The organism is Methylobacterium sp. 88A (assembly GCF_000376345.1).
Classification (GTDB): Bacteria; Pseudomonadota; Alphaproteobacteria; order Rhizobiales; family Beijerinckiaceae; genus Methylobacterium; species Methylobacterium bullatum.
Genome location: NZ_AQVT01000001.1, coordinates 2,972,915 through 3,028,484, shown reverse-complemented (window position 1 = coordinate 3,028,484; position 55,570 = coordinate 2,972,915). Strand labels below are relative to the sequence as shown.

Genomic DNA, 55,570 nt, shown 5'->3' with positions numbered 1-55,570 from the left:
CTGCAGCGCAGGCTGCGGTCCCTTGGTCGTTTGATTCGGCAGGGGAAGAAACGGCTCCCTGCCCGGATACCTGGGCGTCAACGGAAGGTGATCCAGATTGCAGCAAAGGCCCCTGCGCCGCTCTCGGCGATCGATCCAAATTGGGTTCTGCTGCGCTTCACCCGCTTCAAGGTGTGTGTGGAGGTAACTGGCCGTCGATCCATTTGAAATCCGTTACGCCAACGCGGCCTGGAGCTTCGAAAAGCAGCTCCGCCAATCCTCACGATACGCATTCCGGACGTCTGCGCTGACGATGCGGCGATGGGTGAGCGTGATCTCCGTAGCCCGGTCGCCGACGGAGAGCAGATCGACATGGATCAGGGTTTCGCCGATGCGCAGGAGCGGGTTCGGTCCCTCATACGTCCAAGTCTGATGCAGAGAATGCCCCCGCCTGATTTCCTCGTAGTGCCCGGTCACGGAATGGGACGCTCCATCCGGATCGCGCCGCCGCAATAGAAATGCGCCGCCGACCCGCAGGTCGGTCTCCGCGACTTCCATGACGGAGGCGCCGGGCGCGAGCCAGCGCATAATGAGCAGAGGATCGGTCCAGGCACGGAAAACGTCCGGATGCGGGGCGCGCACGACGTGTTTGAGGACGACAACGGGTACGATCTGAATCATGGGCCGTCCGTATCCTCGCAAATCGACCGGGACGACCCGACCGGAGCGGTGCCGCTTTGACGATCCCCCCGTTCATCGCGCCGGAGACGCCGAGCAGCAAGGGGAGTTAAGCCGGCCGAACCCGCGCGAAACGAGGAAAAAGCTTTCCTGTCACCCCTTCGGATATTCGCACCTTGCCTCCGTTCCGTTCAGAGGCGAATTTGACGGCCCATGGAGGCCGTCCATCGACCGACGGAGCCCTCCATAAAAGGTATAGACAAGCCCGATGCAGACCTTCGATTCCGACGGGACCACCATCGCCTATATCGACGTGCCGGCGAAGGGCGGCAGCGGCGATCCGATCGTACTGATCCACGGATTTGCCTCGAACCATTCCGTGAACTGGGTCAACACGCTTTGGGTGAAGACCCTGTCCGAGGCGGGGCGCCGGGTCGTCGCCCTCGACAATCGCGGGCATGGCGAGAGCGAGAAGCTCTACGATCCGGAGGCTTACGGCTCCGACATCATGGCGCAGGACGCGCGGCGGCTGCTCGACCATCTCGGCATCGCCCGCGCCGACATCATGGGCTATTCCATGGGCGCGCGGATCGCGGCCTACCTCGCCCTCGATGAGCCGGCGCGGGTACGTTCGGTGCTTCTCGGCGGTCTCGGATTGCATCTGGTGGAGGGCAAAGGACTGCCGAACGGGATCGCCGAGGCCCTGGAAGCGCCCCCCGGCGAAAAGGCGCCCAACCTCACCGCCGCCGCTTTCCGCACCTTCGCCGAGCAGACGAAGAGCGATCTCAGAGCGCTGGCCGCCTGCATGCGCGGCTCGCGCCAAACATTGTCGCGGGAAGAGGTCTCGCAGATCGAGGCGCCGACCCTTGTCACGGTAGGCACGCTCGACACCGTTGCCGGCTCGGCCCCGGCGCTGGTTGCCCTCATGCCCAATGCCAGGAGCCTGGAACTTCCCAACCGCGACCACAGCACGGCGGTGGGCGACAAGCAGCACCGGCAGGGCGTCCTGGCCTTCCTCGACGGGCGCCCCTGAGGAGGATCAGCTCTTCAGGCGGTAGCCGGTGCGAAAGATCCAGGTCACGCTGCCGAGGCAGAGGGCGAGGAAGACCAGGGTCATCGCGAGGCTGATCTCGACACTCACGTCGGAGGCACCGAAGAAGCTCCAGCGGAATCCGCTGATGAGGTAGACGACCGGGTTCACGAGGCTGACCGCCCGCCAGAACGGTGGCAGCATCTCGATGGAATAGAAGCTGCCGCCGAGGAAGGTGAGGGGCGTCACCACCAGGAGCGGCACGAGTTGGAGCTTCTCGAATCCGTCGGCCCAAAGGCCGATGAGGAAGCCGAACAGACTGAACGTCACCGCCGTGAGGAGCAGGAACGCCACCATCCAGAGCGGATGCTCGATCCGCAAGGGGACGAACAGGGCAGCGGTGGCGAGGATGATCAGCCCGATCAGGATGGATTTCGACGCGGCCGCGCCGACATAGCCGAGCACGATCTCGAACGGAGAAACCGGCGCCGACAGGATCTCGTAGATCGTGCCGGCAAAGCGCGGAAAGTAGATGCCGAACGAGGCGTTGGCGATGCTCTGCGTCAGGAGCGAGAGCATGATCAGCCCCGGCACGATGAAGGCGCCATAGGCGATGCCATCCACCGAGGCCATACGCGACCCGATCGCCGCGCCGAAGACCACGAAGTAGAGCGATGTGGCGATGACCGGCGCGACGATGCTCTGCAGCCCCGTGCGCCAGAACCGGGCCATCTCGAAGCGGTAGATCGCACCAACCGCCGGCCAGTTCATCGACAACGGATTCATGCCTGCTCCCTTACGAGATCGACGAAGATGTCCTCCAGCGAACTCTGGCTGGTGGAGAGATCGCGGAAGGGGATGCCGGCGGCGGCGAGGTCGGTGAGGAGCGTGGTAATCCCGGTGCGCTCGCTCTTGGTGTCGTAGGTGTAGACGAGTTCCTGGCCATCCGCCGACAGGGCCAGGCCGTGCGGCGCGAGCTCGTCCGGCAGGGCGGGGAGGGGGTTCTGCAATTGCAGGATCAGTTGCTTCTTGCCGAGCTTGCGCATCAGCTCGGCCTTCTCCTCCACCAGGATGATCTCGCCCTTCCGGATCACACCGACACGGTCGGCCATTTCCTCAGCCTCGTCGATGTAATGCGTGGTGAGGATGATCGTGACGCCCTGATCGCGGAGCTTGCGTACCAGCCGCCACATGTCCTGGCGCAGTTCCACGTCGACACCGGCCGTCGGCTCGTCGAGGAACAGGATGCGAGGTTCGTGACTGAGCGCCTTGGCGATGAGCACGCGCCGCTTCATACCCCCGGACAGGGTCATGATCCGGCTGTCCTTCTTGTCCCACAGGGACAGGTCGCGCAGCACCCGCTCGATATGGGCAGGGTCGGGTCTCATGCCGAACAGGCCCCGACTGAAGCTCGTCGTGTCCCACACCGTCTCGAATGCGTCGGTGGTGAGTTCCTGCGGTACGAGACCGATGGCCCTGCGCGCCTCGCGGTAATCCGCTCCAATGTCGTGTCCATCCACCGTGACGGTACCGGAGCTCGCGCGGACGAGGCCGCAGACGACGCTGATCAGCGTCGTCTTGCCGGCGCCGTTAGGACCGAGCAGGGCGAAGATCTCGCCCTTTGCGATGTCGAGATGGATGTTCTTGAGGGCATGGAGGCCGGAAGCGTAGATCTTCGACAGGCCGGAAATGGAGATGATCGGCGGCATCTGATCTCCATGGATTATTCTTGTGGGGATGGGCGTGTGCGCCGCCTTACCACGACAGGGGGTGCGACCCGCGAGTGTGATGCGGCACGTCAGGCAACAAAAAAGCCGCCCGGTGGGCGGCTCTTCCGAAACGATCGCTCTGAAAAACATCAGGCCCGGAGACGGCCCTTGACCTCATCGAGACTGGAACGGACCAGCGACAGGGCGGCGTCGCCCTGCATGCGCTCGCGGAGCACCACCTCGGACACCTTCACGGCCGCGTCGGCGGCGGCGGCGCGGACCTGGGCGGTGGCCTGGACCTCGGCCTGGGCAATCTTGGTCTCGGCCGACTTGGTGCGGCGAGCGATGAACTCGTTCAGACGGGCGTGGCCCTCGTCGGCGATGCGCTGGGCCTCTTCGCGGGCTCCGGCGACGATCGCTTCGGCTTCGGACTCGGCCTGGCTGCGGCGCTTTTTGTAGTCGGCCAGCACCGTGGCGGCCTCCTCGCGCAGGCGGCGGGCCTCGTCGAGTTCGGAGCGAACGCGGCGGCCGCGGGTGTCGAGGGCCTTGGTGATCTGAGCGAAGCCGCCGACCTTCCACACGACGCCCATGAACAAGACGAAGGCGACGGCGACCCAGAACTCGGCATCCAACAACATTCTCGTCGTCCTATTTCGTTGGCGTCCGGCCGGTCAGGGGCCGGACCGGTCACGTCTGCTGCTGGCGCACTCAGTGCGGGATGGCGACGCGGTTCAGTGCGGTATCGAGGCTGGCCTGGTCGGGAGCCGTCCCGGTGAGGCGCTCGACGATGGCGGAGGCCGTTTCGCCGGCGATGGAGCGAACGCTGCCCATGGCTTCGGCGGTGCGGGTGCGGATCGTGGCTTCGGAGGCGGCGATCCTGTCGTTGAGCTCGGCCTCGAGCGTCTTGCGACGGATTTCAGCCTCGGAGGTCAGGGCAGCGCGGGTCTCGGCGGCGATGGTGCGGGCCTTCGCCTGGGCATCGGCCAGCGACTTCTCGTAGGCGGCGCCGGCTGCCTCGGCCTCGGACTTCATGCGCTGGGCCTCGTCGAGATCGGACGAGAGGCGCGTGGCGCGGTCGTGCAGTATCGCCTGGATGCGGGGCAGGGCCACCTTGTCCATCAGGTAGTAGAGCAGGCCGAAGGCCAGCGCGAGCCAGATCAACTGCGAGAGAAAGGTATGGCTCTCGAAGGGCGGAAAGCCGCCGCCATGTTCGGACGCGGGCGATGCCATGATGCCTTCATGGGTTGCGGTCGGATGGGCCGGCTGAGCCATGACGTCCTTCGCTCAAAGTAAGTTCGTGAATGAGGACCGGGCGCGCGTCCAGAAGAATGGGGCGCCCGGTCCGGGTCTGCTGTCGGATCGACGAACGTCGTCGGTCTCAGACGGCGAACAGGAGGAGCAGCGCGACGAGCAGCGAGAAGATGCCGAGCGCTTCCGTCAGCGCGAAGCCGAGGAGCAGGTTGCCGCGCTGGCCGTCGGCGGCAGACGGGTTGCGAAGGGCACCGGCGTAGAACTGGCCGAAGAGATTGCCGAGGCCGATGGCGGCGCCCGCCATTCCGAGGCAGGCGAGGCCGGCACCGATGTACTTAGCGGCTAAGGGATCCATCAAATTGCTCCTGGTATCGGTTCGTTCGTTGCGTGGAGAGGAATCCGGCCGCAACCGCGGACCGGGGACGGAAGGGGATACCGCCGGGGCCTAGTGGCCGGGGTGGAGGGCGTCGCTGAGGTAGATCGAGGCGAGCGTCGCGAAGACGTAGGCCTGCAGACCGGCGACAAGGAACTCGAGGGCCGTCACCGCGACGCTGAGAGCCAGCGGCAGCGGCGAGATCGCACCCCAGGCGCCCGCGGCGAGGAGCGCCGGAACGAAGCCCGCGAAGATCTTGAGGGCGATGTGGCCGGCGAGCACGTTGGCGAAGAGACGCACCGCGAGGCTGATCGGCCGCGAGACGAAGGAGACGATCTCGATGGCGACGATCATCGGCATCAGCCAGCCCGGCACGCCGGAGGGCACGAACACCTTCAGGAACTTCGTGCCGTGGGCCATGAAGCCATAGACGATGACGGTGGTGATCACGAGGAGCGCCAGCGCAAAAGTCACGATGATGTGGCTTGTCACGGCGAACGCATAGGGGATCATGCCGAACATGTTCAGGACGAGGACGAACATGAACAGGGAGAAGATCAGCGGCATGAACCGCTCGGACCCGTGCCCGGCCGACTGACGGAGGGTCGATCCGATGAACTCGTAGAACACCTCGGCCACGGACTGCATCCGGCCCGGCACCACCGAGCGCTGCGCCGTCGCCACGATCGTGATCAGCGCGATGATCCCGACAGCGGCGAACATGTACAGCGCCGACTGGGTGAACGCGATTTCCTGATTGCCGATATGACCGAAGGATACGAGCGGCTTGAGCTCGAACTGGTGGATCGGATCCATCTTTACGGCCATTGCCGCTACCGTCCTTCTGTCCACGAGCGGGCGAGATGCCCGCTTTGCCTCAGGACCGCTCGAAAGCGGCAAAATTCGCCTGTCAGGACCGTTCCCGATCCCGGTTCTTGTCGACCGCGCTTTTCGCGACCGGCCTCGAGAGCGAGCCCGAGACACGCATGACGTTATAGACGCCGGTTGCGAAGCCCAGCATGATCAGAACGATCAGACCCCAGGGCTTCGTCCCCAGAAACTGATCGCACAACCAGCCGAGAATGCCTCCGGCGAGGACACCGGCGATGAACTCCGTGGAGAGTCGCATCGCCAGACCCAAGGATGACGCCCCGTTGGAGGCACCGGCACCCGGCAAGGGGCGGGAAGGAGCGGCGGGCCGCTTCTCCTCGATCCGCCTCTCGAGATGCTTCAGTCTCGCCGAGAGATCCTCGTCCGGCTTCTGCCGTCCATCTCCATTCCCATCCCCTGCGTCGTTACCGCTCACGGCGAAAACTCACATTGGCGAGAGTGGAGGGAACCGGCCTGAAAACCCCGTCAAGCGCGGCGCACCATAGTTTCGCCTATCTTGAGTGTCAAGGCGCGCCGAATAGACTCTAAGTTGCTGTAATATATAGATAAACATGCCCTTGCGGCGATCCTGCGGGATGCGCCCGGTGCATGAAGGGCAAGCGGCGGCCAAGCTTGGGTCTCAGGCGCCCAGAATCGGCTTGATGACCTTCTCCATCCCGTCGATCGTCATCTCACCCTTGAAGCGCTCGCCATTGATGAAGAAGGTCGGCGTCGAGTCGACCTTGAAGGTGTCGAGCCCCTTCTGCTTCACCGCGTTCACGGCGGCGTAGAGCTTCTGATCCTTGAGACAGGTCTCGAATTTCTCCTTCGAGAATCCGGCCTGCCGCAACATCTGCTCCAGGGCATCCACCGGCGATTGCGGCTTCTGCACGTAGGCCCAGCCCTGCTGCTGGTCGAACAGCAGATCGGTGATGGGATAGTATTTCGCGTCGCCATCGCAGCGGGCCAGCATGAAGGCTGCGGTCGCCAGCGGATCGAGCGGGAATTCACGCAAGGTGAAGCGCACCTTGCCGGTGTCGATGTAGCGCTCCTTCAAAGCCGGCCAGGTGTTCTTGTGGAACGCGGCGCAGTGGGAGCAGGTCATCGAAGCATATTCGATGATCGTCACCTTGGCGTCCTTCGGACCCAGCCAGACGTCGCCGAGGGGGCCCGGCTCCATGAGGGAAGCGAGGTTCGCATCCTGGGCGAAGGCGTCGAGGGTCAGCCGGGGCAGGAGCGCGGCTGCGCCGATCGCCATGCCGGTGAGTTTCAAGGTGTCGCGACGGGTGATCATGATGTCGACGGGCTCCGCTCGCAGATCCGATCCATGCGGCTTGCGGTAGAGACCCGCGGACAATCTGACAAGACGCGACAGGCGGCTCCGCTTCCATGCGCCGCGACAAGCGCGGGGCCGAATGCGGGATTCAGCCCGATCGCGGCAGTGCGGAGGCGACGATCGCCACACCGAGCCTGTCGAGCGCATCGCGCAGCGCATCGTCGTCGATGGAGGAGACCGCCAACGCGACTTCGCCACGCCTCACCGGATCGAGGGGCGGCACGACCCGCTTGCGAACGGCCTGATGAACGCGCCCCTGCTTGAGGACGAGCTTGCCGATGCAGGCCCAGCCATAATGGGCGTTGATGCGCTGGATCACCACGGGAGCCAGATGCTGCAATTCCAGGGCGAAGACGCCCTCCACCCGCACCACGAGCGTGCCTGGATCCGGCCGACCCTGCTCCTCGCGGCGGGCGCGGCGGGGCCATTCGAGCTTCGAGGGCTGGCAGAAACGGGCGAGGCGTTCGCCGACAATATCGGGCCAGGCCGCGAGGATATCGGTGGAGGCGAACCCCTGCGCGGCGAAAGCCGGTCCGATGCAGGTCTCGATCAGCTCGGCGAGGGGTTTGATGCGGGCCATGAGCTCCGAGAGCTTCCGATGCGGGCGGACGCCGCATGATAGCGTGAACGGCGCCGGCTTTCGAATGCTTTGATCGTTCGCGGCCACCCTGTATGGACGGGCGCCCAACACGCCGGATCTCATGTCGCGGGATTTCATGTCACCGGACTTCACGGCAGCGACGGGGGCATCCGCCCGAGGCCCGCGAGCCACCGACCTCCTCGCCTGGTACGACAGGCATCGCCGTGTGCTGCCGTGGCGTGCCTTGCCGGGCGAGACGCCCGACCCCTATCGGGTCTGGCTGTCCGAGGTGATGCTGCAGCAGACCACGATCGCGGCGGTCAAACCCTATTTCGAGCGCTTTCTCGAACGCTTCCCCTCCGTGGAGGCCCTCGCGGCGGCGCCGGAGGAGAGCGTCATGGCGGCTTGGGCCGGCCTCGGCTATTACTCCCGCGCCCGCAACCTCCATGCCTGCGCCAAGGCGGTCGCGGAAGCCGGCGTCTTTCCCGACACGCTCGACGGCTTGCGCAAGCTGCCCGGCATCGGCGCCTATACGGCCGGCGCCATCGCGGCGATCGCCTTCGACAGGCAGGAAGCGGCAGTGGACGGCAATGTCGAGCGGGTGGTGACCCGGCTGTTCGCCATCGAGACGCCGATCCCCGCCGCGCGCCCCGAGATCCGACTGCTGACGCAGAGCCTCGTGCCGGTGGAACGGCCGGGCGACTTCGCTCAAGCGCTGATGGATCTCGGCTCCACGATCTGCACGCCGAAGCGCCCCGCCTGTGCCCTATGCCCGTGGATGACGCCCTGCGAGGCTCGGACGCTGGGGATGCAGGAGACGTTCCCGCGCAAGATCAAAAAGGCGAAGGGCATCGAGCGCCGTGGCGCAGCCTTCGTCGCGATCCGCAGCGGCGACGAGGCGGTGCTGCTGCGGACCCGCCCCCCGGAAGGGCTCCTCGGCGCCATGGCGGAGCCTCCGACCAGTGCATGGGAGGGCGGCTACGACGTTGCCCAGGCCCTGCTCGACGCTCCGTTGGACGCGCGCTGGAAGCGACTGCCCGGCGCAGTCCGCCACATCTTCACGCATTTCCCCCTGGAACTGACCGTCTTCGTCGCCCGCGTCGGCCTCGGCACGACGGCGCCCGACGGCATGCGCTTCACACCCCGGCGCGACCTCGATGAAGAGCCGTTGCCGGGCGTCATGAAGAAGGTGCTCGCCCATGCCTTCGATCCGAAACCCGAGGCGGTGAAGGTTCCGCGCGGGCGACCGCGCAAGGAGCCCCAGCCGGCGCCCCTCCTGGCCATGGCGGAACCAGCCCCCGAACCGGCGCCGAGCTTTCGTCCGGCCCCGAAGCCGACGCCACGGATTCAGCCGGTACGCCTGTCCGAGGAGGAGGGGGAGCCGGAGGCACACGATGCCCTGCCGCCTCCAGCACCGCGCAAACGGTCCCGTGGACCCGCGCGGCGCACGTAAACCGCAACGTCCGGTAGCACCTGGATGGAATAGTCTCGTTTTTCGCATCGTGCCGAGCGACTCGATGAAGCTTTCATACCGCACAGGACGAAAAATCGATTGGACAGCCTGCCGAGCTATCGCGACGGAGATTGCGGTTTGGCACGAAATCCGGCCTCGATCGTGACGTTGATTCGGAGGATCATCGAGATCAATGACGACGTTTACTTGTTACGGCCCCGGCGACGCACGGACACTCGATATCTACGATTTCATCAAGGGCAACCCGTTCTTTTCGAACCAGTCGGCGACGTCCTTCAGCGTCTTCTACAACGGCGGCACCGTGTCGGTCTTTACGGGCTTCGGCTTCACCTATGACCCATCGACCGGAGCGGCCGTCACAGGCACCACGACCTCCGGAACCCGCTACGTCGACAACAAGCCCTTCGCGACGATGTCCGACGTCAGCATCACGATGGAGCAGGCGGGCATCTACATTTCGTGGAACAACCCGGAAGCGGTGAACCGGGACGTCTTCAAGGGCAACGACACCATCCATGGCTCCGTCTACGGCGATTACCTCGACGGCTGGGGCGGGTCGGACAAACTCTACGGCGGCAAGGGCAACGATACGTTCGTCATCGATCAGGTCGGCGACAAGGCCTTCGAGGCGGCAGGCGAGGGGACCGGCGATCTCGTCCGCGCCTCGGTGACCTATTCGCTCAACGGCCAGGAGGTGGAACATCTTACGCTGACCGGCACGGGCAACATCAACGGCACCGGAAACGCGCTGGCCAACACCATCACCGGCAACTCCGGCAACAACGTCCTCAACGGCGTCACCGGCAAGGACAAGCTGATCGGCGGAGCCGGGAACGACACCTACATCACCGACGGCGGGGATACGATCAAGGAAACGTCGGCCTCCGGTGGCATCGACCTCGTCAAGAGTTCGGCGACGCTGACCCTGGGGTCGTATGTCGAGAACCTCACGCTGACCGGATCGGCCACGATCGACGGCACCGGGAACACCCTGGCGAACGTTGTCACGGGCAATGCCGCCACCAACGTCATCGACGGCAAGGCCGGGGCCGACATCCTGAAGGGCGGAGCCGGCACCGATACGTTTGTGTTCAGCACGGCTTTGGGCGCGTCGAACGTCGATCACATCGGGGATTTCGTCGTCGCCGACGATTCGATCCGGCTATCGCAGTCCATCTTCGCAACGCTGACGGCGAACGCGACGACGCACATCCTCACGGCCAGCGAATTCAGGGATGTCACGGCCGCCGGCACGAAGCTCGATGCGAACGACCACATCCTCTACAATCACGATACCGGAGCGCTGTCCTACGATGCCGACGGAAAGGGCGCCGGCGCTGCCGTGCAATTCGCGGTCCTCGATAACCATCCGACGCTGACCTATCGCGACTTCCTCGTCGCTTAGGCGATGGACCGGCGGCGTCAGGCCGCCGACCCCATCGCGGCCCGCATCCGGCCCCGGAACACGTCGATCAGGACGCGCTTGCCGTCGCGCTCGGCGTGCCAGAAATCCCAGCCGTTGCAGGAGGGGAAGCCCTGGACGAGGGCGCCGATCTTGTGGATCGAACCCATGGCCGGCCCGACCATCAGCGTCCCGTCGGGACGCACGACGGCTTCGTGGCGACCGCGCGCATCGGTGAGGATCTCACCCGCGCGGATATGGCCGGCCTCGATCACGCTGAGGAAGGCGACGCGCGGCTCGGCGCGCTTGGTCGGGGCGACGAGGAGGGCAGCCTTGGACAGGGGCTCCACGGCGTCGATCCGGGCGCGGGCCGCCTCGGCATAGACCGTCTCGCGCTCGATGCCGATGAAGCGCCGGCCGAGCCGCTTGGCGACGGCCCCGGTGGTGCCCGTGCCGAAGAACGGGTCGAGCACCACGTCGCCGGCATTCGTCGCCGAGAGCAGGGTCCGGGCGAGCAGGGCTTCGGGCTTCTGGGTCGGGTGGACCTTCTGGCCGTCGGCGCCTTTCAGGCGCTCGTCGCCGGTGCAGAGCGGGATGAACCAGTCCGAACGCATCTGGACGTCGTCGTTACCGCCCTTCAGCGCCTCGTAATGGAAGGTGTAGCCCTTCGATTCCGCCGAGCGGGACGCCCAGATCAGGGTTTCATGGGCATTGGTGAAGCGCTTGCCGCGGAAGTTCGGCATCGGGTTGGCTTTCCGCCAGACGATGTCGTTGAGGATCCAGAACCCGAGGTCCTGAAGCACCGAGCCGACGCGAAAAATGTTGTGGTAGGAGCCGATGACCCAGAGGGTGGCGTTCGGCTTCATCACCCGGCGGGCGGCGGTGAGCCAGGCACGGGTGAACTCGTCATAGGCAGCGAAGCTCGAGAACTGGTCCCAGGCGTCGTCGACGGCGTCGACCCGGCTCTGGTCGGGCCGCAACAGCGAGCCGTCCCCGAGTTGGAGATTGTAGGGCGGGTCGGCAAAGACGCAGTCGACGCTTGCCGCCGGGAGGGCGTTCATGGCGGCGATGCAATCCCCGACGAGGATTTCGTCGAGGGGGAGACGCTGGGCGGCGGGTACGAGACCCATCCGCGGCGCCGACACGAGTCGCCCGGTACGCGAGACACTTTTCCGGGCGACGGTGTCGGCAACCGCGGTACGCAGGGAAGCCATGGCAAACACCGGTTACGCGACTGACCGGCAGACCATGGGGCCGTTAACGTAAAGGGCGGGTTGCCGGGGTGCAGACAATGCGTCTCGATTTGGGGCTGCAGATTTTGCCTACCCGCTCCGATACTGACGAATTTCCATCTCTTGCTTGATCGATTTAACTATTCGTTCACCCTGAAATAACGGCCGAACGTAGATCAAGCAGCCAATTGCGAGTTCGACTTGGAGGTTCGTCCGAGCCCGTCGCGGATGCCTTCAGCCCGCACGTGCCCCATCGGCAGCGCGTCCGGAATCGTCGGGGTCACGGGCGACGCGCGTCTCCCATGCACGACGCGCCGGGTTACGGCGCTGTCTCGCCATCGATGTGGCGGGGGCCGTGACGGCGTTGGAGAACGCGACCAAACCTGTCGACGACCGCCTTCCTCCGCTCTCAATATAGAATTTCAGCGCACATCTGATTTGCAAGATATTTAGATTTTATTCACACATTCTGAGACCGTCGGAGGCTAATGAAGGCAGGTCCCGCCACATTCTACTGATCTCATTTCAGCCTTCATTGGCTCTATGTTCCGCGGCCTCTGCAACAGCAAAGGGAATGCGGATGAATATGAAGCCTGTTCGTTGGACCGCTGCCGCTCTTGGAACCGCCATGTCTCTCGCCGCGCTCAGTGCACCGGCCGCAGCCCAATCCGGCGCGGCCTCCTGGTACGGCAGCGGCCGCAAAACGGCGAATGGCGAGCGCTTCAATCCGAATGGGATGACCGCCGCCCATCGCAGCCTGCCGTTCGGCACCCGTGTCCGGGTCGAGAACAAGCGCAACGGCCGCTCGGTGGTGGTGCGCATCAACGATCGCGGACCTTTCGTGCGCGGCCGGATCATCGATCTCGCCAAGGGCTCTGCCCGAGCGCTCGGCATGGGCGGCACGACCTACGTCTCGCTCAAGGTCGTGAACTGATGCGGAACCCGTGAGATCATGGGCATGCCAGAGGATGGCGGTGCCGGGTCGCGACGACGTGCGGCATGCCTCATCCTCCTGACGCCGCATGGTGATTCCGCGCGAGGCGGGTTTCACTGCCGCGCTTGATCGACTAAGGGGCCGGTCGCCGTTGCATGGATGGCGATCGGCCCCATCTTGACGGCTGGATGCGTGTTTGAGGATGGTCCCCCCATGGCAAAGCCCCTGATCGTCGAGATTCCCCACGAGATCGGTCCCGTCGAGGCGAAACGGCGGATCTCGAACGGGCTGGACAAGGCGAAGGCGGCCTGCGCCAAGGCCGGAATCAATGTCGAGCACATGACCTGGACGGACGACCGCCTGAACTTCGCCATGTCGGCCATGGGCCAGAAGGTGGACGGCGAGGTCGACGTCCTTCCCGAGACGGTCCGTATCGAAGTGCGCCTGCCGATGCTGCTGGCTCTGTTCGCCGAGCGGATGAAGAAGATCATCGGCAAGGAAGGCAACCAGCTCCTGATCAAGAAGGGCTGAGGAGCGCCCTCGGGGGAACGGCAACGGGCACTCGCCCGTTTCCAGCCCTCTCCCGAAACCTCGCGAGCAGGTGGCGTCGCCCATGTCGAATCCAGGCCCGATAGATCCCGCGCCCATCCCGGAAGCTCCGGTTCCCGATACGCCCTACGAGGCCCCTCAGACGCCGCCGCCGGCTCCTGGGCCGGATATCCCCGCGTCGACGCCGGCCGAAGCGCCCAACGAGAGCCCGACGGAGATCCCCGTGATCGACCCGAGCCCCGCTCCCGGCTCGCCCGATCCGTCGCCAACCGGCCCGGCCAACCCGACGATGTAGCCTCACGGGCAAAACCGCATTTGTTCGGGAGCGGCTGCGCTGCCATAAGCCCGCATCATGGCCGCTCCCCCGCTTCTCACCCTCCAGAACGTCGCCCTCACTTTCGGCGGCACTCCGCTGATCGAACAGGCGGATCTCGCGATCTCTCCCGGCGAACGGACTTGCCTCGTCGGCCGCAACGGTTCGGGCAAGTCGACGCTCATGAAGATCGCCTGCGGGCTCATCGAGCCCGACAAGGGCGTGCGCTTCGTCCAGCCCGGCACGACCATCCGCTACCTCGCACAGGAACCGGATTTCTCAGGGTTCACCACCACCCTGGACTTCGTCGAACACGGCCTCACCCATGGCGACGACGCCTATCGCGCCCGCTACCTGCTGGAGAGCCTGGGCCTGACCGGCGCCGAGAACCCGGCGAGCCTGTCGGGCGGGGAGGGGCGGCGCGTGGCCCTGGCTCAGGCGCTGGCACCCGAGCCCGACATCCTTCTGCTCGACGAGCCCACCAACCATCTCGACCTGCCGGCCATCGAATGGTTGGAGGCGGAATTGAAATCCGTGCGCGGCGCGCTCGTGCTCATCAGCCACGACAGGCGCTTCCTGTCCGCCCTCTCGAAGACCACCGTCTGGCTCGATCGCGGTATCACGAGGCGGATCGAGCAGGGCTTTTCCACCTTCGAGGCCTGGCGCGACGCGTTCTTCGAGGAAGAGGAGCGCGACCGGCACAAGCTCGATCGCAAGATCGCCGACGAGGAGCATTGGCTGCGCTACGGCGTCACGGCGCGCCGCAAGCGCAACGTCCGGCGGCTCGGCAACCTCCACGCCCTGCGCAAGGACCGCCGGGAGGACCGCCGCCCCGTCGGCACCGCGACGATGACCTCTACCGAGGCGGAGAGTTCCGGCGCCCTGGTGATCGAGGCCAAGAATGCCGCCAAGGCCTATGGTGAGCGCCGCATCGTCGACGATCTCTCGATCCGGGTGATGCGTGGCGACCGGCTCGGCATCGTCGGCGCCAACGGCGCCGGCAAGACCACCCTCATCAACCTGCTCACGGGACAATCGGCACCGGATTCCGGCACCGTCGCCTTGGGCACGAACCTCAAGATGATGCTCCTCGACCAGGCTCGGGCTGTACTGGACCCGTCGATGACGGTCACCGAGGTGCTCACCGGCGGTAGCGGTGACAGCGTGGTCGTCGGCGGCGTGAGCCGCCATGTGATCGGCTACCTCAAGGACTTCCTGTTCGCCCCGGAACAGGCCCGGACCCCGGTGAGGGTGCTCTCCGGCGGCGAGCGCAACCGCCTTCTCATCGCCCGGGCCCTGGCCCAGCCCGCCAACCTCCTGGTCCTCGACGAGCCCACCAACGACCTCGACCTCGAGACCCTCGACCTCCTGCAGGAGATGCTGTCCGATTATTCCGGCACGCTGATCCTGGTGAGCCACGACCGTGACTTCCTCGACCGTGTCGTCGGCAGCGTCCTCGTCAGCGAAGGGGAGGGGCGCTGGGTCGAATATGCCGGCGGCTATACCGACATGGTGACGCAGCGCGGCCAGGGCGTCGAGGCGCGCAAGAGCGCCACGGCGCCTCGCCCCGACGGCAAGGTCAAGCCGGGCCGCCTCGCCAGCACGTCCGCGGCCCCGGCGCCCAAGACGAAGATGGGGTTCAAGGACCAGCACGAGCTGAAGACCCTGCCGGAGCGAATCGCGAAGCTGCAGACAGAGATCGCCAAGCACCGCGCCGTCCTCGCCGATCCGCAGCTCTACAGCCGCAATCCGGCCCTGTTCCAGAAGGCCTCGGCGACCCTCGCGGCGGCGGAGGCCGACCTCTCGGCGGCCGAGGACCGCTGGCTGGAGTTGGAGATGCAGCGGGAAGGGTGAGGCGGGTCGCCCTACGCACCGGATGCCCGGCAGAGCGTGTCGGCTCGGGCTCCCCGCTCGGTGACGCGCCCCCCTCGACCGGGGGAAGACGGAGCGTTCACGAGACCCTCGCCCCCGATGGGACACCGGAGAACGCCGAGGCTTCCCGATCGCGGTCCCATGGCCAAGACCGTTCTCCCCGACAGGAAATTTCTTGACAAAATTCCTATTTTCTGCCCATATCCCCACACCTGCCGCCCGGCAAAGGGGGCCTGTCCGGTGACCGACCGGGTGGGCCGAAAGGGGCGGTGGGGCGGTGCCTGCGTCGGTGGTCTCGGTCGCCATCGCCCCGGGCGGCGGCTCGATAGTCTGGGGGCTCGGATGGGGGCGCGGTAGGTCGGGAGTTAAATGCCCCGGCACTGACCCCGTTCTGGGCTGCCATGATGAGGTTTGCGGCCCCTCCAATACGAGAGGGCGTGCGGGGCAAAGTCCGTTCGAACAGCCGGGCTGGGATGCAACACGACCACCTCAGGCGCGACGCAACGCGAGGACCGCTGGAGACACCGTGACGCAAAAGCAGGCCCCGGCGGGAACGCCGGAGCCTGACGGGACGCCGGGGGACCGGCAAACAATTCTAGCGCTCAATGGGTTCCGCGGCGTCCCGCGTCCCCCCTCTTGGGGCTTATCTTGGGTTTTCTCTTGGGCCATGCCCCCGGCGCTGTCGCGCGCGGGGGTGAAGGCATATGGACAAGGAAGGGGCGGCGATCGATGGGAATGAGCCTGCGGCGTCTTCAAGATGCCGCGAAGCGGGTGTCTGGTGGCGGCCGATCCCCGAGGTTCGCATTGCCCGCCCTCCCGCCCCCCCCCTTGCTCCGGAAATTCGGCTGGGCCGTCGGTCTGCCCGGACTGGCGCTCATCGTCGGCGTCGCGACGCCGTTCCTCGCCAGCCGCGCGGAGCGGCGGCTCGACGAGACCGCCGGCCCGGTCGTGCGTGCGACGGCCGAGACGGGGTTGGAGCCCTGGCTGCGCCTGAACGTGCGGGGCCGTGACCTCATCGCCACCGGAGAGGCGCCGAACGAGGCCGGGCGCGTCGCTGCTCTCGACAGGCTCAAGCGCCTGCCCGGCCTGCGCCACGTGGTCGGGCGTATCGGTATCGTCGAGGATGCCTCTCCCTTCGTCTGGACGGCGACGCGCACGAGCCCGGAGCGGATCGAACTGACCGGCAACCGTCCTGTCGAGATCGGCCCGCGGGCGCTTGCCGCGAAGCTCGCCCCGGAACTTCCCTACGAGACCAGGATCGTCGATCAGGCCAAAGCCGCGCGCGGGGCACCGCCGGACTTTTCCACCGCTTCCGCCTTCGCGCTCGAACAACTGAAGCCGCTGGCTCCAGGCGCCAGCGCCACCATCGCCGACACCACCGTGTCGCTCAGCGGCGAGGCATCGACGGTGGCCGATTACGAGGCCGTCCGGCAGGCCTTGGCCCATCCTCCGACCGGCTTCACCATGGGCAAGGTCGACATCCGGCCGGCGGCCACCCCCGATTTCCGGTTTGCGGTGACCCGCGAGCGCGGCGGCAACCTCGTCCTTTCGGGCAATGTCGTCTCGGAGACGGCACGCGAGGAGATCCGCGCCATGGCCGACGACGCAGCCGATGGCACCACGGTGGACGACCGGATGCAGACCGCCCGTGGTCTCGCGGATGGGATCGATCCGACCACGCTCGGCCGCTTCGCCTTCCGGCTTTCCTCGCTGTTGCAGGATGGCAGCGTCACCTATGCCGACTCGCGCCTGTCGGTCTCGGGGACCGCCCTCGACGGGCAGGCCATCGGCGAGATCGACGCCCTTTTGCGCGACGAGCGACCGTCCGGCACCAGGGCCGGGCCGGTCGATCTCGCCGCCATGCCGCTCTCGCCCTATCGCTTCATGGTCCGGCGCGAGAGCGATGCGGTGACGCTGACCGGGCACCTTCCCGACGGCGCTACGCGCGACCGTATCCTGGCGACGCTGCGACCGCGCTTCTTCCGCGAACGCATCGTCGACAAGAGCCGCATCGCCGAGGGCGCACCGCCCAACCTCATCGGCGCCGTCGAGGCCGGCATCACCAGCCTCGCCATGCTCGCCACCGGCGACCTCCGCCTCTCGGACAGGAGGCTCGCCCTGACCGGCGACAGCCTCTACCGCGAGAGTGCCGGTCGGTTCGAGGCCGATCTCGCCCGGCGGATGCCGGCCGGCTGGCAGGCGCAGGCCGAGGTGAAGCCGCCGCCCGGCACGACCCTGGACGACCCGGCGGCCTGCCGGAATTCGTTCGACCGCGCGACAAACGGGAGCCGCCTCGTCTTCGCACCCGGCGGCGTCACCCTGAGAGCGGAGTTCTATCCGACCCTCGACGCAGTGGCCTCGGCGGCGAAAGCCTGCCCCGGTCTGCGCATCGAGGTGACGGGTCATAGCGACCCGGCCGGTGCCGCGAGCGCACCGAAACCCGCCCTGGACGCGGGCGTGGAGAACACCTCTTCGGTCGATTCGGGAAAGTCTCGGGACGCCGACAAGGCCTCGAAGCCGGTGGTCGCGAAGGCCGACAAGCCTAATACGAAGCCCGCCGATCCCAAGCCCGCCTCTGTGAAGGACGGCAAGGACAAGGCGGCGAAGGACAAGGCGGCAAAGGAAAAGGAGGCCGGGACGGAGGCCCCGAAAGAGGCGAAACCGGCGGAGCCTGAACCCGACATCGCTCGACAGCGGGCGCTTGTGGTCGTCGAGTATCTGCTCCAGGCCGGCATCCCGGCGGACAGGATCGTCGCCGCGCCCGCCGGCCGCGCCAATGCCACCGGGCAGGGCGTCGGCCTCGCCCTGCGCTCCTGAGAGATCGTCCCGATGCTCCTGCTGTTGACGATTCTCTGGCCCGCGCTCGCCGCCAGCCTCGCGCTGGGCACCGCCATCGGATGGCACTTCGGACCGCCACGCGACCGGCTTTCGACCGCCATCGGGCTCGGACTCGGATCCGGGGCGGTTGCGCTCGCCGGGCTCGCTTTCAGCGGGGTCGTACCGGGCCGCCCAGGCTTCTGGGTGGAGAGCGCGGCGCTGAACCTGGCGGCCTACCTCGTCGGCGCCGGGACCGGAGCCCTGGCGAGACTGGCCCGTCCGTCGCCGCCGAGGGCGTCGGGCCTCGACGGTGTCGGCGGCTCCCCCGACCGCCTCGCTCCATCACCTCGACCCACTGCCAGTGCCGAGCGGAGGCTTTGAGGGAAAGCTTCGGGATGAGATGGGTCGGGGGAGGATACCCCCTCCGCTCACCGCGCCCCGCGCTGAAGGTCCCCTTCGATCAGCAAGGCGCTCTTGCCTTCCAGCCGGCTGCGATAGACCTGCAGGTTCTCCATCACGCGCTGGACGTAGTTGCGGGTCTCGGTGAAGGGGATGCGCTCGACCCAGTCGATGGGATCGACCCCGGTCCGGCGCGGATCGCCATAGGCGTCGATCCACTTCTTCACGTTGCCGCCGCCGGCATTGTAGGAGGCGAAGGCGAGGATGTAGGAGCCGCGCCAATCCTCCATCAGCTCCCCGAGATGGGCCTGGCCGAGGCGGGCGTTGTAGGCGGGATCGCTGGTGAGGCGGTCCTGGTCGTAGGAGGCGCTGACCCGCCGCGCCGTGCGCTGGGCGGTGGCCGGCATCATCTGCATCAGCCCGCGGGCGCCGACGCTGGATTGGGCGCGGGGATCGAACTGGCTTTCCTGGCGGGCGATGGCGAAGACCATGGCCTTCTCCACAAGTGGAACGGCGGCGGAGGCCTCGTAATCGGGAATGCCGATGGTCGGGTAGGCATGGGCGTCGAGGGGCAATCCGCGCTGGACCGCGAGCTTGCCGATGGCCACGAGGGCGCGGGAATTTCTCACATCGACGGCGAGGTTGCCGAGCGCGCTGATTTCGGCCGGGTTGGTCAAGCGGTTCGCCGTGTCGATGTAGAGCGGCAGCGCCAGATCCTTGAGCGAGGCCGCCTCCAGCATCCGCAGGGCCCGCGTGGTCAGGCGGTTCTCGAACGCCGTCGCGGCGGCGGGCTCGAGTTCCGAGACGACGCGCAGCGGCAGGCTCGCCTGTCCGAGCTTCGCCCGGGCGAGTTGCCCGTAATAGGCGATGGGCTGGAGCGCCGCGCGCTCGTAGAACGTCTTGGCGAGGCCGGCATCACCCGCCGCCTCGGCGGCACGGCCCTGCCAATAGGCGACACGGGCGAGCGAGATCGGCGTCTCGGCGATGGTCGCGGCCTTGGCGAAATGGCTGGAGGCCTTGGCCGGATCGTCGAGGAAGCGCAGGGCGATCCAGCCGGCATGGAACTCGGCTTCGATCCGCTTCTCCACCGTGCGGCCGCTATGGCCGGCGGCGACCTCGTAGGCGAGGCTCGGATTGCCGATGTCGATGAGCTTGCGGGCGACGATCCGGCGCTCGACCCACCATTCGTCGCCATCCACCAGGACGTCGCCGTTGGTCGGGGCGGTGGCGAGGATCGCGGCGGCCTCCACCGGCTTGTCGGCCCGGCGGAGATACTGCGCCCGCGACAGGATGTAGGACGGATCGCTGCGGAGCGACGGCGGCACGGCGTTGAGCGCGGAAGCGGCCGAGGAACTCTTGTCCTCCACGGCCCGGCGAGCCCGCACCAGGCTGGCGTAGCCGCCGCCGGCATAGGCAGCGGCCCGGCCGGCCGACTCGTAATCCTCCTTCAGGAGGGCGCGCTCCATGCGGTAGCGGTGATCGACGCGGGTGAGGACACCCGGAAAGGCGTCCATCACCTTGGTCTCGAGGGCGCGCCCGAAGGTCTCGGAGCGCCACAGGTCGCGGACCAGAGAGGCGGCGTCCTCGTCGAGGGCCTCCGCCCGGAAGGCGAGGGCGAGGGCGAACTTGCCCGGAGCGCTCGACGGACGGGTGCCCGCGAAGAAGGCGCGCACGGTCGCCGGGTTCTTGCGCTCGGTGAGAAGCGCCTCCTCGGCGCGGCGGCGCAGGAGCGGACCCGCCGGCCATTCCGGGTTCGTCCGGGTGAAGGAGACCGTGCGCTCGAAGCCGATGCCGGAGCCGGCGCGGATCGCCACCCATTCGAGAAGCGCGAGGGCGGCGGGATCGGTGAAGCCGTCGCGCAGGCGGTCGCCCTCGGACACCTTGCCGCGTCGATAGGCGTCGATGGCCTGGCGCAGAGCGGGGAGATCGACATCCGGCGCCACCTGGGCCGCGCGGGCGGGATCGGGCACCTCCGGAACGGGCGCGGCCGGAGTCATCGCCGCATCGGGAAGCGGGAAGGCGATCGGCGCTTCAGGATCGGCGGAGGCATAGGCCTTGGCGGCGGCGGGCAGGGCCTTGCTCGGCGCGGTCTCGGCGCTGCGATCGTCCAACTTCAAAGCGTCGGCCGCGACCGCATCGGTGGCGGCGGCCCGGCTGTCCGGCACGAGGACGGACGGGGCGACGGCATCGCTCGACGGCCGGGTGACGATGTCGTCCCCCTGGCCGGCCGCCACGGGGAAAACCGAGGCCGGCCCGATCCACATCGTCGTCCCCGCCAAGGCGACGGCGAGGGACACGGGGAGGGCGGCACGATAGGAGCGCGTCCAGAACGCCATGGTTCTTCCAGTCCCGTCGGATGCGGACATGCTTAAGCTGTCCCAGAGGGCATTAAGAAGTCATTAACTGCGCCGACGGACCGTTTGCGCGCGTGCAAGCGAGGCCCTATGTCTGCCCGTCCGCGAGAGCGGTGACGCGGCCGGCACACCGGCCCACCGAAAGATCGACGGCCGGGAACGCCAGGATGACCGACACCACGACCCAACGCCTCAAGGGCGCCATGACCGCCCTCGCCACGCCGTTTCGCAACGGCGCCTTCGACGAGGACGCCTTCCGCAAATTCGTGGTCTGGCAAATCGAGCAGGGCATCCATGGCCTCGTGCCCGTGGGCACCACCGGCGAGACGCCGACCCTGAGCCATGACGAGCACGACCGTGTCGTGGCCGCCTGCATCGCCGAGACCGCCGGCCGTGTGCCGGTGATCGCGGGCGCGGGCTCCAATTCCACGGCCGAGGCCGTCGAACGGGCCGTCAACGCGGAGAAGGCCGGCGCGGATGCCGTGCTCGTGGTGACGCCCTACTACAACAAGCCGACGCAGGCGGGGCTCTACGCGCATTTCAAGGCCGTCAACGACGCCATCGGCATCCCGATCATCATCTACAATATTCCCCCGCGTTCGGTAGTCGACATGAGCGTCGACACCATGGCGCGGCTGTATGAGCTCAAGAATATCGCCGGCGTGAAGGACGCCACGGCCAAGCTCGACCGTGTCAGCCTGCAACGCCAAGCCATGGGTGAAGACTTCATCCAGCTTTCGGGCGAAGATGCGACGGCGATCGGATTCAATGCGCAGGGCGGCGTCGGCTGCATCTCGGTGGTCTCGAACGTCGCACCGCGCCTCTGCGCCAAGTTGCAGGAAGCGACCCTGTCGGGCGATTACGCCACGGCTCTGCGGTTTCAGGACCAGTTGCTGCCGCTGCATGTGGGATTGTTCGCGGAATCGAACCCGTCGCCGGTGAAATATGCCCTGTCGCGGCTCGGCCACATGAGCGACGAGGTGCGCCTGCCGCTCCTCACGGTCAGCGACGCCACCAAGGGCATCGTCGACGCCGCCCTGCGCCATGCCGGCCTGATCGACGGCTGATCACCCCTCGCAGGCGAAATGCCGGCGAACCATATGAATGTCGATCGGCCGCACCGCGCGACCGATGACGGCACCAGCTTCCTTCCAGACCAGGGGTATCGGCGCGGACAGGCCGATGCCCCAGAACCGACGATGTGATGGCTCCCAAACCGCAAGACACCCGCCGCGTCGTCGCCGACAACCGCGCCGCCCGCTTCCACTACGAGATCTCGGACGTCCTTGAGGCGGGCATCGCCCTGACCGGGACGGAGGTCAAATCCCTGCGCAAGGGCAAGGCAGCCATCGGCGAGGCCTATGCCGGGCCGTCGGGCGATGAGCTGTTCCTGTTCAACGCCTACATCCCGGAATATCTCGAAGCCAACCGGTTCAACCACGAGACCAAGCGTCCACGCCGTCTGCTGCTCCACCGCAAGCAGATCAACAAGCTCATCGGCGCGACGAAGCGCGAGGGCTACACGGTGGTGCCGTTGAAGATCTACTTCAACGAGCAGGGCCGCGCGAAGATCGAACTCGGCCTCGGCCGGGGCAAGAAGCTCCACGACAAGCGCGAGAGCGCCAAGGAGCGTGACTGGGAGCGCGACCGCGCCCGGATCATGCGCGACAAGGGCTGATCGGCGCACGCTCCATTGACGGGCGATGCCCGTCCTGCCAAGACACCGCCCATGACGACGAGCCCGATCCTATCCGGATTGTATTACGCGCCGCTCCCTTAGCGGCGAGGTGCTTTGTCACGTCTCAACCGCCCCGGTCGTCGGCGGTTGACCCTCTTCCAAGCACCGCTGGCCCCTCGGCTTCATCGAGGTCAGTTCCGTGTCTTGTGTCATCTCCCCTTCATTGAGCATTCCCGTTGGGATCATCGGCTTCGGCGCATTCGGTCGGCTGATCGCCGAGCATCTCGGTCAGCATTTCCCCCTGCACGTCTACGATCCCGCCCTGCCGCAAGGCGACGATATTCAGGCATCTCACGGGATGCGCGGGGCCCCTCTCCTGGAGGGAAAGGGACAGGATCGGGTGTGCGACTTCTCCGGAGATGGACCACACCTCACCCCATGCCGCTCCTTCCAGGACAGGGAGCCCGTCGAGCCTCATGTCGAATCCGATTGCGAAGCGAGAACCGCTGGCGACCGCGTCTCCGAATCCAAGAGACTGAAGGGTGGAAGTCAAGCCGGGGTGCGGCTCGGCTCGCTCGCCGAGGCGGCTTCCTGTCCCGTCGTCGTCCTGGCCGCTCCGGTCTCCAAACTCGCCGAGGTGGTCTCCGCCATCGGACCCCACCTGCGGCCGGGCGCCCTCGTCCTCGATGTCGGTTCGGTGAAGATGGTCGCCGCGCGGATCATGGCGGACGGGTTGCCCGATCACGTCGAGATCGTCGCGACGCATCCGCTCTTCGGACCGCAGAGCGCGCGTTCGGGCGTGAAGGGGCTGAAGATCGCCGTATGTCCGATCCGGGGGAGGGGAGGCTGGCGTGCCGCGGCTTTCCTGCGCAAGCAGCTAGGCCTCGACGTCATCCTCACGGACCCGGAGGCGCACGACAGGGCCGCCGCCTCTGTCCAGGGGCTGACCCATCTCATCGCCAAGGTCTTCGTCGAGATGGAGCCGCTGCCGACCCGCATGACGACGAAGAGCTTCGACCTGCTGATGCAGGCGGTCGGCATGGTCAGGCACGATGCGCCGGAAGTCTTCGACGCGATCGAGCGCGCGAACCCCTACGCGGCGGATGTCCGCCGCCGGTTCTTCGCGCACGCCTCGCGGTTGGAAGCGGAGCTGTCGGCTCAGGGCGCGGACGCCACGGGCTGAGAGCGATGCTCCGGATCGCTGCCGAGGAGGCGGTCTGCCGCGCTTCCCCGGTGACAGATGTCGTTACTGTTCGGTCGCGTCGTCGCCCTGGCGGATACCGTAGCGGGTTTCCAGACCGGGATTGGGACGCGCCGCCGGCCGTTCGGCCACGTCGCGCGGCAGGTCTCGTGGAATGTCTCGCGGCAACTCGCGCGGACCGCGCGCCGGACCGTCGCCCTGGCTTCGGACGCCACGCTCGCCGGGGTCGCGACCGACCCGGGGAATGAGATGGACGAGGTCGACGAACTCGTCGGCCTGCCGACGAAGGTCGTCGGCAATCATGGCCGGCTGTGTTTGGATCGTCGAGACGACGGTGACGCGGACGCCGCGCCGCTGCATCGCTTCCACCAGGGAGCGGAAATCGCCGTCGCCGGAGAACAGCACCATGTGGTCGATGCGGGGCGCGAGCTCTAGGGCATCGATGGCCAGCTCGATGTCCATGTTGCCCTTGATCTTGCGACGGCCGGCGGAATCGGTGAATTCCTTGGCCGGCTTCGTCACAACGCGGTAACCGTTATAGTCGAGCCAATCGATCAGCGGACGGATCGATGAATATTCTTGATCTTCCACCATCGCGGTGTAGTAGAAAGCTCGTATCAAATTATCGCGAGCCTGAAATTCCTTGAGCAGCCGGCGATAGTCGATATCGAAACCGAGTGCCTTCGTCGCTGCATAAAGATTTGCCCCGTCTATGAACAGGGCGCTGCGCTGTTGTGCGCTCATTGAATGATCCATTTTCTCATCAGATTTTTCACATGATAAGGCAAGAAAGTCCGAAAGCTCAACGCTTCACCAGAAGACTTGCAAACCCGAATGCTTGATAACGCGAAGAATTTGATCCTAATAATCAAATCATAAATAAAACCAAGAATTAGCGGGCCACCGGAGCTACCCGCCTATCATATCCTTTGTTATTGTCCGAGCGCAGCGCTTGTCAACCATGACCTGTATGCAATCACCAGAGAAATCGAATGAAAGCTAGGTCTGCCTACAATATTCCACTTTGCGCAACTGATATGCCTAATTGCATGCCAGAAAAACGACTACCTTAAGTTTCTAATCTTGCTTAGGATCAGCCCGGTGCTTTCACTCGGCTGCCGGGCTTGACGGCAGGCAGCGCGGCGAGTTCCGGCGGCAGCGCGTCTGCAGGATAGACCGGAATGTCGAGGGTGACCAGGGAGACGAGGGGAAGGCCGATCTCGCCGCGCCCGCCCGAGCGGTCGATGAGACACGCCGCGCCGATGACCTCTCCGGCCTCGGCCTGGAGGGAGGCGAGGCATTCGCGGGCGGAGAGGCCCGTGGTCACGATATCCTCCACGATCACCGCGCGCTGGCCGGCCGGGATGCTGAAGCCTCGACGAAGGGAGAATGGCCCGCCGGGATCGCGTTCGACGAAGATGGCGCGCGCCCCGAGATGGCGGGCCGTCTCGTAGCCGGGCACGATGCCGCCGATGGCGGGGGACACGACGATGTCGATGGGGCCGAAACGGGCGACGATGACCTCAGCCAGGGCCTTGCACAGTCGCTCCGTCCGGACCGGGTCGGAGAAGATCGCCATCTTCTGCAGGAAGACACCGGAATGGAGCCCGGAACTGAGGACGAAATGCCCTTCGAGCAGGGCACCCGCCTCGCGGAATTCCGCGAGCACCGCGTCTGGCGTCATGAGAAAAGTGTTCCTAGAATGAGACGGTCCGGCGGCGTTTGTGGCAGCGTGGACCACGAGGCGCAAGGCGCCCCGACCCGCCGCGGGCCTTCCCACACCAAGGCCTGGTAAACAGAGCGTTACGCGGCGGTGATGGCCGACGACGCGTCGCGGGAGCCCGGCCGTTCAGCCGTTGACGCGGTCGACCCTGCTCACGGTGCGCTTGCCACGCAGCTCGGCGACGATGGCGTTGAGGTGCTTCAGGTCCCAGACGGAGAGGTCGATGACGATCTCGGTGAAATCCTGGGTGCGCCGCTTCATCGAGACGTTGTCGATATTGCCGTCGTGATCGGCGATGACCTGCGCGATCTGGGCGAGGACGCCCGGCTCGTTGATCGATTGCAGGGCGAGGCGTGCGGGAAACCGCTCGCTCCCTCCCGCCTCGACGTCCCAGCGCACGTCGAGCCAGCGCGCCGGCTCGTTGTCGAAATCGGCGAGCGCCGCCGACTGGATCGGATAGATCGTCACCCCGACGCCGGGCGTCAGGATGCCGACGATGCGGTCACCCGGCACCGCGCCGCCATTCGGGGCGAAGCTCACCGGCAGGTCGTTGTCGAGGCCGCGGATCGGGATGGCGTCGGCACGGCCCATATCGGCGGCGCCTTCGGGGAAGGTCAGGCGCATGGCCTGCCCCTTGGCGAGGCTGAGACGCCCCGCCCCTCCATCCATGGGCTGCTGCAGCGCGGCCGGGCCCGTGCGACGCTCCTCCTTGTGGTCGGGATAGACCGCGCGCACCACGTCGCCCGAGAACATCTCGCCACGGCCCACCGCCGCGAACACGTCCTCCGTGCTCTGGCGCGCCAGACGGGGGAGCGCGCCCCGCAGCTTGTCCTCGGAGAAGCTCTTGGCCGCCCGCTCGAAGGCGCGGTCGAGGATCTGGCGACCGAGGCCGGCATATTGCCGCCGCACGGCCGAGCGGGTCGCCCGCCTAATCGCGGCGCGTGCCTTGCCGGTGACCACGAGGGATTCCCAGGCCGCCGGAGGCGATTGCCCGTCGGCCCGCGCGATCTCGACCTCGTCGCCATTGACGAGCTCGATCAGCAGCGGCGCCATGCGGCCGTTGATCTTGGCCCCCACCGCCGTGTTACCCACATCGGTATGGACCGCATAGGCGAAATCGATGGGCGTCGCGCCGCGCGGCAGGGCGATGAGGCGCCCCTTCGGCGTGAAGCAGAACACCTGGTCCTGGAACAGTTCGAGCTTGGTGTGTTCGAGGAACTCCTCCGGGCTGTCGCCCTCGGCCAGGAGCTCGATGGTCCGCCGCAGCCATTGATAGGCGCCGCTTTCCGTGGCGAGGCGCGGATGAACGCCGCCGATCTCGTCCTTGCCGCCGCTCTCCTTGTAATGGGCATGCGCGGCGATGCCGTATTCGGCGATCTCGTCCATGGCCGCGGTGCGGATCTGCAGCTCGACGCGCTGGCTCTTCGGCCCGATCACCGTGGTGTGGATCGAGCGGTAATCGTTCTGCTTCGGGGTGGAGATGTAATCCTTGTAGCGGCCCGGCACCATCGGCCAGGTAGTGTGGACGACGCCCAGGGCGCCGTAACATTCGGACAGGGATTCCACGATGATGCGGAATCCGAAGATGTCCGAGAGCTGCTCGAAGGCGACCGATTTGCGCTCCATCTTGGCAGAGATCGAGAAGGGCCGCTTCTGCCGCCCGGTGACCACGGCGTTGATGCCCTGCGCGGCGAGCTTGGCGGTGAGATCCCGCTCGATGCTCTCCACCAAGCGCTCCGACTTCACCGCGAGATCGGCCAGCCGCTGGGCGATCGTCGCGTAGATCTCGGGCTTGAGGTTGCGCAGCGCGAGGTCTTCGAGTTCCTCGCGCAGTTCCTGCATGCCCATGCGGCCGGCGAGCGGCGCGTAGATGTCCAGCGTCTCCTGGGCGATCCGCTCGCGCTTCTCCGGCTTCATGTGGTGGAGCGTTCGCATGTTGTGCAGGCGGTCGGCGAGCTTCACCAGCAGCACGCGCACATCCGCCGCCACGGCGAGCAGGAGCTTGCGGAAGTTCTCACCCTGGACCGCGCGTTTCGACACGAGGTCGAGGCGCTTGAGCTTCGTCAGCCCGTCCACCAGGGCGCCGATCTCGGGGCTGAAGAGCTCGCGGATCTCGTCGAGGGTGGCGGCCGTGTCCTCCACCGTGTCGTGCAGGACGGCGGCGACGATGGTGGCGTCGTCGAGCCGGAGATCGGTGAGGATCGCCGCGACTTCGAGGGGGTGGGCGAAGAAGGGATCGCCCGAGGCCCGCTTCTGCGTGCCGTGAGCGCGCATGGCGTAGACATAGGCGCGGTTGAGAAGGGCCTCGTTCACGGCGGGGTTGTAACGCCTCACCCGCTCCACGAGCTCGTACTGGCGCATCATCCGCCGCAACACCCTTCACACATCGTGACTACCCGCCTTTGTCTTATGTTGTCCCGCATCGCGGCCGGGCACGCCAGACCCATGGCGCCGCATGACACCGGTTTCTCGCGCCGAAAAACGAAAAACCCGGCGCATGGCCGGGTTTTCGCGAGATTGTCAGTAAAACAGGATCGTCAGTCGAAAATGGGTCGTCCGATCACTCGGCCTCTTCGTCCGTCTCGGTGGGCGGAGCGAGGTTCTCGAGGCCGCGCAGCAGATCCTCTTCGCTCATCCGGTCGAACTGGACGGCGCCGTCGTCGCTGGAGGATTGCGGCGCCACGGCGGCGGCGGCGGGCGAGCTCGACAGCAGCGGCACAGTCTCGGCCTCCGGCTCGTCGACCTCGACATATTTCTGCATCGAATGGATGAGCTGTTCCTTGAGGTCGTCGGCCGTGATCGTCGCGTCGCCGATCTCGCGCAGCGCGCAGACCGGGTTCTTGTCGCGGTCGCGGTCGATGGTCAGCGGCGCTCCGGCGGCCAGCAAACGGGCGCGGTGGCTCGCGAGCAGGACGAGCTCGAAACGGTTCTCGACCTTGTCGATGCAGTCTTCAACGGTGACGCGAGCCATGCGGGAGGGCTCCTTCCATAGACCGGGAATGTAGAGATTGATCCGGCTCCATACACCGCCTCGCGCGGCGCAACAAGCGCGACCGGCATATTGCATCCGCCGCCCACACGGGCAGCACGTTCGGGACCTGCGTTCCATCCCGGCCCGGGGCCGCTGCTTATCGCCAGGGCGACAGCACTCCGCGCCACGGTTATGCGTGGCCCTGGTCAAGCTCATGCGAGCCTTCGCATGGCGATTGGAAGAGGGCCCAAACCTCATGACGAAGACGCTCAGCCGCCGCGGCCTGTTCAGCTGTGCCTGCCATCTCGGCGCAGCGGCCTTCGCCGCCACCGCCATGCCGAATCTCGGTCTGGCGGCCAGCCCGTCCACGAAGAAGACGGACCTGACGGCCGACCAGGCCCTCGAGCTGCTGAAGGAAGGCAATCGCCTCTACAAGACCGACAGCCCGGTGCGCTCTGTGCAGGGCCGCGACCGCCGGATCGAGATCGCCCTCGGGCAGACGCCGTTCTGCGTGCTGGTGAGCTGTTCGGATTCCCGCGTCTCGCCGGAGATCCTGTTCGGGCGCGGTCTGGGCGAGCTCTTCATCGTCCGCAATGCCGGCAACACCGCCGATACCGCCGCCCTCGGGTCGGTGGAATACGCCGTGTCGCAGCTCGGCGTTCCGCTGGTGCTGGTCATGGGCCACAGCCGCTGCGGTGCCGTGCTAGCGGCGGCCGACGTGGTGGAGAACAACACCGTCTATCCCGGCTCCATCGGCCGGATGATCGAGCCGATCGTGCCGGCGGTGCTGTCCGCACGCGGCAAGCCCGGCGACTTCATCGAGAATTGCGTGCGCGCCAATGTCGACCGGGTCGTCACCCGTATGCGCACGGCCTCCGAGCCCGCCCTCCTCGATCCGCTGAAGGCGGGCAAGCTGCGCATCGTCGGCGCCTCCTACAGCCTCGATACCGGGGTGGTGGACTTCTTCAACGAGGCCTGACCCGGCCCGCGATGGCGGCGCCTCGTGTTGACACCCGGAGCGGGCGGTGCGACTGCGCCGCCCTTTCCGTGCGAGAACATGACCATGGCGCGCGCATTCATCTTTCCAGGCCAGGGTAGCCAGGCCGTGGGCATGGGCCGGGCCCTGTCGGAGGCCTTCCCCCAGGCGAGGGCGGTCTTCGACGAGGTCGACGAGGCACTGGGCCAGTCGCTCTCGACGCTGATGTTCGAGGGACCGGTGGAGGAACTGACCCTCACCGCCAACGCCCAGCCGGCCTTGATGGCGGCCAGCATCGCCACCCTGCGCGTACTCCAGGCGACACGCGGTCTCGATCTCGTCCGCGACGTGGCGGCGGTGGCCGGCCATTCCCTCGGTGAATACACGGCGCTCGCCGCCGCCGGGACCTTCACCCTGGCCGATACCGCCCGCCTGCTGCGCATCCGCGGCGAGGCGATGCAGGGCGCGGTGGCGCCCGGTGCCGGGGCCATGGCGGCCCTCATCGGCGCCGATGCCGAACTGGCCGGCTCCATCGCCGTGGAGGCCTCCGAGGGCGAGGTCTGCGACGTCGCCAACGACAACGGAGCGGGGCAGGTGGTGCTCTCGGGCGCGAAGGCCGCCGTGGAGCGCGCGGTGGCGATCGCGCAAGCGCGCGGGATCAAGCGCGCGGTGATGCTCAACGTCTCGGCGCCGTTCCACTGCTCGCTGATGGTGCCGGCGGCCGAGGCGATGCAGGACGCCCTCACCCGGGTGGCGATGAAGCCTCCCCTGGTGCCGGTCTATTCCAATGTCCTGGCCGCGCCGGTGCTGGAGCCGGCGGCCATCCGCCAGGCCCTCGTCGCCCAGGTGACGGGCACCGTGCGCTGGCGCGAATGCATCGCCGCCATGGCCGCCTCCGGCATCGATCAGTTCCACGAGATCGGCACGGGCAAGGTGCTCTCCGGCCTCGTCAAGCGGATCGCCCCCGGCGCCACCGCCATCCCCGTGGGCACGCCCGACGACGTGGCCGCCTTCCCGACGCTCAGCTGACAACAGGATTGCCCATGTTCGACCTGACCGGCCGCAAGGCCCTCGTCACCGGCGCGACCGGCGGCCTCGGCGGCGCCATCGCCCGGGCGCTCCACGCCCAGGGTGCCACCGTCGCCGTCTCCGGCACCCGCGCCGAAGCGCTGGACACACTCTCGGCCGAACTCGGCGGCGAGCGCGTCCATGCCCTGACCTGCGACCTCTCCGACAAGGACGCCGTCGAGGCCCTGGTGCCGGCGGCGGAAGCCGCCCTCGGGGGCCTCGACATCCTCGTGAACAATGCCGGCATCACCCGCGACAACCTCTTGCTGCGGATGAAGGACGACGAGTGGGACGCGGTGATCGCCGTGAACCTCTCGGCTGCGTTCCGCCTCTCGCGGGCGGCGGTGAAGGGCATGATGAAGCGGCGCCACGGCCGCATCGTCAATATCGGCTCCGTGGTCGGCGCCACCGGCAATCCGGGCCAGGTGAACTACGCCGCCGCCAAGGCCGGCCTCGTCGGCATGACCAAGGCCATGGCGGCCGAGGTCGCCACCCGCAACCTCACCGTCAACTGCATCGCGCCGGGCTTCATCACCTCCCCGATGACCGACGCCCTCAACGAGAAGCAGCGCGAGGGCATCCTCACCCGCGTGCCGATGAACCGCCTCGGCACCGGCGAGGAGATCGCGGCCGCGGCCGTCTACCTCGCCTCGAACGAGGCCGCTTACGTCACCGGCCAGACCCTGCACGTGAACGGCGGCATGGCGATGTACTGAGAGGGTCTCCCGACACGGCAGGCGGGAAAACCCGACGATTGTCCGGGAAAAAGCCACGGCGATGAACGGTTTGTGAACCGGCCCTCGCCAGCGCCAAAACCCTGTGCTACCACCCCGGCTGCCGTGCGAGGGGGGTTGACGGTTCAGCGTGTTGCGGGTTCTCAAGACCACGCGCGATCGGACACCGGCCGCTTCCAGAGATCCGCACCAGCGGGACGGCGGCCACGGCACCTTCACCATCACGATCGAATAACCAAGGACCAAGAACGATGAGCGATATCGCTGAGCGCGTGAAGAAGATCGTTGTCGAGCACCTCGGCGTGGAGCCGGAGAAGGTGGTCGAGGGCGCCAACTTCATCGATGACCTCGGTGCCGACAGCCTCGACACCGTCGAGCTCGTGATGGCCTTCGAGGAAGAGTTCAACGTCGAAATCCCGGACGACGCTGCCGAGACCATCCAGACGGTCGGCGATGCCGTGAAGTTCCTCGAGAAGAACTCCGCGTAAGCACGACGGGACGAGAGGCGCGAGGAGCGGGGTCCACGTGACCCCGCGCGCCGAACGACAGTGACATGACGGGACTGGTTCGGGATAACGCGATGCGTCGGGTGGTGGTGACGGGCTTGGGTATGGTGACGCCGCTGGGAAGCGGGGTCGAGGCCACCTGGAGCCGGTTGATCGCGGGAGACAGTGGAGCGTCGCAGGTGACAGCCTTCGACGTGTCCGATCTCGCCTGCCGCATCGCGTGCTCGGTCCCGTTCGGAGACGGCAGCGACGGCACCTTCAATCCGGACCAATGGATGGAGACGAAGGAGCAGCGCAAGGTCGATCCGTTCATCGTCTACGCCATGGCCGCCGCCGGCCAGGCGCTGGACGATGCCGACTGGCATCCCAAGAGCCACGAGGATCAGTGCGCCACCGGCGTGATGATCGGCTCCGGCATCGGCGGGATCGGGGGCATCTACGACGCCTCCGTGACCCTGCACGACAAGGGGCCGCGACGGATCTCGCCGTTCTTCATTCCCGGCCGAATCATCAACCTCGCCTCCGGGCAGGTCTCCATCGCCCACGGCCTCAAGGGGCCGAATCACGCGGTGGTCACGGCCTGCTCCACCGGGGCGCACGCCATCGGCGACGCAGCTCGGCTGATCCAGTTCGGCGATGCTGACGTGATGGTGGCCGGCGGCGCCGAATCTCCGGTGAACCGCCTGGCGCTCGCGGGCTTCGCCGCCTGCCGCGCCCTCTCCACCGGCTTCAACGACCAGCCCACCAAGGCTTCGCGCCCCTACGACAAGGACCGTGACGGCTTCGTCATGGGCGAGGGCGCCGGCGTCGTCGTGCTCGAAGAGTACGAGCATGCCAAGGCACGCGGTGCCCGGATCTACGCCGAAGTGGTCGGCTACGGCCTCACCGGCGACGCCTATCACATCACCTCGCCGGCCCCGGACGGCGACGGCGCCTTCCGCTGCATGAGCGCCGCGGTGAAGCGCGCCGGCCTCCAGGCCTCCGACATCGACTATATCAACGCCCACGGAACCTCGACGCCCATGGGCGACGAGCTCGAACTCAAGGCCGTGGAGCGGCTGCTCGGCGAGCACGCCGCCAAGGCCGCCATGTCCTCCACCAAGTCGGCCGTGGGCCACCTGCTGGGCGCGGCCGGTGCCATCGAGGCGATCTTCTCGATTCTCACCATCCGCGACGGCGTGATGCCACCGACGCTCAACCTCGACACACCCTCGGTGGAAACCGCCATCGACCTCGTGCCGCACGAAGCCAAGCGCAAGCAGGTCGATGTCGTGCTGTCGAATTCTTTTGGATTTGGCGGGACGAATGCGTCGCTGGTGATGCGCCGGGTCTAAAAAACCCGGCCCGGTCCGACGCTCCCGCCAGGATCGCCCGGATATCAGCCGGGACCTCACCGGGAACGACCATCTCGCCCTTTTGGCGCTAGGGCGTGGTCTTCCAGCCGGCGGACGCGATCCTCCGTCAATGGACGACGCCCCTACTCCTGGAATTCGCCGACGGGCTCGCCCTCGCCGCTGGATTCGGCCCTCAGGCACCGGCAGGGGCTTGGTGATGCTCGGTATCGGCGTGATCTGGGCCGGAGGGCTCGCTCGCCTCGGCATCTACGACCAGCATGACCGCCTGCTCACCTGGGTGTCCGGCCGTCCTCATCGTCTGCGGTGCGCTGGCCATCGAGCGGGCGGGACGGTGGAGCGATAATACGCCTTTTTGCCACAAAACCGGTTCAATCCGGCTCGCACAACCCGCCCGCCCGGGTGTAGTCAGGTTTGACGCAAGGATCCCGAAGCTTCTTGGCGAGAAGCCCATCCATGCGTCGGCACCTATTGCCTCGAGTCTCTTGGCCTGAGTCTCGTGCCCCGGTCGGCCAGGACGACACGACGGTCGCATCGTCGGGCCGAGACAAGGTTGGCGCGAGGCGAGGCCCGAACAGGATGTCCATGTTCTTCCGCAAGCGCAAAGACCAGGAGCAGGCGGCGATCGCGGCCCCGTCCGACGAGCCGTCCATGCCGCACCGGGTGTCCCCGCGCAGCCCCAGCGAGGCGATCAAGCCCACGGCCGCGCCGCCCCCGCCGGACCGCCCGGTGCGCGAGCGCGGCGGGTTGCTGAGCACGATCAGCGGCCTGCTCACCGCCGCCGTGGTCCTCGCCATCGCGGCGATGATCGGCGTGACGCTGTTCGACCGGCAGATCCGCGAGCCCGGCCCGCTCGCTGCCGACAAGGTCGTGGTCATCCCGCCCCGCAGCGGCACCTCCGAGATCGCCGACGCCCTCAGCCGCGAAGGCGTCATCGCCCATACCGCCCTGTTCGAATGGGCCTCCCGCTTCTCGGGCAAGGCGCTGAAGGCCGGCGAGTACACATTCAAGGCCCATGCCAGCATCGGCGACACGATCGAGACCCTGTCCACCGGCCGGCAAGTGCAACACGCCATCACCTTCCCCGAGGGCCTGACCTCTGAGCAGATCGTGGTGCGCCTCAACGACAACGACATCCTCACGGGCGACATCAACGAGATGCCGCCCGAGGGCTCGCTCCTGCCCGACACCTACAAGTTCGAGCGCGGCGCCACGCGCCAGCAGATCGTCAACCTGATGCGCGCCAAGCAGCGCGAAGTGCTCAACCAGATCTGGCTGCGCCGCTCGGCCGAGATCCCGGTGAAGACCCCGGCCGAAATGGTGACCCTGGCCTCCATCGTCGAGAAGGAGACCGGCCGGGCCGACGAGCGTCCGCGCGTAGCCGGCGTCTTCGTCAACCGTCTCAACAAACGGATGAAGCTGCAATCGGACCCCACCATCGTGTACGGGCTGGTGGGCGGGCGCGGCACTCTGGGGCGCGGCATCCAGCGCTCCGAGATCGACCGGGCGACCCCCTACAACACCTACGTCATCGAGGGCCTGCCGCCGGGCCCCATCGCCAATCCCGGCCGCGCCGCGCTCGAGGCCGTCGCCAACCCGTCGCGCACCAAGGATCTCTACTTCGTCGCGGACGGCACCGGCGGCCACGCCTTCGCCGACAGCCTGGAGGGCCATTCCCGCAACGTCGCCCGCTGGCGGCAGGTGGAGCGCGCCCGCAAGGAGACGCCCACCGACGCCGCCCCCGTGGACAAGGCCGAACCGCCGTCCGATCCCTCGGCGGTCCCGGGCCGGGCCTCGGCCTACGCGCCGGACGGCACCAACTTCGCCGGCAGCGCCCCGGACCCGTCGGCCCCGCGCCCGAAAGCCTTCGACGCGTCGGAAGGCACCAAGCTCGACCCGCTGCGCAACAAGACCTTCGACCTCAACTCGGCCAAAAGCGTCCCGGCGCTGAAGGCGCAATAGGGCACTGCCGTCACTCTCCTCCCACGTGTGAGGAGGACTTGGCGGTGGGGGGGGGGCGGCGGCCTCCACTGCCTAAGGGTCGCCCAACCACCCCCACCCTTAATCCCTCCCCACAAGGGGGGGGGGGGGGGTCGCACGACCGACTAAAGTTCAGACATCATGATCCTCTCCAGCATGACGGGCTTTGCCCGCGCCACCGGCACCACCGGCCCGGTCCAGTGGGCCTGGGAGGTCCGCAGCGTGAACGGGCGTGGGCTCGACGTGCGCCTGCGCGTGCCCAACGGCCTGGAATCGGTGGGCGAGGTGGCCCGCACAGCCCTGCAGAAGACCCTGACGCGGGGCCAGTGCCAGCTCTCGCTCAACCTCACCCGGCCCGAGACCAGGGCGCGGGTGCGCATCAACGAGGCCCTACTGGCAGAACTCGCCGCCGCCACCGCCCGCGTTCCGCGCCCCGAAGGCCTCGCCCCGGCCTCCCTCGACGGCCTACTCGGCATCCGCGGCGTCATCGAATCCGAGGACGAGCCGGCGGCGGAATCGGACAGCCTAGCCCATGACCTCGCCGAGGGCGTGGTGCGCCTCGTGGCCGACCTCGTGGAGGCACGCCGCGCCGAGGGGCGCCAGCTGCGCGCGATCATCGAGGGGCAGCTCGTCGCCATGTCCCGCCTCCGCCAAGCCGCCGAGGCCTGCCCCGGCCGCCAGCCCGAGGCTGTGAAGGCGCGGTTGTCCGCGAGCATCGCCGTCCTGATGGAAGCCGGCGGGCTCGACCCCGACCGCCTGCACCAGGAGGCCGTCCTCATCGCCGCGAAAGCCGACGTGCGCGAGGAGCTCGACCGCTTGAGCGCCCATCTCGACAGCGTCGGCGAGTTGCTGGCCAAGGGCGGCGCCATCGGCCGCAAGCTCGATTTCCTGGCCCAGGAGCTCGGCCGCGAGGCGAATACCCTCTGTGCGAAGGCCGGAGACATCGCGTTGTCGCGGATCGGACTCGACTTGAAGGCCGTGGTGGAGCAATTCCGCGAGCAGGTTCAGAACGTCGAGTAGGTTTTTCGGACATGCAGGCCACGACGATCGGGCGGCGCGGGTTCATCCTCATCCTGTCCTCGCCCTCGGGAGCGGGGAAGACCACGCTGACGCGCGCGGTCGCCAGCGACCCGAAATGGGGGCTCGACCTCTCGATCTCGGTGACGACGCGACAGCGCCGGCCCTCCGAGATCGACGGTAAGCACTACAATTTCATCGACCGCGAAGCCTTCGACGCCCTGCGCGGCGCCGACAACCTCCTCGAATGGGCGGAAGTCCACGGCAATTTCTACGGCACGCCGCGCCGCCCGGTGGAGAAGGTCCTCGGCGCCGGCCGGGACATGATCTTCGACATCGACTACCAGGGCACGCGGCAGGTGCGGGCGAAGCTCGCCGAGGACGTGGTGACGGTGTTCATCCTGCCGCCGAGCCTCGCCGAGTTGCGCCACCGCCTCGAACGCCGGGCCGAGGATTCGCCCGAGACCATCGAAAAGCGCCTCGCCAATTCCCGCGTCGAGATCCAGCGCTGGAACGAGTACGATTACGTCCTCGTCAACGACGATCTGAACGACGCCTTCGCCAAGCTGCAGGGCATCCTCGTCGCCGAGCGCCTCAAGCGCGTCCGCAACACCGGCCTGTCGGATTTCGTCGATGGGCTTCTAGCCGAGCCCGACAGGATCGCCTGAGGAGCCGAGCCCGATGTCGACACCCGACCGGACCATCCGCTTCAACCAGACCTGCCCGATCCTGCGCATATTCGACGAAGCGAAGACGCGCGAGTTCTATGTCGACTTCCTCGGCTTCAGCCTCGATTGGGAGCATCGCTTCGGCGACGACTTTCCGCTCTACGCCCAGGTCTCGCGCGCCGGCCTCGTCCTGCATCTCAGCGGCCATCACGGCGATGCGACGCCAGGCTCCACGAGCTTCGTGCGGATGGCGGGCATTCATGCCTTCCAGGCGGAACTCGGCGCCCATAACTATGTCCATGCCAAGCCGAGCGTAGAGAGCCTGCCCTGGGGGCTGGTGATGACGGTGACCGACCCTTTCGGGAACACCTTGCGTTTCTGCGAGGTCAAGCCCGAGCCGTAGGGCGGAGGCGCGGCTCGATAACTGCGATCTCGTCCTGTATCGCCCAGGCGTCATCGCGAACGCGCCACGACGGACGGCATTTCGCTTGTTGCGCTGGTTTCGTTTATTGCAGATATATCGCAGGAACGATCCAAGGGAGTCGGCTCACGATGACACTGCCCGCCTCCGCTCAGGGCCTCGGCGGCCGGCTACCGTCGGACGGCGAGCGCAAGACCGCCAACACCCTGCGCCGCCTCCTGGCCACTCAATCATCCGAGCAGACGAAACTGCGCGTGTTCGACGACGTTCGCAGGGAATCTGCTGAGATCACGCTCACTCCGGCCATCTCGAACCTTCTGATCGATCTCCTCCGCCATATCGGCCGGGGCGACGCGGTGACGCTTGTTCCGGTGACCCAGATGCTCACGACGCAGCAGGCCGCAGATATCCTCAACGTGTCGCGTCCCTATCTCGTATCGCTTCTGGAGCGTGGCGAGATCGCTCACATCACGGTCGGGCGCCATCGCAGGATCAAGGCCGAAGACTTGTTCGCGTACAAGGATGTCCGGGACGGAACCCGGAGCCAGGCGCTCTCGAACCTCGCCGCCCTCGATGGCGAGTTCCTGTAAGCGGTGTTCGCCAACCGCTTCACCGCGCTCGTCGATGCCTGCGTGCTCGCGGGTGCCCTCAAGTGAAACCTGCTTCTGACCCTAGCGGAACGAGAATTCTTTCGCCTGCGGTGGTCGATACCGATTCTGGATGAGACCGAACGCGCGATTTCGGACATCCTGGCGAAGAGGAGTGTCGCCGATAGCGAGGAGCGGGCTCGCCGGGCGCGGCTCTGCATGGAAACCGCTTTCGACGATGCGATGGTCTCCGATTTCGCCCGCTTTCTCGGCGCCTGCGAAGGGCTGCCCGACATAGGCGATGCCCACGTCGTCGCGGCGGCCCTGAAAACCCAGGCAGCGACCATCGTCACGGGCAACATCAAGCATTTTCCGGCGTCGGTTCTCGGTCCGTTGAATCTCGAAGCGCGAACGGCCGACGCCTTCATCGCCGACACCATCGCTCTCGATGAGGGCAAGGCGGTCGATGCCGTGCGGCAGCTTCGCCTGCGTCTGCGCCGACCAGAGAAGAATGCAGGGCAGTTGCTTCTCGATATGGAGGCTGTCGGACTGACCTCGACCGTCGATGTTCTCCGCTCGCATGAAGCGTCCCTGTAGACGGTACGCCCCGGCTTCTAGACGGGACCAAATCGCCGGCCTCTCGGCGACGACGACCTACCCCCGCGGAGGAGCCATCACCGTCGCCCGGCGGGCCTCTAGGGTCTGCCACAGGATCAGGGAGGGCAGGCCGAGCACCACGTCCGGCACGCGCTTGGCCAGCGACAGGGCGATGGCGGTGCCGGGATCGATGCCGAACAGGCCGCCCACGAGGACGAACCCGCCTTCCTGAACCCCTAATCCACTCGGCACCGGGAAGGCCGCCGATTTGATGGCCTGGCTCAGGGCCTCGATGATGACGACTTCGGCGAGGCCCACGCCCTCCACGCCCATGCAGGTCAGCGCGATCCAGATCTCCACGGCGCCGAGCATCCAGGCGAGGAGGTGGAGGACGATGCCCTGGAACAGCAGGGGCCAGCGCTTCGGAGCCCAGACCGTATCGAGGGCGCCATGCACACCCGCGTCGCCGGGCGCCGAGCCGGGTGCCGCCTCGCCCGGGTCGCGCAGGAAGCGCCGGCCGAGTTCGGCGACGCGGCGCTCGACGCCGCGCATGAGCGGGCTGCGCTGGAACAGGAAGAAGGCGGTGAGCACGATGGCGGTGACGCCGAGCGCACGCAGGGCCCAGGCCGCGAGGGACGCGGCGGACTCGCCTTCCATCTGCATCAGTAGCGTGACGCCGATGAGCACGAAGATGGCCTGCGTGCCGACCTGGATCAGCATGTCCACCAGGATCGAGGCTGCAGCGAACGTGCCCGACACGCCCCAGAAGGTGAGGAGACGCCCGCCGACGACGTCGCCCCCGACGGAGGCCACCGGGAGGAGCACGTTGATCCCGTCACGCACGAAGCGGAGGATGAGGAAAGCACCCGCCTCGGCGGTGGTGGAGAGCCGGTGCAGCACCCGCTCCCAGGCGAGACCACAGAGGGACAGGACGACGACGCGCATGAGCACGATGCCGGCGAGCCCGACGATTCCGATCCGTCCGAAGGCATTGGCCACCGAGGCGAGATCGTGGGTCGCCACCAGCCAGATGGCGAGGCCGAGGCCCAGCACCGTCCCCAGGACGGGCAGGTAGCGCAGGGCCTGTCTTCCGAGGCCCGCTCGGGCGGGCGGAGGCGCCACGACGCGGCGGGTCAAAGGGCCGGACTTCTGAAATGGACGAGCGCCAACGGAGACGATCCTCTCAATGCGGGTTTCGCAGACATGGACCCCGGTTCTACGATGACGATCTGCGACACATCGAAGGGACAGCGCATCCGGCGCTCCGCCTGTCACGCACAATCGAACTCGGGCCGATCCTATCGTGGCATTGGGGCTGAAATCGGAGACCGCCTCACTCGGACCGGCGGGCGGGCGGATAGACCGTGTCGAGGGCCTGCTCGGCATTGCCCTCCGGGTCGATCAGGACGATGCGGTTGCGCGATAGGCTGAAGGAGGTCGCCACCGCCACGAACCGCTTCGGGCAGGGGCCGAGGCAGCCCGTGGACACCACGCGGGTCATCCCGCCGAGGCCGCGCCTTTTCACCTCCCGCTTGAGCCGCCCCCGGATCTCGTCCTTCTTCAGGCCGACACGCTTGGTGCATTTCGCGCAGACCAGGACGATGTCCGAATAGCCGGACTTCGCCGTGCGAACGGTCGTGTCCTTCTCGTGTTTTGCCAAATCCGGGTGCCCGTTCCGTGCCCGGCGAGCCGGGGACCGGGACGCCATCCGGGCCACACCTAAGTCAAAGGGGGGAGGGGCGGCAACGGGGCGTGATGCCCCGCCGGCCAGCGCCCCTCAGCCATAGGCCGCCACGGCCCGGACGCTGCCGGGCTCCGCGACGCTGATGCCGGCATCGACATATTCGTTGAGCTTGTTGCGCAGGGTCCGGATCGAGATGCCGAGAATCTTGGCGGCATGGGTGCGGTTGCCGAGGCAATGGTCGAGCGTGTCGAGGATCAGCTCGCATTCCACCTGCGCCACCGTCCGTCCCACGAGACCGCGGGTGGCCGCCTCGGCGACCTGGGCGGCGCGCTCCACCGGCCCGGCGGAGCGGGCGAAGGATTCGCCCTCCGGGGTGGAGATCGCGTCGGCGTCGATCTCCGCTCCCGTCGCCAGCAGGACCGCCCTGTGGAGGGTGTTTTCGAGTTCGCGCACGTTCCCGCGCCACGGATTCTCACGGATGATGGCCTGCGCCTCGCGGCTCAAGGACCGGACCGGCACGCCGTTCACCTCGGCGTATTTCTTGGCGAAATGGGTGGCGAGTTCGAGGATGTCGGCCGGGCGCTCGCGCAGCGGCGGCAGGCGCAGGTGCACCACGTTGAGGCGGTAGAACAGATCCTCGCGGAAGGTGCCCTTGCGGACCTCGTCGATGAGATTGCGGTTGGAGGTAGCGAGCACCCGGATGTCGACCTTCACGGGAGCGGTGCCGCCGACCCGGTCGATCACCCGTTCCTGCAGGGCGCGCAGCAGCTTCGACTGGAGGCGGACATCCATCTCGGAGATTTCGTCGAGGAGCAGCGTGCCGCCATTGGCTTCCTCGAACCGGCCGATCCGGCGGGCGACGGCGCCGGTGAAGGCCCCCTTCTCGTGGCCGAACAGTTCGGATTCGAGCAAAGCTTCCGGGATCGCGGCGCAGTTGACCGAGACGAAGGGCCGGCTCGAGCGGGTGGACTTCACATGGACGTGGCGGGCCAGCACCTCCTTGCCGGTGCCGCTCTCGCCGGTGATCAGCACCGAGGCCTCCGACCGCGCCACCTGCTCGGCGAGCTTCACCACCCGCTCCATGGAGGCGTCGCGCCAGACGAAGGCGCGCCCGTCCTCGGAGACCGCCTGCAGCACGGCGGCGATCAGTTCGGGATCGGGCGGCAGGGGGATGTACTCGCGGGCGCCGGCCTGGATCGCGGCCACCGCCGCCTTGGCATCGGTGGCGACGCCGCAGGCGACCACCGGGGTGCGGATGCGCTCGTCGGAAAGCGCCGTCACGAGTTCGCGGATCGGCTGGCCCACATCGATCATGACGAGGTCGGCGCCCTTGGCGCGCAGCACGGCGAGGCCCTGCGGCACCCCGTCCGCATGGGTCACGGCCGCGCCGCGGTTCATGGCGATCTTGGAGGCGGTGACGAGTTCGCCGCTCAAGCGTCCGATGATGAGGAGCCGCATGGTCTAGTATCCTGTGTCGGTGGAGCCTCGCGCAGCAGCGCGGCGGGCGAGATCAGTGGTCGCTCTTGATGATCTCGGTCATCGTCACACCGAGGCGCTCCTCGACGAGGACGACCTCGCCGCGGGCGACGAGGCGGTTGTTGACGAAGATGTCGATCGCCTCGCCGACCTTCCGGTCGAGTTCCAGCACCGCGCCCGCCTGCAGCCGCAGCAGATCGCCGATGGGCATGCGCGACGAGCCGAGCACGGCCGAGACCACCACGGGGACGTCGAAGACCTGTTCGAGGTCGGAGGCGCTCTTGGGGGTCGTGGGCGCCTCGCGAATCGATTCGGAGCCGAGCCCGTCGAAGGACGAGTCGACGCCATTGAGCTGCGGCAGGCTGAAATTGTCGGACATCACGGGCTTTCAAAATCGAAGGCGTTGCGGGGTCGAGCGGCGACGGATCAGGAGTCGAGAGGGTGGCCGATGGCTTCGAGCACGGCGGCCTCGATACGGGCGCGGTCGCGCACGACCCCGCCATCGGCCCATTCCATCCGGGCATCGCCGGGGGCGAGGTCGGGCTCGCCGAGGACGATGAGACGACCCTCGAAGCCGCGCTCGCGGGCGAGGCTCTTCACCAGCGCCTCGGCCTCGTCCACCAGCCTGTCGTTCACGCGCACCACCAGATGCGGCACGCCGCGCAGGTGCTGCAGGGCCGTGCGGGCCGCGTCGCCGATGGCCGCGAGCGGCTGGGTATCGAGGGCATCGCCGGCGATGCGTCGCGCCAGGGAGACGGCGAAGGCCAGGGCCTCCTCCTCGCGCGCCGCATCCCGCGCGTCCGCCTGACCGATGAGGCCGGCCGCGGCGAGGCCGACGCGGGTGAGGGCATCGGCCATGCGGGCCTGGGCCTGGGCCTCGGCCTGGGCGCGCCCTTCCTGGACGCCGCGGGCATGGGCCTGCGCCACGGCCTCGGCCAGGGCCGCCGCCTCCTTGAGCGGGACGGTCGCGCCTTCGCGCGGCCGGAAATCGGTGTCGAAGAGGAACCGGCGGGCGTTCAATAGACCAGCTCCTCTTCGCCGCTGGACTTGGCGATCATGATCTCGCCCTTCTCGGCCAGTTCCTTGGCGAGCTCGGTCATCTTGGCCTGCGCCTCATCGACGTCCTTGAGGCGGATCGGGCCGAGCGAGCCCATCTCGTCGGTGATGTTCTTGGCCGCGCGGGTGGACATGTTCTTGAGGAAGAAGTTGCGCACCCGTTCGTCGGCGCCCTTGAGGGCGCGGCACAGGGTGTCGTTGTCGACCTTACGCAGCAGCGTCTGCACACTGCCCGCATCGAGCTTCAGCAGGTCCTCGAAGGTGAACATGAGCTGGCGGATCTTCTTGGCCGAGCCGCGATTGGCCTGGTCCAGGGCCGCGAGGAAGCGGCCTTCGGTCTGGCGGTCGAACGCATTGAACACGTCCGCCATCAGTTCGTGGGCGTCCCGCCGTGTGGTCTGCGCGATGGTGGAGACGAACTCCACCCGCAGGGTCTCTTCGATGTGGCGCAGGGCCTCCTTCTGCACCGTCTCCATCCGCAGCATGCGGTTGAGGACGTCGATGGCGAAATCCTCGGGCAGGATCGTCAGGACCTTCGCCGCATAGTCGGGGCGCACCTTCGACAGCACCACCGAGACCGTCTGTGGATACTCGTTGCGCAGGAACGAGGCGAGGATCTCCGGGTCGATCTGCGTCAGGCTCGCCCAGACCCGCTTGCCCGAAGCGCCCTTGATCTCCGCCATGATCGCCGAGACCTGCTCGGTGGGAAAGATCTTGAGAAGCAGCGATTCGGTGCGCTCGTAGTTCGAGGTGATGCCGCCGCCCGAGGAGAGCCGCGAGACGAAGTCCACGATCAGCCTCTCGACGGTCTCCGCCTCCAGCGATCCGAGCTGGACCATGGCGTGGGAGACCATCTTGACCTCTTCCTCGTCCAGCATCTGCCAGATCGGCGCGCCCTCCGTCTCGCCGAGGAGCAGGAGAAGCGCAGCCGCGCGCTGGGCGCCGGTCATGGCGCTCAAGCCCGCCTTGCCGAGATCCTGATCCGCGATGACGCTCAACCCCGAGGCCATGCCTCACTCCTCTTCGCCGCTGCCGTTGCCGCTACCGTTTCGAATGCCGTCGCCGTCCCGCTCAACTGTCGTGGATCCAGTTGCGCAGGACCTCCACCGTCTCGCTCGGGCTGCCGCGGACCATGTCCACCACCCGCTGGACGGTCTCCGCCTGCACCTTGCCGTTCAACTGCGCGAAGTCGACGAGGCGGGCCGTGGGGTTGTCGCGAGCCGGAAGCATCTGATCGGCGCCGGGATCGCCACCGGCCAGTGCCGGTCCCGAGACCAGAATGGCCTGGGTCGGTTCGGCGGTGAGGATGCGGCGCACGAGGGGACGGACCACGGCGAGGAGAACGATCACCGTCAGGAGGAGAAGCACCGACAGTTCGACCATGCGCATCACGTCCTCCTTCGACGGAGCCATGAGCGACTGGATCAGCGAGGGCTCGGTGAACTCGACGGGCGCGGGCGTCTCGGCGAAACGCAGGTTGACCACTTCGACCTGATCGCCACGATCCTTGTCGAAGCCGATGGCGGTGCGAACCAGGGTGGCGATCCGCTCGATGTCGTTGGCCGGGCGCGGCTGATAGACGGGGCGGCCATCCGCTCCCAGGACGTAGGCGCCGTCGACGAGGACCGCCACCGACAGGCGTTTCAGACGTCCGCCTTCCTCGACCACCGTCTTGGTGACGCGGGAGATCTCGTAATTCGTGGTCTCCTCGTCCTTCTTCGAGGAATCCTTCGAATTGGGGTTCGGGTTCGGCTGGTTGGCGCCCGGCAATTCGTTGCCGACGGTCACGGCGCCCTCGTTGCCCCCCGTGAGTGCGCTTTCGCTGCGGGTCTGCGTCGAGCGCACGACCTTGCTCTCCGGATCGAAGGTCTCCGAACGGCTCTCGATGCGGTTCCGGTCGAGTTCCGCCGTGACCTGCACCCGCGAGCGGCCCGCGCCGACGATGCCGGCCACGATCTCCTCGATCTGGGACCGAAGGCGGCGCTCGAGGCCGACCTGCTTCTCCTCCATGCCGGCGCCGGTCTCGGCCTCCGCACCCCGAGCCCCGTCCGCCAGCAGGCGGCCACGCTCGTCGACGATGGAGATCCGCTCCGGCTTCAAGCCCTCCACCGCGGAGGCGGCGAGATGGCGGATGGCGCGAACCTGGGAGGGGTCCATGTCACCGACGAGCTTGAGCACGATGGCGGCGCTGGGCAACTCGCGGTCGCGCTCGAACAGGCGGCGCTCCGGAATGACGAGGTGGACGCGCGCGGCCTGGACCCGCCCAATGGCCCGGATGGAGCGCGCGAGTTCCCCCTCCAGGGCACGCAGGTGATTGACGTTCTGGACGAAGTTGGTGGACGAGAACGCATCGCCCTTGTCGAAGATCTCGTAGCCGACGCCCGAGGCGCTGGGCAGGCCCTTGCCGGCGAGGTCCATCCGCAGGCGGGGCAGGTCGGCGCGAGGCGCCATGATGGTCTGGCCCGCATCTCCGCGCGTCTCGTACTTGATGCCGCGCGCATCGAGGTCCCGGATGACGGCCCCCGAATCCTGCATCGACAGGTCGGCGAAGAGGACGCCCATATCGGGCTTCGACACGCGAAGGATCACGAAGGCGAAGAAGCCGATCAACGTCAGGGTCACGGCCGCCATGGCCGCGAGCCGCGCCGGTCCCAACTTCGTCACCACTTCGAGAACGGACTTCACGACGCGACGTACCCACCCGAACCGGAGCGGCGGAAGGGCCGCGCTCGCTCGGCAAAATTTGCCCAGGTCGTGGTTAGCGTCCGGTTAACGATTTCCTTAACCCAGGAAAAAAGGATGGTCGGCGTTCGTCCGTTTCGAGCCGACCCCGAAACGGAAAGAACCGCGCCCCGGGGAGGGCGCGGTTCTTTTTCAAGGAGATCGTTGCTCGAAGGGGACTTCCGGAACCCGGCCCGGATGCCGACCCTCCTCGATCTCAATGGCGGTAGTGCTGAATACGGGTGGTCCGCAATCCGGCCAGGCCATGCTGGTCGATGGAGAACTGCCAGCTCAGGAATTCCTCGGTGGTAAGGGTATAACGCTGGCAGGCTTCCTCAAGGCTGAGAAGACCGCCGCGGACGGCTGCGACGACTTCGGCCTTGCGGCGGATGACCCATCGTCTGGTCGTGGTCGGCGGAAGATCCGCGATCGTCAGCGGGCTTCCATCTGGCCCGATGACGTATTTGACTCTCGGGCGGCTTGGTTCGGTCATGATACGCTCTACAACTCGACTGACCTGTCGAGGTTGGAAGCTACTTGCGCCCGCTTAAGATATGTTGAAGCGGATCGATTGCATCTGATTCGTTTTTTCCAGGATCATGTGGACAACCCGGATCCGATGTTCTGAACGCCCGATATCGGCAGCCGCGATTTGCCAATCAGCAGCACCGGCTCGCTGCCGCTGAGATCGACGCCGTCGACTTTTCCGGCGACCTGCGTGTCGACGCTAACCTGTGCACCAGTGGCGTCGAAGGCATCGATCTTGATCGAGTAGCTGCCGTTGGCGGAGGTGAAGCCGGAGGTGGATCGTCCGTCCCAGGCGAAGGTCTGCGCCCCGGCGGTCAGGGCCTTCGTCTGTGTGGCCACCACGTTGCCCTTGGCATCGCTGATCGTCATCGTCGCCTGCTTGGCGGCACGCGCGGGCGTCAGGGTCCAGACGGCCGAGCCGTCCTTCAGGTTGGCGACCCGACCGTCCGCCGTCACGCTCTGGCCGATGAAGCCCGTGGCGGCGGCGGCGCTCGATGCCTTCGCGTTGTTGAGGATGGAATCGAGGCGGTCGTTCGACTTCAGCTGCTGCTCGACCCCGGCATATTGCACGAGCTGCTGCGTGAACTGGTTGGTGTCCAGGGGGTCCATCGGGTTCTGGTTCTTGAGCTGCGTCGTCAGCAGGGTCAGGAACTGCTGGAAATTGCCGGCGATCTCCTGCGAAGCGCCGGTGGCCGTGCTCGGGTTCGTGATGGAGGAGCTGCTCGAAGCTCCGGTGATGCCGGCTGTCATGGCGGTCTCCTCAGATTCGGATGTCGATGCCGCCGAGGCCGCGCAGCATACGCAGCGGCACGACGTCGTTGGAAAGGCGCGGGTCCTTCAGGTCGGAACCGGGCTTGCCGGAGCGGCCATCCCGGCCGCCCCCGCCATCCCGCTCGGCGCCGTTGCCCCCATCGGAGCCGGTGTCGCTGCGCAGGGACAGGTTGATGGCGGCGTCACCCGCATCGAAGCCGGCCTGCGACAGAGCTTGTTGCAGGTTGCCGACATCGCGCTGGAGAAGGGCCAGGGTCTCCGGCCGGTCGACCGTGAGATGGGCGGTGACCGTGCCGTTGTCCTTGTCGATATCGAGATTCACGTCGATCCGCCCGAGATCCTTCGGATCGAGGCTGATCTCGAAACGGTTCGACCCGGCCAGCGACCGGAGCCCGATGGTCATCGGCACCGCGCCGAGGGGCACCGGCGCCGCCTGGGCCTGGGGGAAGGCGCCGGCGGGATCGGGCGCCGGTGCGGGAATGTGGGCTGCCGGCACAGGGCTGAACGTCGCCGTAGGAGCCGAAGCGAGATCGTCGGCGGCCACGGTCGAACCGGGGGCTAGCTCGTCGATAGCCTTGGCTGACGAGGTCTCGCGCTCGGAGGCGGCCGGGCGATCGGTGCCGGATACGGGTACGGCGACCGGAAGACCGGCGGCAGCTTGCGTGCCGCCCGCGCCGGATGCAACGATTGCACTCGGTTTCGGAGACGAGGCGGCACCGGCCTGAACCGCCATCGCGGGAGCGTTGGCCGGGGGCGCGAGGAGTTCGGGCGGGGCGAGGGCGGACATCGCCGTCGCGGTGGGGTCCGCAACCGCGCCGTCCGCCGGAACCTCCACATCGTCGTTCCGCTCTTCGGTCGCCGTGACCGCCTCGGCGGCGACGGCCGCAGACGCGATCGCCTGAACCGGAACGGGTATCCCACTCTGTCCAGCCATCGAAGGCGGCAAGGCATTCCCAGCCTGAGGCGGGGCGGCGGATTGAGGGGTCTCACGTCCTGCCTGCACGGAAGAGGCGGGCAATGGTCCGGCGCCGCCGGTCATCGGCAAGCCTGCCTTGCCGGCTGGCTGCGGGAAGCCCGACGCCGCAATGATCGATGGATCTCCCCCCTGTTGCGGCAGGGTGGGCTGCATGTCCGTGCCCTTCGCCGCCGAAGCGTCACGCTGCACCGGCGAACCTCCGAGACCGGCCTCGTTGGGCGGCGTAGCCTGATCCTCGTCCCTTCGGGCTCGCAGCGGCCGTGTCTCGGCCAAGTCTTCTATCTGCCCTGAAACCGGATCCTGTTCCCGCAGCGCCGCTTCGGCCGCGCCCACGCCTCCGGCATCGACTTGGACCGGCCCGCGATAAACGCTCCGCTGCGAAAGCGCCCCCGGCCGTGCGGCATCGCCCTTCGGCCGCGGCGAGGACGGTTCCGCGGTCGGCGAAGCCACCGACGTCGCGACGCCGGTCTTGGCCGCATCACGCTCGCGGATGGCCGTCTTCGGCTCCAAGGCCCTGCGTGAGGACGGCGCCGGATGCGACTCGCCTGCGGGGATGCTGAAACGTTCGAGGCCCGCCGCATCGGTGGCAGGAATCGGGGTGGAACGCAGGGCGACCGCGCTCGTGAACCGCGAGGCCTGGTCTCGGTTGATCGACGTGGTGGCCATTCGGCGTAGTCTCCTCGCCCCCCCACCGCGCAACCTTCGCGCCACGCATCGCACCCGACAACCCGTTGTTTCGACAGGAAAAATTTTCGTCGCTCGCAAACCGATCCTCCGCGACCCGGCGAAATCGTCCCCGTCCAGGCAGGATTTGCCGGGTCCGGCGCGTCGGCATGCGAGACCTGCTCCCGGCCTGCCTGGAAGTTCCACCTCAGGATCGCTATAGACTCCGCATGTGCGGGCGCTGCGGCCTGCCGGCGAACCCGTGACGTGATGAACTCCCTCGACCTTCCCAAGGCCCCGCACGAGACGCGCGTCGTCGTCGCCATGTCCGGCGGCGTGGATTCCTCCGTGGTGGCCGGGCTACTCAGCCAGCAGGGCTACGACGTCGTCGGGATCACGCTGCAGCTCTACGACCATGGCGCGGCGGTCCATCGCAAAGGCGCCTGCTGCGCCGGTCAGGACATCCACGATGCGCGCCGCGTCGCCGAGACGCTCGGCATCCCGCATTACGTCCTCGATTACGAGGACCGCTTCCGGGAATCGGTGATCGACCGTTTCGCCGAGAGCTATCTCGCCGGTGAGACGCCGATCCCCTGCGTCGAGTGCAACCGGTCGATCAAGTTCCGTGATCTTCTCGCCACCGCCCGCGACCTCGATGCCGACGTGCTGGCCACCGGCCATTACGTGGCCAGTCGCCCCCTCGAAGCCGGCGGGCGCGGCCTCTACCGCGCCCTCGATCCGGCCCGTGACCAGAGCTACTTCCTCTACGCCACCACGGCCGAGCAGCTCGATTTCCTGCGCTTTCCCTTGGGCGAACTGCCCAAGGACGAGACCCGACGCCTTGCCCGCGAGCTCGGCCTCGCCATCGCCGCGAAGGCCGACAGCCAGGACATCTGCTTCGTGCCCCAGGGGCGCTACGCCGACGTCATCGCCAAGCTGCGGCCGGATGCGGCGCGCGCCGGCGACATCGTCGATCTCGAGGGGCGGGTGCTCGGCCAGCACGAGGGCATCATTCATTACACGGTCGGACAGCGGAAGGGTCTCCGCCTCGCCGTCGGCGAGCCGCTCTACGTGGTCCGACTGGAGCCGGGTTCCGCCCGGGTGGTGGTGGGGCCGCGTTCCGCCCTCGCCACCAGCCGCATCCGCCTCGACGATCTGAATTGGCTCGGGATCCTGCCGTCCGGCGGGGTCGTCGACATGCCGGTGGCCGTGCGGGTGCGCTCGACCCGTGAGCCGCGCGCCGCGCATCTGACGGTCGATTCCGGTGGAGCAGCCGCCGAGGTCGTGCTGGCCACACCGGAAGACGGCGTCTCTCCGGGCCAGGCCTGCGTCATTTATGCCGATGACGGCCCACGCTCGCGTGTGCTCGGCGGCGGCACCATTCGTCGCATCGACGCGTTGGCAGCCGGAACGGCGCAAGCCGCCTGACGCCGACCCGAGCCAGAACCTTCCCCATTCGCAGGATCTAGAGACGATATGCTGAGCGAGCCGCAGGCCGGTCCGAGCACGGCCCTGATGCGCAAGGCCTATGCCCGCTGGGCACCGGTCTACGACGTCGTCTACGACAAGCTCACCGAGCCCGCCGCGCGCGACGCGGTGATGGCCGCCACCGCCTGCGGGCCGCGTATCCTGGAGGCCGGCGTTGGCACGGGGTTGTCCCTCGGCTATTATCCGGCGGGCAGCTTCGTCTGCGGCGTCGACCTGTCCGAGGACATGCTGAAGCGTGCCCGCGCCAAGGTGCTGCGCCGCCGGCTCACCCATGTCCGTGGCCTTCAGGTGATGGATGTGTGCCGCCTTGGCTATGCCGATGCCAGCTTCGACGCGGTGGTCGCGCAGTTCCTCATCACCCTGGTGCCGGACCCCGAAGCCGCTCTGTCGGAATTTCTCCGCGTGGTGCGGCCGGGCGGCGAGATCGTCCTCGCCAACCATTTCGGCCAGACCAAGGGCGCGGTCGCCAAGGTCGAGGAGATCGTGGCGCCGCTCTGCACCAAGATCGGCTGGTCCTCGGCGTTCAAGTCGACGCGCATCGAGGCCTGGGCGCGGCGCAACGGCGTCGAGTTCATCGGCGTCTCGCCGACCTTTCCCGGTGGTTTCTTCAAGATTTTGAGGATGCGGAAGCCCGGCTGATCCGGCCCGGCGAAGCGGGGACATGACACGCAACTCGAGCGGCGTCCTCCGCCGCGCCCTGCGGTGGCTTCCGATCCTCGCCCTCGTGGCCATCTCGCTGGGCGTCCTCATCTCCGGCGCCCCGCACCTTCTCAGCCTCGACCGCCTGCTGTCCTATCGCGCAACGCTGATGGAGGCTGTGGCCGAGAACCGGTCGCGAGCCATCGGGGTCGCCTGCCTCGTCTATATCGGCTGCGTAATCGTGTCCGTGCCGGCCTCGCTGGTGCTGACCATCCTGTCGGGTTTCCTGTTCGGGGCCGCCACAGGCGCGGGGATCGCCCTCGTCTCGGCGACGACCGGTGCGGCCATCGTCTTCTCCATCGGCCGTGGGCCGATGTCGGAGTTTCTCGTGACCCACGCCGGACCGCGCCTCGGCCGCCTCGCGGCGGGGTTCCGCGACGACGCGTTCGGCTTCATCCTCGTCCTGAGGCTCCTGCCGATCTTTCCGTTCTGGATGACGAATCTCGCCCCGGCGGCCTTCGGCGTTCCCCTGCGCACCTTCGTGCTCGCGACCTTTCTGGGCCTCGCCCCCGGCGCCGTCGTCTATGCGGCAGCCGGATCGGCGATCGAGGATGTCGTCGCCGCCAACGAGGCGGCCAAGGCCGCCTGTCTGGCGAGCGGCGCCGAGGCCTGCGACGAGGCCCTGTCCCTGCGGTCTCTCGTCACCGTCAAGACCCTGGCCGGCCTCGGCGGCCTCGCCGCCTTCGCGTTGCTCTCCATAGGGCTGAGACGCCGGTTCGCCCGCAAGCGTAGCGTCACGTCGCAGATCCCTGTGGCCGGGCACTCGACGGCGCGGCGGCCGGAGCGTAACCGTGATGTAAATCAATCGCATTAAGACGTAGAGTTGATCGCCGAGAGATCGGAATGACCGCCGCGGGAGGCACTGCGCCGGGGGGACCGGGACGAGCCAAGAAGCCCGGGATGAGGGATGATCGGAACCCCGTGATGGACGCGACGCCACGCGCCGGCATGGAACTGCCTGTCCCCGTCGAGGCGGAGGCGCGGGCGGGAATCGGCCGTCATCTCGGCCTGTCGGGCCGGCTGTTCCTCGTGACCATCGCCTTCGTCGCCCTGGTCGAGATCCTGATCTACGTGCCGACCGTGGCGAACTACCGGCGCATGTGGCTGTCGGACCGCATCGCCGCCGCCCAGATCGCCGCCCTCGTCCTCGAAGCCTCGCCGGATCAGCACGTCTCGGAAGACCTCGCGCGGCACCTCCTGAAGGGGGTCGGCGCCAGCGCCATCGCGGTGCGCGGCGACGGAACGCGCCGCCTCCTTGCCGTGGAAACGATCCCCTCGGAGGTCGCAGGCCTCGTCGACCTGCGTTCCCATGACTGGATCGCCTCCATCGGGGGGGCATGGCGCACCGTCTTCACCGTGAGCAACGGCCCGGTCCGGGTCATCGGCCATGGCCGGGACGGGTTCGACCTCGTGGAGATCCTCCTCGACGAGGCGCCCCTGCGCGAGGCGCTGATCGACTTCGCCGACCGGCTGCTGCTCTCGTCGCTGGCGATCGCCGCGGCGGTGGCCGGCCTCGTCTTCCTGATGCTGCAGCGGATCATCGTGCGCCCGGTCCGGCGCCTCGCCCGCAACATCACGGAATTCGCCGACGATCCCCAGGGGAGCGACCGCATCATCACGCCGTCGCGCCGGACCGACGAGATCGGTCACGCGGAGGTGGCGCTCGCCCGCATGGAGACGGCGTTGGCCGGCGAGCTGCGCCAGAAGCGCCGCCTCGCCGAGCTCGGCCTGTCGGTGAGCAAGATCAACCACGAATTGCGCAACCTCCTGACCACGGCGCAGCTTCTCGGTGACCGGCTGGAATCCGTGTCGGACCCGGCGGTGGAGCGCATCGCCCCCCGCCTCCTCGCCACTCTCGGCCGGGCGATCCGCTTCTGCGAGGAGACGCTTGCGTATGGCCGGGCGAGCGAGGCCGTCCCGCAACGGCGCAAGGTCGAGCTCGCGCCGATCCTGGCCGAGCAATCCGACCTGTCCAGGCTCGACGGCGCGTCTCGGGTGACGATTCGCGTGGCCTGCGACGAGAATGTCGAGGTGGAGGTCGATCCCGACCAGTTCTCGCGGGCGCTCACCAACATCGTGCGCAACGCCGTTCAGGCCATCGGTTCGGACAAGGCGCGGCTGCTCGATCCGGTGATCGAGATCGAGGCCACGCGCCACGGCCGGCCGGGGGCGGGCGGGGTGACGATCCTCATCGCGGATAACGGGCCGGGGCTTCCCGAACGGGCGAGGGCGAACCTGTTCTCGCCGTTCGAGGGGTCGACGCGCGCGGGCGGGACCGGGCTCGGGCTTCCGATCGCCGCCGAACTGATCGAGCTTCAGGGCGGCTCTCTCACGCTGGATCCGACGGGGGAGGGGGAAGGCGCCCGCTTCCGGATCGTGATCCCGGACCGCCCGACGAAGTCGCCCTGAGCCTATTCCGCGGCCGCCAGGGTCAGGCCCGGCACGGTGATGCCGATGTCGCGAAGCAGTTCGGCATCGGCATCGGTCTCGTTATTGGCCGTGGTGAGGAGGCGCTCGCCGTAGAAGATCGAGTTCGCGCCGGCGAGGAAGCAGAGGATCTGCGCTTCGCGGGTGAGCCCCTTGCGGCCGGCGCTGAGACGCACACGCGCCTTCGGCATGACGATGCGGGCGGTGGCGCACATCCGGACGAGATCGAGCGGGTCCACGGGCGGACGGTCCTCGAGAGGGGTCCCCTCGACGGCCACCAGGGCGTTGATCGGCACGCTCTCGGGATGGGGGGCGTGGTTGGCGAGCACCTGAAGCATCGCCGCGCGGTCCTTCACGCCCTCACCCATGCCGACGATGCCGCCGCAACAGACGCCGATCCCGGCATCGCGCACGTTCTGAAGGGTGTTGAGGCGATCCTCGTAGGTCCGCGTCGAGATGATGTCGCCGTAGAAATCCGGGCCGGTATCGAGGTTGTGGTTGTAGGAGGTCAGCCCGGCCTCGGCGAGGCGGCCCGCCTGAGACGGGGTGAGCATGCCGAGCGTGACGCAGGCTTCCATTCCGAGGCCGCGGACACCGCGCACCATGGAGAGGACGGCATCGAATTCCGGGCCGTCCTTGGGCTGGCGCCAGGCGGCGCCCATGCAGAAGCGATGGGCCCCGGCGGCTTTCGCGGCGGCGGCCTCCTTCAGCACCTTGTCCACCGCCATCAGGCGCTCGCGCGGCAGGCCGGTGCCCTTGTGGTGCGCCGATTGCGGGCAATAGGCGCAATCCTCGGGACAGGCGCCGGTCTTGATCGACAGCAGGGCGGCGCGCTGGATATCGGCCGGGTCGTTATGGGCGCGGTGGACCTGTGCCGCCCGGAACACGAGGTCGAGGAGCGGCAGGTCGTGGATCGCCTGGATCTCGGCCACGGTCCAATCGTGCCGGATCGCGGGGATCTCGGTGGTGGGCAAAGGGGTGGGGAAGGGGGCGAGGGGGGCCATGGTGTCAGTCATGGCCCCATGAGGCGAATCTTCGCCGGAAAATCAAGCCGGGCCGGCCGCATGCCCCGATGCATTTGGCTTCAGGCCGGCCAGGATCGCCCCCTCACGCCGTCTTGCCGCGCAACCCCGACAGGCCCGACCAGAGCGGCGCGAAGAGGTAGCTGGTGATCGGAATCAGCGCGGCCCCGACCACGAGGCCCACGATGCCGGAGCCGATGGCGGTGACGATCCATTCGACGACGGGTCCGACCGGCGGCACCATCTTCGCGCTGCCGGCAGCGGCGTCGTGGATCACGTGGGCGACCTGGGGCAGGCCGTAACCTTCGAGACCATGGACGAGGATGCCGCCGCCGACCCAGATCATCGCGGCGGTACCGATGATGGCCAGAAGCTGCAGGAAGACCGGCATGCCCTCGACCAGGGCACGGCCGAAACCGCGGATCGCGCTGCCGAACACGGACGCCGAAGTGTTCTTCGCCATCGCGACCCCGGCATCGTCCGCCTTCACGATGAGCGCCACGCCGCCATAGACGAAGACCGTGATGCCGATGGCGACGACCGCGAGCACGATCGCCTTCGTCCAGATGCTGCCTTCGGGAAGAGAGGCCAGGGAGATCGCCATGATCTCGGCCGACAGGATGAAATCCGTCTTGATCGCGCTGGAGACCTTGCGCGCTTCCAGAGCCGCGCCGTCCCCGGCATCGGCATCGAGCTTGGCCTCATGCGCATGCGCCTCGTGCGGGAACAGCGCCTCGTAGACCTTCTCGGTGCCCTCGTAGCAGAGATAGGCGCCGCCGAGCATGAGCAGCGGGGTGATGGCCCAGGGGGCGAAGGCCTGCAGCAGCAGGGCCGCCGGCAGCAGGAACAGCATCTTGTTGCGCAGCGAACCGACGGCGATCTTGCCTACGATCGGCAATTCGCGCTCGGCCGCGAAGCCCACGACGTAGCGCGGCGTCACGGCGGCGTCGTCGATGACGACGCCCGCCGCCTTCGCGCCGGCCTTGGCGGCTTGCCCCGCGACATCGTCGAGGGAAGCGGCCGCGACCTTGGCGAGCCCCGCGATGTCATCGAGGAGGGCGATCAGTCCGATGCTCAAGGTTAGGTCCTTCCAACTGCCAGGGGCCGAGCCGTGCGATGCGATTTACCGGCCAAGCTGCCTCTAAGCAGGTTTCGCAGAAGTGGCCCCCGGTTCTGCGACAAACCCCTGCGACACAGCAAAGAGCCAAGAAGGGTGAAGCATTGGCTTGCCAACGCGAACCCGCTTAGGAGAGGAGACGAGCGAGCGGGGATTTCGATCCCCGCCCCATTTCAATGAGTGGATTCGCCGGCGGCGACCTTCGCGGTCCAGTCGTCGAAGGCGACGATTTCCTGGCGCTGCTCACCGAGGCCGGTGATGCCGAGGGTCATTACGTCACCGTTCTTGAGGAAGCGGGGCGGCTTGCGTGC

Annotated in this window: 57 protein-coding genes (1 of these 57 only partly in view); 27 read left to right on the top strand and 30 right to left on the bottom strand. The window is 67.4% G+C overall.

The annotated features are described in order from the left end of the window. Positions 1-213 precede the first annotated feature (213 nt). A complete protein-coding gene (locus A3OM_RS0114570; protein ID WP_018044499.1) occupies positions 214-660 on the bottom strand; it encodes an SRPBCC domain-containing protein in 447 nt (148 codons plus the stop codon). Between the two features lie 265 nt (positions 661-925). Here A3OM_RS0114570 and A3OM_RS0114565 point away from each other — a divergent pair, with 265 nt between their 5' ends. After that, positions 926-1,690 (top strand): alpha/beta hydrolase, encoded by a 765-nt coding sequence (locus tag A3OM_RS0114565; protein ID WP_018044498.1) that lies wholly within the window; start codon positions 926-928, stop codon positions 1,688-1,690. A 6-nt stretch (positions 1,691-1,696) separates the two neighbouring features. On the opposite strand, the gene A3OM_RS0114560 is transcribed toward A3OM_RS0114565, so the two are convergent. From A3OM_RS0114560 to A3OM_RS0114520, 9 genes are all read right to left on the bottom strand, one after another. After that, the gene (locus A3OM_RS0114560) at positions 1,697-2,473 is read right to left on the bottom strand and encodes an ABC transporter permease (RefSeq protein ID WP_018044497.1); all 777 of its coding nucleotides are present in this window, start codon (positions 2,471-2,473) and stop codon (positions 1,697-1,699) included. Beyond that, positions 2,470-3,396: an ABC transporter ATP-binding protein gene (locus A3OM_RS0114555; protein WP_018044496.1), complete on the bottom strand. Its 927-nt coding sequence runs from the start codon at positions 3,394-3,396 to the stop codon at positions 2,470-2,472. Before A3OM_RS0114555 ends, A3OM_RS0114560 begins: the two co-directional genes overlap by 4 nt. Before the next feature lie 149 nt (positions 3,397-3,545). Continuing rightward, complete coding sequence (locus tag A3OM_RS0114550) at positions 3,546-4,031, bottom strand: ATP F0F1 synthase subunit B (protein WP_198290853.1); 486 nt, start codon at positions 4,029-4,031, stop codon at positions 3,546-3,548. Positions 4,032-4,104: 73 nt separating this feature from the next. Then, positions 4,105-4,626 carry a F0F1 ATP synthase subunit B' gene (locus A3OM_RS0114545; RefSeq protein WP_244479021.1) on the bottom strand — a complete coding sequence of 174 codons (522 nt, stop codon included), beginning with the start codon at positions 4,624-4,626 and terminating at the stop codon, positions 4,105-4,107. 148 nt (positions 4,627-4,774) lie between these two features. Then, complete coding sequence (locus A3OM_RS0114540) at positions 4,775-5,002, bottom strand: F0F1 ATP synthase subunit C (RefSeq protein WP_018044493.1); 228 nt, start codon at positions 5,000-5,002, stop codon at positions 4,775-4,777. Between the two features lie 90 nt (positions 5,003-5,092). After that, positions 5,093-5,848: a F0F1 ATP synthase subunit A gene (locus tag A3OM_RS0114535; RefSeq protein ID WP_018044492.1), complete on the bottom strand. Its 756-nt coding sequence runs from the start codon at positions 5,846-5,848 to the stop codon at positions 5,093-5,095. A gap of 82 nt (positions 5,849-5,930) precedes the next feature. Next, entirely contained in the window at positions 5,931-6,326 is a 396-nt protein-coding gene (locus tag A3OM_RS24060) for an AtpZ/AtpI family protein (RefSeq protein WP_051074328.1), read from the bottom strand. A gap of 204 nt (positions 6,327-6,530) precedes the next feature. After that, a complete protein-coding gene (locus tag A3OM_RS0114525; RefSeq protein ID WP_026176049.1) occupies positions 6,531-7,184 on the bottom strand; it encodes a DsbA family protein in 654 nt (217 codons plus the stop codon). A gap of 130 nt (positions 7,185-7,314) precedes the next feature. Continuing rightward, positions 7,315-7,806 (bottom strand): DciA family protein, encoded by a 492-nt coding sequence (locus tag A3OM_RS0114520; protein ID WP_018044489.1) that lies wholly within the window; start codon positions 7,804-7,806, stop codon positions 7,315-7,317. A gap of 136 nt (positions 7,807-7,942) precedes the next feature. On the opposite strand from A3OM_RS0114520, the gene mutY reads away from it, so the two are divergent. After that, positions 7,943-9,259 carry an A/G-specific adenine glycosylase gene (gene mutY, locus A3OM_RS0114515; protein WP_026176048.1) on the top strand — a complete coding sequence of 439 codons (1,317 nt, stop codon included), beginning with the start codon at positions 7,943-7,945 and terminating at the stop codon, positions 9,257-9,259. A 193-nt stretch (positions 9,260-9,452) separates the two neighbouring features. After that, entirely contained in the window at positions 9,453-10,685 is a 1,233-nt protein-coding gene (locus A3OM_RS24055; protein ID WP_018044487.1) for a calcium-binding protein, read from the top strand. 17 nt (positions 10,686-10,702) lie between these two features. On the opposite strand, the gene A3OM_RS0114505 is transcribed toward A3OM_RS24055, so the two are convergent. Beyond that, positions 10,703-11,896, bottom strand: coding sequence for a site-specific DNA-methyltransferase (locus tag A3OM_RS0114505; RefSeq protein WP_026176047.1), 1,194 nt, complete (start codon positions 11,894-11,896; stop codon positions 10,703-10,705). 646 nt (positions 11,897-12,542) lie between these two features. Between A3OM_RS0114505 and A3OM_RS0114500 the strand changes: the two genes are divergently transcribed. From A3OM_RS0114500 to A3OM_RS24050, 6 genes are all read left to right on the top strand, one after another. Further along, positions 12,543-12,848: a septal ring lytic transglycosylase RlpA family protein gene (locus tag A3OM_RS0114500; RefSeq protein ID WP_018044485.1), complete on the top strand. Its 306-nt coding sequence runs from the start codon at positions 12,543-12,545 to the stop codon at positions 12,846-12,848. Between the two features lie 213 nt (positions 12,849-13,061). Then, the gene (locus A3OM_RS0114495; protein ID WP_018044484.1) at positions 13,062-13,379 is read left to right on the top strand and encodes a polyhydroxyalkanoic acid system family protein; all 318 of its coding nucleotides are present in this window, start codon (positions 13,062-13,064) and stop codon (positions 13,377-13,379) included. Between the two features lie 82 nt (positions 13,380-13,461). Continuing rightward, positions 13,462-13,692: a hypothetical protein gene (locus A3OM_RS25295; protein ID WP_081612672.1), complete on the top strand. Its 231-nt coding sequence runs from the start codon at positions 13,462-13,464 to the stop codon at positions 13,690-13,692. 57 nt (positions 13,693-13,749) lie between these two features. Continuing rightward, complete coding sequence (locus A3OM_RS0114490; protein ID WP_018044483.1) at positions 13,750-15,564, top strand: ATP-binding cassette domain-containing protein; 1,815 nt, start codon at positions 13,750-13,752, stop codon at positions 15,562-15,564. Between the two features lie 846 nt (positions 15,565-16,410). Continuing rightward, positions 16,411-18,399 carry a BON domain-containing protein gene (locus A3OM_RS0114485; RefSeq protein WP_018044482.1) on the top strand — a complete coding sequence of 663 codons (1,989 nt, stop codon included), beginning with the start codon at positions 16,411-16,413 and terminating at the stop codon, positions 18,397-18,399. 12 nt (positions 18,400-18,411) lie between these two features. Then, positions 18,412-18,780: a hypothetical protein gene (locus tag A3OM_RS24050; RefSeq protein ID WP_018044481.1), complete on the top strand. Its 369-nt coding sequence runs from the start codon at positions 18,412-18,414 to the stop codon at positions 18,778-18,780. Positions 18,781-18,827: 47 nt separating this feature from the next. Here the strand turns inward: A3OM_RS24050 and A3OM_RS0114475 are convergent, their stop codons facing one another. Further along, positions 18,828-21,134 carry a lytic transglycosylase domain-containing protein gene (locus A3OM_RS0114475; RefSeq protein ID WP_018044480.1) on the bottom strand — a complete coding sequence of 769 codons (2,307 nt, stop codon included), beginning with the start codon at positions 21,132-21,134 and terminating at the stop codon, positions 18,828-18,830. 185 nt (positions 21,135-21,319) lie between these two features. Between A3OM_RS0114475 and dapA the strand changes: the two genes are divergently transcribed. Further along, complete coding sequence (gene dapA / locus A3OM_RS0114470; RefSeq protein ID WP_018044479.1) at positions 21,320-22,219, top strand: 4-hydroxy-tetrahydrodipicolinate synthase; 900 nt, start codon at positions 21,320-21,322, stop codon at positions 22,217-22,219. Positions 22,220-22,356: 137 nt separating this feature from the next. Further along, on the top strand, positions 22,357-22,830 hold the full coding sequence (gene smpB / locus A3OM_RS0114465) for an SsrA-binding protein SmpB (protein ID WP_018044478.1): 474 nt from the start codon (positions 22,357-22,359) through the stop codon (positions 22,828-22,830). 220 nt (positions 22,831-23,050) lie between these two features. Here smpB and A3OM_RS26150 read toward each other — a convergent pair whose 3' ends face one another. Continuing rightward, positions 23,051-23,308, bottom strand: coding sequence for a hypothetical protein (locus A3OM_RS26150; protein WP_043764339.1), 258 nt, complete (start codon positions 23,306-23,308; stop codon positions 23,051-23,053). An 81-nt stretch (positions 23,309-23,389) separates the two neighbouring features. On the opposite strand from A3OM_RS26150, the gene A3OM_RS24040 reads away from it, so the two are divergent. Continuing rightward, complete coding sequence (locus A3OM_RS24040; RefSeq protein ID WP_018044476.1) at positions 23,390-24,013, top strand: prephenate dehydrogenase/arogenate dehydrogenase family protein; 624 nt, start codon at positions 23,390-23,392, stop codon at positions 24,011-24,013. A gap of 63 nt (positions 24,014-24,076) precedes the next feature. Here A3OM_RS24040 and A3OM_RS0114455 read toward each other — a convergent pair whose 3' ends face one another. The 4 genes from A3OM_RS0114455 to rpoZ form a co-directional block, all read right to left on the bottom strand. Beyond that, positions 24,077-24,775: an NYN domain-containing protein gene (locus tag A3OM_RS0114455; protein WP_018044475.1), complete on the bottom strand. Its 699-nt coding sequence runs from the start codon at positions 24,773-24,775 to the stop codon at positions 24,077-24,079. A gap of 349 nt (positions 24,776-25,124) precedes the next feature. Then, entirely contained in the window at positions 25,125-25,715 is a 591-nt protein-coding gene (gene pyrE / locus A3OM_RS0114450; protein WP_018044474.1) for an orotate phosphoribosyltransferase, read from the bottom strand. A gap of 165 nt (positions 25,716-25,880) precedes the next feature. Continuing rightward, positions 25,881-28,118: a bifunctional (p)ppGpp synthetase/guanosine-3',5'-bis(diphosphate) 3'-pyrophosphohydrolase gene (locus A3OM_RS0114445; RefSeq protein WP_018044473.1), complete on the bottom strand. Its 2,238-nt coding sequence runs from the start codon at positions 28,116-28,118 to the stop codon at positions 25,881-25,883. A 196-nt stretch (positions 28,119-28,314) separates the two neighbouring features. Then, entirely contained in the window at positions 28,315-28,725 is a 411-nt protein-coding gene (rpoZ, locus tag A3OM_RS0114440) for a DNA-directed RNA polymerase subunit omega (protein WP_018044472.1), read from the bottom strand. Between the two features lie 256 nt (positions 28,726-28,981). Here rpoZ and A3OM_RS0114435 point away from each other — a divergent pair, with 256 nt between their 5' ends. The 11 genes from A3OM_RS0114435 (at position 28,982) to A3OM_RS24795 (ending at position 38,631) form a co-directional block, all read left to right on the top strand. Continuing rightward, positions 28,982-29,704 (top strand): carbonic anhydrase, encoded by a 723-nt coding sequence (locus A3OM_RS0114435; RefSeq protein ID WP_018044471.1) that lies wholly within the window; start codon positions 28,982-28,984, stop codon positions 29,702-29,704. 84 nt (positions 29,705-29,788) lie between these two features. Next, a complete protein-coding gene (fabD, locus tag A3OM_RS0114430; protein ID WP_026176043.1) occupies positions 29,789-30,730 on the top strand; it encodes an ACP S-malonyltransferase in 942 nt (313 codons plus the stop codon). Between the two features lie 14 nt (positions 30,731-30,744). After that, the gene (gene fabG / locus A3OM_RS0114425) at positions 30,745-31,485 is read left to right on the top strand and encodes a 3-oxoacyl-[acyl-carrier-protein] reductase (protein WP_018044469.1); all 741 of its coding nucleotides are present in this window, start codon (positions 30,745-30,747) and stop codon (positions 31,483-31,485) included. 269 nt (positions 31,486-31,754) lie between these two features. Then, positions 31,755-31,991, top strand: coding sequence for an acyl carrier protein (locus tag A3OM_RS0114420; RefSeq protein ID WP_018044468.1), 237 nt, complete (start codon positions 31,755-31,757; stop codon positions 31,989-31,991). A gap of 92 nt (positions 31,992-32,083) precedes the next feature. Continuing rightward, positions 32,084-33,343 (top strand): beta-ketoacyl-ACP synthase II, encoded by a 1,260-nt coding sequence (gene fabF / locus A3OM_RS0114415; RefSeq protein ID WP_026176042.1) that lies wholly within the window; start codon positions 32,084-32,086, stop codon positions 33,341-33,343. Positions 33,344-33,946: 603 nt separating this feature from the next. Continuing rightward, the gene (mltG, locus tag A3OM_RS0114405; RefSeq protein WP_026176041.1) at positions 33,947-35,323 is read left to right on the top strand and encodes an endolytic transglycosylase MltG; all 1,377 of its coding nucleotides are present in this window, start codon (positions 33,947-33,949) and stop codon (positions 35,321-35,323) included. A gap of 159 nt (positions 35,324-35,482) precedes the next feature. After that, positions 35,483-36,361, top strand: coding sequence for a YicC/YloC family endoribonuclease (locus tag A3OM_RS0114400; protein WP_018044464.1), 879 nt, complete (start codon positions 35,483-35,485; stop codon positions 36,359-36,361). A gap of 11 nt (positions 36,362-36,372) precedes the next feature. Then, a complete protein-coding gene (gene gmk / locus A3OM_RS0114395; RefSeq protein WP_018044463.1) occupies positions 36,373-37,026 on the top strand; it encodes a guanylate kinase in 654 nt (217 codons plus the stop codon). 13 nt (positions 37,027-37,039) lie between these two features. Beyond that, on the top strand, positions 37,040-37,429 hold the full coding sequence (locus tag A3OM_RS0114390; RefSeq protein WP_018044462.1) for a glyoxalase superfamily protein: 390 nt from the start codon (positions 37,040-37,042) through the stop codon (positions 37,427-37,429). Between the two features lie 149 nt (positions 37,430-37,578). Next, complete coding sequence (locus tag A3OM_RS0114385) at positions 37,579-38,037, top strand: helix-turn-helix domain-containing protein (protein ID WP_018044461.1); 459 nt, start codon at positions 37,579-37,581, stop codon at positions 38,035-38,037. A gap of 69 nt (positions 38,038-38,106) precedes the next feature. After that, positions 38,107-38,631 carry a PIN domain-containing protein gene (locus tag A3OM_RS24795; protein ID WP_348625460.1) on the top strand — a complete coding sequence of 175 codons (525 nt, stop codon included), beginning with the start codon at positions 38,107-38,109 and terminating at the stop codon, positions 38,629-38,631. Positions 38,632-38,688: 57 nt separating this feature from the next. On the opposite strand, the gene A3OM_RS0114375 is transcribed toward A3OM_RS24795, so the two are convergent. The 10 genes from A3OM_RS0114375 to A3OM_RS24790 all read right to left on the bottom strand — a co-directional run bounded on the left by A3OM_RS0114375 (position 38,689) and on the right by A3OM_RS24790 (position 47,801). Continuing rightward, complete coding sequence (locus A3OM_RS0114375) at positions 38,689-39,768, bottom strand: lysylphosphatidylglycerol synthase domain-containing protein (RefSeq protein WP_018044459.1); 1,080 nt, start codon at positions 39,766-39,768, stop codon at positions 38,689-38,691. 196 nt (positions 39,769-39,964) lie between these two features. Then, entirely contained in the window at positions 39,965-40,291 is a 327-nt protein-coding gene (locus A3OM_RS0114370) for a (2Fe-2S) ferredoxin domain-containing protein (protein ID WP_018044458.1), read from the bottom strand. Between the two features lie 117 nt (positions 40,292-40,408). Beyond that, on the bottom strand, positions 40,409-41,773 hold the full coding sequence (locus A3OM_RS0114365; protein WP_018044457.1) for a sigma-54 dependent transcriptional regulator: 1,365 nt from the start codon (positions 41,771-41,773) through the stop codon (positions 40,409-40,411). Between the two features lie 52 nt (positions 41,774-41,825). Then, positions 41,826-42,170: a flagellar motor switch protein FliN gene (gene fliN / locus A3OM_RS0114360; RefSeq protein WP_018044456.1), complete on the bottom strand. Its 345-nt coding sequence runs from the start codon at positions 42,168-42,170 to the stop codon at positions 41,826-41,828. 47 nt (positions 42,171-42,217) lie between these two features. Then, the gene (locus A3OM_RS0114355) at positions 42,218-42,811 is read right to left on the bottom strand and encodes a FliH/SctL family protein (protein ID WP_018044455.1); all 594 of its coding nucleotides are present in this window, start codon (positions 42,809-42,811) and stop codon (positions 42,218-42,220) included. After that, positions 42,808-43,857 carry a flagellar motor switch protein FliG gene (gene fliG / locus A3OM_RS0114350; RefSeq protein WP_018044454.1) on the bottom strand — a complete coding sequence of 350 codons (1,050 nt, stop codon included), beginning with the start codon at positions 43,855-43,857 and terminating at the stop codon, positions 42,808-42,810. The genes A3OM_RS0114355 and fliG overlap by 4 nt, the downstream gene beginning before the upstream one ends. Positions 43,858-43,918: 61 nt before the next feature. After that, complete coding sequence (fliF, locus tag A3OM_RS0114345) at positions 43,919-45,532, bottom strand: flagellar basal-body MS-ring/collar protein FliF (protein WP_026176040.1); 1,614 nt, start codon at positions 45,530-45,532, stop codon at positions 43,919-43,921. A gap of 253 nt (positions 45,533-45,785) precedes the next feature. Beyond that, the gene (locus tag A3OM_RS0114340) at positions 45,786-46,061 is read right to left on the bottom strand and encodes a DUF1153 domain-containing protein (protein WP_018044452.1); all 276 of its coding nucleotides are present in this window, start codon (positions 46,059-46,061) and stop codon (positions 45,786-45,788) included. Positions 46,062-46,165: 104 nt separating this feature from the next. Beyond that, positions 46,166-46,846: a flagellar hook capping FlgD N-terminal domain-containing protein gene (locus A3OM_RS0114335; protein ID WP_018044451.1), complete on the bottom strand. Its 681-nt coding sequence runs from the start codon at positions 46,844-46,846 to the stop codon at positions 46,166-46,168. Between the two features lie 10 nt (positions 46,847-46,856). Further along, positions 46,857-47,801 (bottom strand): flagellar hook-length control protein FliK, encoded by a 945-nt coding sequence (locus A3OM_RS24790; RefSeq protein ID WP_245257794.1) that lies wholly within the window; start codon positions 47,799-47,801, stop codon positions 46,857-46,859. 975 nt (positions 47,802-48,776) lie between these two features. Here A3OM_RS24790 and mnmA point away from each other — a divergent pair. The 4 genes from mnmA to A3OM_RS0114310 all read left to right on the top strand — a co-directional run bounded on the left by mnmA (position 48,777) and on the right by A3OM_RS0114310 (position 53,102). Then, positions 48,777-49,934, top strand: a complete 1,158-nt coding sequence (gene mnmA, locus A3OM_RS0114325) for a tRNA 2-thiouridine(34) synthase MnmA (protein WP_018044449.1) — start codon at positions 48,777-48,779, stop codon at positions 49,932-49,934. A gap of 48 nt (positions 49,935-49,982) precedes the next feature. Next, positions 49,983-50,633, top strand: coding sequence for a class I SAM-dependent methyltransferase (locus tag A3OM_RS0114320; RefSeq protein WP_018044448.1), 651 nt, complete (start codon positions 49,983-49,985; stop codon positions 50,631-50,633). Positions 50,634-50,655: 22 nt separating this feature from the next. Then, positions 50,656-51,507 carry a VTT domain-containing protein gene (locus tag A3OM_RS0114315; protein ID WP_018044447.1) on the top strand — a complete coding sequence of 284 codons (852 nt, stop codon included), beginning with the start codon at positions 50,656-50,658 and terminating at the stop codon, positions 51,505-51,507. Positions 51,508-51,641: 134 nt separating this feature from the next. Then, positions 51,642-53,102 carry a HAMP domain-containing sensor histidine kinase gene (locus tag A3OM_RS0114310; protein WP_043764743.1) on the top strand — a complete coding sequence of 487 codons (1,461 nt, stop codon included), beginning with the start codon at positions 51,642-51,644 and terminating at the stop codon, positions 53,100-53,102. A 2-nt stretch (positions 53,103-53,104) separates the two neighbouring features. On the opposite strand, the gene bioB is transcribed toward A3OM_RS0114310, so the two are convergent. From bioB to A3OM_RS0114295, 3 genes are all read right to left on the bottom strand, one after another. Next, entirely contained in the window at positions 53,105-54,124 is a 1,020-nt protein-coding gene (gene bioB, locus A3OM_RS0114305) for a biotin synthase BioB (protein ID WP_018044445.1), read from the bottom strand. Positions 54,125-54,227: 103 nt separating this feature from the next. Continuing rightward, on the bottom strand, positions 54,228-55,220 hold the full coding sequence (locus A3OM_RS0114300; protein ID WP_018044444.1) for a DUF808 domain-containing protein: 993 nt from the start codon (positions 55,218-55,220) through the stop codon (positions 54,228-54,230). Between the two features lie 212 nt (positions 55,221-55,432). Then, positions 55,433-55,570, bottom strand: the final stretch of a protein-coding gene (locus A3OM_RS0114295; protein ID WP_026176038.1) for a fumarylacetoacetate hydrolase family protein. Its footprint extends 747 nt past the window's final position; 138 of the gene's 885 nt are visible here — the last part of the coding sequence; the start codon falls outside the window, past its right edge; its stop codon occupies positions 55,433-55,435.

What these genes read in the sequence shown, in the direction of transcription:
- A3OM_RS0114570 (WP_018044499.1), bottom strand. Translation starts at nt 660, where the DNA reads ATGATTCAGATCGTACCCGTTGTCGTCCTCAAACACGTCGTGCGCGCC.
- A3OM_RS0114565 (WP_018044498.1), top strand. Translation starts at nt 926, where the DNA reads ATGCAGACCTTCGATTCCGACGGGACCACCATCGCCTATATCGACGTG.
- A3OM_RS0114560 (WP_018044497.1), bottom strand. Translation starts at nt 2,473, where the DNA reads ATGAATCCGTTGTCGATGAACTGGCCGGCGGTTGGTGCGATCTACCGC.
- A3OM_RS0114555 (WP_018044496.1), bottom strand. Translation starts at nt 3,396, where the DNA reads ATGCCGCCGATCATCTCCATTTCCGGCCTGTCGAAGATCTACGCTTCC.
- A3OM_RS0114545 (WP_244479021.1), bottom strand. Translation starts at nt 4,626, where the DNA reads ATGGCATCGCCCGCGTCCGAACATGGCGGCGGCTTTCCGCCCTTCGAG.
- A3OM_RS0114540 (WP_018044493.1), bottom strand. Translation starts at nt 5,002, where the DNA reads ATGGATCCCTTAGCCGCTAAGTACATCGGTGCCGGCCTCGCCTGCCTC.
- A3OM_RS0114535 (WP_018044492.1), bottom strand. Translation starts at nt 5,848, where the DNA reads ATGGCCGTAAAGATGGATCCGATCCACCAGTTCGAGCTCAAGCCGCTC.
- A3OM_RS0114525 (WP_026176049.1), bottom strand. Translation starts at nt 7,184, where the DNA reads ATGATCACCCGTCGCGACACCTTGAAACTCACCGGCATGGCGATCGGC.
- A3OM_RS0114520 (WP_018044489.1), bottom strand. Translation starts at nt 7,806, where the DNA reads ATGGCCCGCATCAAACCCCTCGCCGAGCTGATCGAGACCTGCATCGGA.
- mutY (WP_026176048.1), top strand. Translation starts at nt 7,943, where the DNA reads ATGTCACCGGACTTCACGGCAGCGACGGGGGCATCCGCCCGAGGCCCG.
- A3OM_RS24055 (WP_018044487.1), top strand. Translation starts at nt 9,453, where the DNA reads ATGACGACGTTTACTTGTTACGGCCCCGGCGACGCACGGACACTCGAT.
- A3OM_RS0114505 (WP_026176047.1), bottom strand. Translation starts at nt 11,896, where the DNA reads ATGGCTTCCCTGCGTACCGCGGTTGCCGACACCGTCGCCCGGAAAAGT.
- A3OM_RS0114500 (WP_018044485.1), top strand. Translation starts at nt 12,543, where the DNA reads ATGTCTCTCGCCGCGCTCAGTGCACCGGCCGCAGCCCAATCCGGCGCG.
- A3OM_RS0114495 (WP_018044484.1), top strand. Translation starts at nt 13,062, where the DNA reads ATGGCAAAGCCCCTGATCGTCGAGATTCCCCACGAGATCGGTCCCGTC.
- A3OM_RS25295 (WP_081612672.1), top strand. Translation starts at nt 13,462, where the DNA reads ATGTCGAATCCAGGCCCGATAGATCCCGCGCCCATCCCGGAAGCTCCG.
- A3OM_RS0114490 (WP_018044483.1), top strand. Translation starts at nt 13,750, where the DNA reads ATGGCCGCTCCCCCGCTTCTCACCCTCCAGAACGTCGCCCTCACTTTC.
- A3OM_RS24050 (WP_018044481.1), top strand. Translation starts at nt 18,412, where the DNA reads ATGCTCCTGCTGTTGACGATTCTCTGGCCCGCGCTCGCCGCCAGCCTC.
- A3OM_RS0114475 (WP_018044480.1), bottom strand. Translation starts at nt 21,134, where the DNA reads ATGGCGTTCTGGACGCGCTCCTATCGTGCCGCCCTCCCCGTGTCCCTC.
- dapA (WP_018044479.1), top strand. Translation starts at nt 21,320, where the DNA reads ATGACCGACACCACGACCCAACGCCTCAAGGGCGCCATGACCGCCCTC.
- smpB (WP_018044478.1), top strand. Translation starts at nt 22,357, where the DNA reads ATGGCTCCCAAACCGCAAGACACCCGCCGCGTCGTCGCCGACAACCGC.
- A3OM_RS26150 (WP_043764339.1), bottom strand. Translation starts at nt 23,308, where the DNA reads ATGAGGCTCGACGGGCTCCCTGTCCTGGAAGGAGCGGCATGGGGTGAG.
- A3OM_RS0114455 (WP_018044475.1), bottom strand. Translation starts at nt 24,775, where the DNA reads ATGAGCGCACAACAGCGCAGCGCCCTGTTCATAGACGGGGCAAATCTT.
- pyrE (WP_018044474.1), bottom strand. Translation starts at nt 25,715, where the DNA reads ATGACGCCAGACGCGGTGCTCGCGGAATTCCGCGAGGCGGGTGCCCTG.
- A3OM_RS0114445 (WP_018044473.1), bottom strand. Translation starts at nt 28,118, where the DNA reads ATGATGCGCCAGTACGAGCTCGTGGAGCGGGTGAGGCGTTACAACCCC.
- rpoZ (WP_018044472.1), bottom strand. Translation starts at nt 28,725, where the DNA reads ATGGCTCGCGTCACCGTTGAAGACTGCATCGACAAGGTCGAGAACCGT.
- A3OM_RS0114435 (WP_018044471.1), top strand. Translation starts at nt 28,982, where the DNA reads ATGACGAAGACGCTCAGCCGCCGCGGCCTGTTCAGCTGTGCCTGCCAT.
- fabD (WP_026176043.1), top strand. Translation starts at nt 29,789, where the DNA reads ATGGCGCGCGCATTCATCTTTCCAGGCCAGGGTAGCCAGGCCGTGGGC.
- fabG (WP_018044469.1), top strand. Translation starts at nt 30,745, where the DNA reads ATGTTCGACCTGACCGGCCGCAAGGCCCTCGTCACCGGCGCGACCGGC.
- A3OM_RS0114420 (WP_018044468.1), top strand. Translation starts at nt 31,755, where the DNA reads ATGAGCGATATCGCTGAGCGCGTGAAGAAGATCGTTGTCGAGCACCTC.
- fabF (WP_026176042.1), top strand. Translation starts at nt 32,084, where the DNA reads ATGCGTCGGGTGGTGGTGACGGGCTTGGGTATGGTGACGCCGCTGGGA.
- mltG (WP_026176041.1), top strand. Translation starts at nt 33,947, where the DNA reads ATGTTCTTCCGCAAGCGCAAAGACCAGGAGCAGGCGGCGATCGCGGCC.
- A3OM_RS0114400 (WP_018044464.1), top strand. Translation starts at nt 35,483, where the DNA reads ATGATCCTCTCCAGCATGACGGGCTTTGCCCGCGCCACCGGCACCACC.
- gmk (WP_018044463.1), top strand. Translation starts at nt 36,373, where the DNA reads ATGCAGGCCACGACGATCGGGCGGCGCGGGTTCATCCTCATCCTGTCC.
- A3OM_RS0114390 (WP_018044462.1), top strand. Translation starts at nt 37,040, where the DNA reads ATGTCGACACCCGACCGGACCATCCGCTTCAACCAGACCTGCCCGATC.
- A3OM_RS0114385 (WP_018044461.1), top strand. Translation starts at nt 37,579, where the DNA reads ATGACACTGCCCGCCTCCGCTCAGGGCCTCGGCGGCCGGCTACCGTCG.
- A3OM_RS0114365 (WP_018044457.1), bottom strand. Translation starts at nt 41,773, where the DNA reads ATGCGGCTCCTCATCATCGGACGCTTGAGCGGCGAACTCGTCACCGCC.
- fliN (WP_018044456.1), bottom strand. Translation starts at nt 42,170, where the DNA reads ATGTCCGACAATTTCAGCCTGCCGCAGCTCAATGGCGTCGACTCGTCC.
- fliG (WP_018044454.1), bottom strand. Translation starts at nt 43,857, where the DNA reads ATGGCCTCGGGGTTGAGCGTCATCGCGGATCAGGATCTCGGCAAGGCG.
- A3OM_RS0114340 (WP_018044452.1), bottom strand. Translation starts at nt 46,061, where the DNA reads ATGACCGAACCAAGCCGCCCGAGAGTCAAATACGTCATCGGGCCAGAT.
- A3OM_RS0114335 (WP_018044451.1), bottom strand. Translation starts at nt 46,846, where the DNA reads ATGACAGCCGGCATCACCGGAGCTTCGAGCAGCTCCTCCATCACGAAC.
- A3OM_RS24790 (WP_245257794.1), bottom strand. Translation starts at nt 47,801, where the DNA reads ATGGCTGGACAGAGTGGGATACCCGTTCCGGTTCAGGCGATCGCGTCT.
- mnmA (WP_018044449.1), top strand. Translation starts at nt 48,777, where the DNA reads ATGAACTCCCTCGACCTTCCCAAGGCCCCGCACGAGACGCGCGTCGTC.
- A3OM_RS0114320 (WP_018044448.1), top strand. Translation starts at nt 49,983, where the DNA reads ATGCTGAGCGAGCCGCAGGCCGGTCCGAGCACGGCCCTGATGCGCAAG.
- A3OM_RS0114315 (WP_018044447.1), top strand. Translation starts at nt 50,656, where the DNA reads ATGACACGCAACTCGAGCGGCGTCCTCCGCCGCGCCCTGCGGTGGCTT.
- A3OM_RS0114310 (WP_043764743.1), top strand. Translation starts at nt 51,642, where the DNA reads ATGGAACTGCCTGTCCCCGTCGAGGCGGAGGCGCGGGCGGGAATCGGC.
- bioB (WP_018044445.1), bottom strand. Translation starts at nt 54,124, where the DNA reads ATGGCCCCCCTCGCCCCCTTCCCCACCCCTTTGCCCACCACCGAGATC.